General features: G+C 59.8%; 77 protein-coding genes (1 of these 77 cut by a window edge). 46 read left to right on the top strand and 31 right to left on the bottom strand.

The window, feature by feature from the left end; all coding sequences use genetic code 11:
* The 18 genes from ABFD92_21315 to ABFD92_21230 all read left to right on the top strand — a co-directional run.
* A protein-coding gene (locus ABFD92_21315) for a hypothetical protein (GenBank protein ID MEN6507084.1) crosses the window boundary here: on the top strand, positions 1 to 148 show its final stretch. It extends 677 nt beyond the left edge of the window; only the last 148 of its 825 coding nucleotides appear in the window; its start codon lies off the left edge, out of view; the stop codon is at positions 146 to 148.
* Positions 136 to 408, top strand: coding sequence for a hypothetical protein (locus ABFD92_21310; protein MEN6507083.1), 273 nt, complete (start codon positions 136 to 138; stop codon positions 406 to 408). Before ABFD92_21315 ends, ABFD92_21310 begins: the two co-directional genes overlap by 13 nt.
* Positions 409 to 416: 8 nt before the next feature.
* Positions 417 to 644, top strand: coding sequence for a hypothetical protein (locus ABFD92_21305; GenBank protein ID MEN6507082.1), 228 nt, complete (start codon positions 417 to 419; stop codon positions 642 to 644).
* Between the two features lie 111 nt (positions 645 to 755).
* A complete protein-coding gene (locus ABFD92_21300; GenBank protein MEN6507081.1) occupies positions 756 to 1085 on the top strand; it encodes a hypothetical protein in 330 nt (109 codons plus the stop codon).
* Positions 1045 to 2352 (top strand): phage terminase large subunit, encoded by a 1308-nt coding sequence (locus ABFD92_21295; GenBank protein MEN6507080.1) that lies wholly within the window; start codon positions 1045 to 1047, stop codon positions 2350 to 2352. The genes ABFD92_21300 and ABFD92_21295 overlap by 41 nt, the downstream gene beginning before the upstream one ends.
* Positions 2345 to 4603, top strand: coding sequence for a phage portal protein (locus tag ABFD92_21290; protein MEN6507079.1), 2259 nt, complete (start codon positions 2345 to 2347; stop codon positions 4601 to 4603). Before ABFD92_21295 ends, ABFD92_21290 begins: the two co-directional genes overlap by 8 nt.
* Positions 4590 to 5069, top strand: coding sequence for an HK97 gp10 family phage protein (locus ABFD92_21285; protein MEN6507078.1), 480 nt, complete (start codon positions 4590 to 4592; stop codon positions 5067 to 5069). Before ABFD92_21290 ends, ABFD92_21285 begins: the two co-directional genes overlap by 14 nt.
* A 142-nt stretch (positions 5070 to 5211) precedes the next feature.
* Positions 5212 to 5553 carry a hypothetical protein gene (locus tag ABFD92_21280; GenBank protein MEN6507077.1) on the top strand — a complete coding sequence of 114 codons (342 nt, stop codon included), beginning with the start codon at positions 5212 to 5214 and terminating at the stop codon, positions 5551 to 5553.
* Positions 5550 to 5714, top strand: a complete 165-nt coding sequence (locus tag ABFD92_21275; protein MEN6507076.1) for a hypothetical protein — start codon at positions 5550 to 5552, stop codon at positions 5712 to 5714. The genes ABFD92_21280 and ABFD92_21275 overlap by 4 nt, the downstream gene beginning before the upstream one ends.
* Complete coding sequence (locus tag ABFD92_21270) at positions 5711 to 5929, top strand: hypothetical protein (protein ID MEN6507075.1); 219 nt, start codon at positions 5711 to 5713, stop codon at positions 5927 to 5929. The genes ABFD92_21275 and ABFD92_21270 overlap by 4 nt, the downstream gene beginning before the upstream one ends.
* A 237-nt stretch (positions 5930 to 6166) precedes the next feature.
* The gene (locus tag ABFD92_21265) at positions 6167 to 7180 is read left to right on the top strand and encodes an HK97 family phage prohead protease (GenBank protein ID MEN6507074.1); all 1014 of its coding nucleotides are present in this window, start codon (positions 6167 to 6169) and stop codon (positions 7178 to 7180) included.
* A 2-nt stretch (positions 7181 to 7182) separates the two neighbouring features.
* Positions 7183 to 8481 (top strand): phage major capsid protein, encoded by a 1299-nt coding sequence (locus ABFD92_21260; protein ID MEN6507073.1) that lies wholly within the window; start codon positions 7183 to 7185, stop codon positions 8479 to 8481.
* A 9-nt stretch (positions 8482 to 8490) separates the two neighbouring features.
* Entirely contained in the window at positions 8491 to 8925 is a 435-nt protein-coding gene (locus ABFD92_21255) for a hypothetical protein (protein MEN6507072.1), read from the top strand.
* A 79-nt stretch (positions 8926 to 9004) separates the two neighbouring features.
* Positions 9005 to 9646 carry a hypothetical protein gene (locus ABFD92_21250; protein ID MEN6507071.1) on the top strand — a complete coding sequence of 214 codons (642 nt, stop codon included), beginning with the start codon at positions 9005 to 9007 and terminating at the stop codon, positions 9644 to 9646.
* The gene (locus ABFD92_21245; protein ID MEN6507070.1) at positions 9625 to 9993 is read left to right on the top strand and encodes a hypothetical protein; all 369 of its coding nucleotides are present in this window, start codon (positions 9625 to 9627) and stop codon (positions 9991 to 9993) included. The genes ABFD92_21250 and ABFD92_21245 overlap by 22 nt, the downstream gene beginning before the upstream one ends.
* Before the next feature lie 345 nt (positions 9994 to 10338).
* On the top strand, positions 10339 to 10938 hold the full coding sequence (locus ABFD92_21240; protein ID MEN6507069.1) for a putative nucleotide-diphospho-sugar transferase: 600 nt from the start codon (positions 10339 to 10341) through the stop codon (positions 10936 to 10938).
* A gap of 195 nt (positions 10939 to 11133) precedes the next feature.
* Positions 11134 to 11451, top strand: a complete 318-nt coding sequence (locus ABFD92_21235) for a hypothetical protein (GenBank protein ID MEN6507068.1) — start codon at positions 11134 to 11136, stop codon at positions 11449 to 11451.
* Positions 11448 to 13097, top strand: a complete 1650-nt coding sequence (locus tag ABFD92_21230; GenBank protein MEN6507067.1) for a glycosyltransferase — start codon at positions 11448 to 11450, stop codon at positions 13095 to 13097. The genes ABFD92_21235 and ABFD92_21230 overlap by 4 nt, the downstream gene beginning before the upstream one ends.
* On the opposite strand, the gene ABFD92_21225 is transcribed toward ABFD92_21230, so the two are convergent.
* Positions 13085 to 13639: a hypothetical protein gene (locus ABFD92_21225; protein ID MEN6507066.1), complete on the bottom strand. Its 555-nt coding sequence runs from the start codon at positions 13637 to 13639 to the stop codon at positions 13085 to 13087. The genes ABFD92_21230 and ABFD92_21225 overlap by 13 nt on opposite strands.
* Positions 13640 to 13745: 106 nt before the next feature.
* On the opposite strand from ABFD92_21225, the gene ABFD92_21220 reads away from it, so the two are divergent.
* The 16 genes from ABFD92_21220 (at position 13746) to ABFD92_21145 (ending at position 25295) form a co-directional block, all read left to right on the top strand.
* Positions 13746 to 14285, top strand: a complete 540-nt coding sequence (locus ABFD92_21220; GenBank protein ID MEN6507065.1) for a hypothetical protein — start codon at positions 13746 to 13748, stop codon at positions 14283 to 14285.
* A complete protein-coding gene (locus ABFD92_21215; GenBank protein MEN6507064.1) occupies positions 14282 to 14974 on the top strand; it encodes a class I SAM-dependent methyltransferase in 693 nt (230 codons plus the stop codon). Before ABFD92_21220 ends, ABFD92_21215 begins: the two co-directional genes overlap by 4 nt.
* Positions 14971 to 15552 (top strand): TylF/MycF/NovP-related O-methyltransferase, encoded by a 582-nt coding sequence (locus ABFD92_21210; protein ID MEN6507063.1) that lies wholly within the window; start codon positions 14971 to 14973, stop codon positions 15550 to 15552. The genes ABFD92_21215 and ABFD92_21210 overlap by 4 nt, the downstream gene beginning before the upstream one ends.
* Positions 15537 to 16100: an acyltransferase gene (locus ABFD92_21205; GenBank protein MEN6507062.1), complete on the top strand. Its 564-nt coding sequence runs from the start codon at positions 15537 to 15539 to the stop codon at positions 16098 to 16100. Before ABFD92_21210 ends, ABFD92_21205 begins: the two co-directional genes overlap by 16 nt.
* Positions 16097 to 16312, top strand: a complete 216-nt coding sequence (locus ABFD92_21200) for a hypothetical protein (protein MEN6507061.1) — start codon at positions 16097 to 16099, stop codon at positions 16310 to 16312. Before ABFD92_21205 ends, ABFD92_21200 begins: the two co-directional genes overlap by 4 nt.
* The gene (locus ABFD92_21195; protein MEN6507060.1) at positions 16309 to 17094 is read left to right on the top strand and encodes a hypothetical protein; all 786 of its coding nucleotides are present in this window, start codon (positions 16309 to 16311) and stop codon (positions 17092 to 17094) included. Before ABFD92_21200 ends, ABFD92_21195 begins: the two co-directional genes overlap by 4 nt.
* A 123-nt stretch (positions 17095 to 17217) precedes the next feature.
* Positions 17218 to 18207, top strand: coding sequence for a glycosyltransferase (locus ABFD92_21190; GenBank protein MEN6507059.1), 990 nt, complete (start codon positions 17218 to 17220; stop codon positions 18205 to 18207).
* Positions 18204 to 19373, top strand: coding sequence for a hypothetical protein (locus ABFD92_21185; GenBank protein MEN6507058.1), 1170 nt, complete (start codon positions 18204 to 18206; stop codon positions 19371 to 19373). Before ABFD92_21190 ends, ABFD92_21185 begins: the two co-directional genes overlap by 4 nt.
* Entirely contained in the window at positions 19370 to 19984 is a 615-nt protein-coding gene (locus tag ABFD92_21180) for a hypothetical protein (protein MEN6507057.1), read from the top strand. The genes ABFD92_21185 and ABFD92_21180 overlap by 4 nt, the downstream gene beginning before the upstream one ends.
* A complete protein-coding gene (locus tag ABFD92_21175; protein MEN6507056.1) occupies positions 19975 to 20592 on the top strand; it encodes a hypothetical protein in 618 nt (205 codons plus the stop codon). The genes ABFD92_21180 and ABFD92_21175 overlap by 10 nt, the downstream gene beginning before the upstream one ends.
* A complete protein-coding gene (locus tag ABFD92_21170) occupies positions 20589 to 21701 on the top strand; it encodes a DegT/DnrJ/EryC1/StrS family aminotransferase (protein MEN6507055.1) in 1113 nt (370 codons plus the stop codon). The genes ABFD92_21175 and ABFD92_21170 overlap by 4 nt, the downstream gene beginning before the upstream one ends.
* A 191-nt stretch (positions 21702 to 21892) precedes the next feature.
* Positions 21893 to 22564, top strand: a complete 672-nt coding sequence (locus ABFD92_21165; GenBank protein ID MEN6507054.1) for a sulfotransferase — start codon at positions 21893 to 21895, stop codon at positions 22562 to 22564.
* 42 nt (positions 22565 to 22606) lie between these two features.
* Positions 22607 to 23242 (top strand): glycosyltransferase domain-containing protein, encoded by a 636-nt coding sequence (locus ABFD92_21160; GenBank protein MEN6507053.1) that lies wholly within the window; start codon positions 22607 to 22609, stop codon positions 23240 to 23242.
* Entirely contained in the window at positions 23239 to 23973 is a 735-nt protein-coding gene (locus ABFD92_21155; GenBank protein ID MEN6507052.1) for a LamG-like jellyroll fold domain-containing protein, read from the top strand. Before ABFD92_21160 ends, ABFD92_21155 begins: the two co-directional genes overlap by 4 nt.
* Before the next feature lie 10 nt (positions 23974 to 23983).
* On the top strand, positions 23984 to 24256 hold the full coding sequence (locus ABFD92_21150; GenBank protein MEN6507051.1) for a hypothetical protein: 273 nt from the start codon (positions 23984 to 23986) through the stop codon (positions 24254 to 24256).
* 4 nt (positions 24257 to 24260) lie between these two features.
* On the top strand, positions 24261 to 25295 hold the full coding sequence (locus tag ABFD92_21145) for a hypothetical protein (GenBank protein ID MEN6507050.1): 1035 nt from the start codon (positions 24261 to 24263) through the stop codon (positions 25293 to 25295).
* Between the two features lie 76 nt (positions 25296 to 25371).
* Here ABFD92_21145 and ABFD92_21140 read toward each other — a convergent pair whose 3' ends face one another.
* On the bottom strand, positions 25372 to 26319 hold the full coding sequence (locus ABFD92_21140) for a hypothetical protein (GenBank protein MEN6507049.1): 948 nt from the start codon (positions 26317 to 26319) through the stop codon (positions 25372 to 25374).
* 44 nt (positions 26320 to 26363) lie between these two features.
* On the opposite strand from ABFD92_21140, the gene ABFD92_21135 reads away from it, so the two are divergent.
* The 12 genes from ABFD92_21135 (at position 26364) to ABFD92_21080 (ending at position 38073) form a co-directional block, all read left to right on the top strand.
* Positions 26364 to 26993 (top strand): hypothetical protein, encoded by a 630-nt coding sequence (locus tag ABFD92_21135; GenBank protein ID MEN6507048.1) that lies wholly within the window; start codon positions 26364 to 26366, stop codon positions 26991 to 26993.
* Positions 26993 to 27478 carry a hypothetical protein gene (locus ABFD92_21130; protein MEN6507047.1) on the top strand — a complete coding sequence of 162 codons (486 nt, stop codon included), beginning with the start codon at positions 26993 to 26995 and terminating at the stop codon, positions 27476 to 27478. The genes ABFD92_21135 and ABFD92_21130 overlap by 1 nt, the downstream gene beginning before the upstream one ends.
* Positions 27479 to 27491: 13 nt before the next feature.
* Complete coding sequence (locus ABFD92_21125) at positions 27492 to 27908, top strand: hypothetical protein (protein MEN6507046.1); 417 nt, start codon at positions 27492 to 27494, stop codon at positions 27906 to 27908.
* Complete coding sequence (locus ABFD92_21120; protein MEN6507045.1) at positions 27895 to 28350, top strand: hypothetical protein; 456 nt, start codon at positions 27895 to 27897, stop codon at positions 28348 to 28350. The genes ABFD92_21125 and ABFD92_21120 overlap by 14 nt, the downstream gene beginning before the upstream one ends.
* Before the next feature lie 21 nt (positions 28351 to 28371).
* Positions 28372 to 28650, top strand: coding sequence for a hypothetical protein (locus ABFD92_21115; GenBank protein MEN6507044.1), 279 nt, complete (start codon positions 28372 to 28374; stop codon positions 28648 to 28650).
* 181 nt (positions 28651 to 28831) lie between these two features.
* Entirely contained in the window at positions 28832 to 31777 is a 2946-nt protein-coding gene (locus ABFD92_21110; protein ID MEN6507043.1) for a hypothetical protein, read from the top strand.
* A 1-nt stretch (position 31778) separates the two neighbouring features.
* Positions 31779 to 33224: a hypothetical protein gene (locus ABFD92_21105; GenBank protein ID MEN6507042.1), complete on the top strand. Its 1446-nt coding sequence runs from the start codon at positions 31779 to 31781 to the stop codon at positions 33222 to 33224.
* A gap of 319 nt (positions 33225 to 33543) precedes the next feature.
* Positions 33544 to 35298 carry a hypothetical protein gene (locus tag ABFD92_21100; protein ID MEN6507041.1) on the top strand — a complete coding sequence of 585 codons (1755 nt, stop codon included), beginning with the start codon at positions 33544 to 33546 and terminating at the stop codon, positions 35296 to 35298.
* Positions 35295 to 36062: a hypothetical protein gene (locus ABFD92_21095; protein MEN6507040.1), complete on the top strand. Its 768-nt coding sequence runs from the start codon at positions 35295 to 35297 to the stop codon at positions 36060 to 36062. The genes ABFD92_21100 and ABFD92_21095 overlap by 4 nt, the downstream gene beginning before the upstream one ends.
* Positions 36059 to 36439 (top strand): hypothetical protein, encoded by a 381-nt coding sequence (locus ABFD92_21090; GenBank protein MEN6507039.1) that lies wholly within the window; start codon positions 36059 to 36061, stop codon positions 36437 to 36439. Before ABFD92_21095 ends, ABFD92_21090 begins: the two co-directional genes overlap by 4 nt.
* A 32-nt stretch (positions 36440 to 36471) precedes the next feature.
* On the top strand, positions 36472 to 37188 hold the full coding sequence (locus ABFD92_21085; protein ID MEN6507038.1) for an HNH endonuclease: 717 nt from the start codon (positions 36472 to 36474) through the stop codon (positions 37186 to 37188).
* A 141-nt stretch (positions 37189 to 37329) separates the two neighbouring features.
* Entirely contained in the window at positions 37330 to 38073 is a 744-nt protein-coding gene (locus tag ABFD92_21080) for a hypothetical protein (protein MEN6507037.1), read from the top strand.
* A gap of 245 nt (positions 38074 to 38318) precedes the next feature.
* Here ABFD92_21080 and ABFD92_21075 read toward each other — a convergent pair whose 3' ends face one another.
* The 29 genes from ABFD92_21075 to ABFD92_20935 all read right to left on the bottom strand — a co-directional run bounded on the left by ABFD92_21075 (position 38319) and on the right by ABFD92_20935 (position 52999).
* A complete protein-coding gene (locus ABFD92_21075) occupies positions 38319 to 38801 on the bottom strand; it encodes a hypothetical protein (GenBank protein MEN6507036.1) in 483 nt (160 codons plus the stop codon).
* Positions 38802 to 39153: 352 nt separating this feature from the next.
* A complete protein-coding gene (locus ABFD92_21070; protein ID MEN6507035.1) occupies positions 39154 to 39342 on the bottom strand; it encodes a hypothetical protein in 189 nt (62 codons plus the stop codon).
* Entirely contained in the window at positions 39339 to 39644 is a 306-nt protein-coding gene (locus tag ABFD92_21065) for a hypothetical protein (protein ID MEN6507034.1), read from the bottom strand. Before ABFD92_21065 ends, ABFD92_21070 begins: the two co-directional genes overlap by 4 nt.
* A gap of 59 nt (positions 39645 to 39703) precedes the next feature.
* Positions 39704 to 39913, bottom strand: coding sequence for a hypothetical protein (locus ABFD92_21060; protein ID MEN6507033.1), 210 nt, complete (start codon positions 39911 to 39913; stop codon positions 39704 to 39706).
* Positions 39914 to 40068: 155 nt separating this feature from the next.
* Complete coding sequence (locus ABFD92_21055) at positions 40069 to 40275, bottom strand: hypothetical protein (protein ID MEN6507032.1); 207 nt, start codon at positions 40273 to 40275, stop codon at positions 40069 to 40071.
* 2 nt (positions 40276 to 40277) lie between these two features.
* Positions 40278 to 40496, bottom strand: a complete 219-nt coding sequence (locus ABFD92_21050) for a hypothetical protein (protein MEN6507031.1) — start codon at positions 40494 to 40496, stop codon at positions 40278 to 40280.
* A 26-nt stretch (positions 40497 to 40522) separates the two neighbouring features.
* Positions 40523 to 40918: a hypothetical protein gene (locus ABFD92_21045; GenBank protein MEN6507030.1), complete on the bottom strand. Its 396-nt coding sequence runs from the start codon at positions 40916 to 40918 to the stop codon at positions 40523 to 40525.
* Between the two features lie 91 nt (positions 40919 to 41009).
* Positions 41010 to 42254 (bottom strand): FtsK/SpoIIIE domain-containing protein, encoded by a 1245-nt coding sequence (locus ABFD92_21040; GenBank protein ID MEN6507029.1) that lies wholly within the window; start codon positions 42252 to 42254, stop codon positions 41010 to 41012.
* A gap of 201 nt (positions 42255 to 42455) precedes the next feature.
* Complete coding sequence (locus ABFD92_21035) at positions 42456 to 42680, bottom strand: hypothetical protein (GenBank protein ID MEN6507028.1); 225 nt, start codon at positions 42678 to 42680, stop codon at positions 42456 to 42458.
* A complete protein-coding gene (locus tag ABFD92_21030) occupies positions 42677 to 42886 on the bottom strand; it encodes a hypothetical protein (GenBank protein ID MEN6507027.1) in 210 nt (69 codons plus the stop codon). The genes ABFD92_21035 and ABFD92_21030 overlap by 4 nt, the downstream gene beginning before the upstream one ends.
* Positions 42887 to 43076: 190 nt before the next feature.
* On the bottom strand, positions 43077 to 43232 hold the full coding sequence (locus tag ABFD92_21025) for a hypothetical protein (GenBank protein ID MEN6507026.1): 156 nt from the start codon (positions 43230 to 43232) through the stop codon (positions 43077 to 43079).
* A 170-nt stretch (positions 43233 to 43402) separates the two neighbouring features.
* Complete coding sequence (locus ABFD92_21020; protein MEN6507025.1) at positions 43403 to 43669, bottom strand: hypothetical protein; 267 nt, start codon at positions 43667 to 43669, stop codon at positions 43403 to 43405.
* Positions 43666 to 44430 (bottom strand): hypothetical protein, encoded by a 765-nt coding sequence (locus ABFD92_21015; protein MEN6507024.1) that lies wholly within the window; start codon positions 44428 to 44430, stop codon positions 43666 to 43668. Before ABFD92_21015 ends, ABFD92_21020 begins: the two co-directional genes overlap by 4 nt.
* The gene (locus ABFD92_21010; protein MEN6507023.1) at positions 44423 to 44968 is read right to left on the bottom strand and encodes a hypothetical protein; all 546 of its coding nucleotides are present in this window, start codon (positions 44966 to 44968) and stop codon (positions 44423 to 44425) included. Before ABFD92_21010 ends, ABFD92_21015 begins: the two co-directional genes overlap by 8 nt.
* A gap of 214 nt (positions 44969 to 45182) precedes the next feature.
* A complete protein-coding gene (locus ABFD92_21005) occupies positions 45183 to 45452 on the bottom strand; it encodes a hypothetical protein (GenBank protein ID MEN6507022.1) in 270 nt (89 codons plus the stop codon).
* Positions 45453 to 45630: 178 nt separating this feature from the next.
* Positions 45631 to 45870 (bottom strand): hypothetical protein, encoded by a 240-nt coding sequence (locus tag ABFD92_21000; protein ID MEN6507021.1) that lies wholly within the window; start codon positions 45868 to 45870, stop codon positions 45631 to 45633.
* A 160-nt stretch (positions 45871 to 46030) separates the two neighbouring features.
* The gene (locus ABFD92_20995; protein MEN6507020.1) at positions 46031 to 46306 is read right to left on the bottom strand and encodes a DUF559 domain-containing protein; all 276 of its coding nucleotides are present in this window, start codon (positions 46304 to 46306) and stop codon (positions 46031 to 46033) included.
* A 2-nt stretch (positions 46307 to 46308) separates the two neighbouring features.
* Positions 46309 to 47034 (bottom strand): phosphoadenosine phosphosulfate reductase family protein, encoded by a 726-nt coding sequence (locus ABFD92_20990; protein MEN6507019.1) that lies wholly within the window; start codon positions 47032 to 47034, stop codon positions 46309 to 46311.
* Positions 47031 to 47228, bottom strand: a complete 198-nt coding sequence (locus ABFD92_20985) for a hypothetical protein (GenBank protein MEN6507018.1) — start codon at positions 47226 to 47228, stop codon at positions 47031 to 47033. The genes ABFD92_20990 and ABFD92_20985 overlap by 4 nt, the downstream gene beginning before the upstream one ends.
* A gap of 4 nt (positions 47229 to 47232) precedes the next feature.
* The gene (locus ABFD92_20980) at positions 47233 to 47406 is read right to left on the bottom strand and encodes a hypothetical protein (protein MEN6507017.1); all 174 of its coding nucleotides are present in this window, start codon (positions 47404 to 47406) and stop codon (positions 47233 to 47235) included.
* A 29-nt stretch (positions 47407 to 47435) separates the two neighbouring features.
* Positions 47436 to 48191: a hypothetical protein gene (locus tag ABFD92_20975; GenBank protein MEN6507016.1), complete on the bottom strand. Its 756-nt coding sequence runs from the start codon at positions 48189 to 48191 to the stop codon at positions 47436 to 47438.
* A gap of 486 nt (positions 48192 to 48677) precedes the next feature.
* Entirely contained in the window at positions 48678 to 49100 is a 423-nt protein-coding gene (locus ABFD92_20970; protein ID MEN6507015.1) for an ASCH domain-containing protein, read from the bottom strand.
* Positions 49097 to 49531, bottom strand: coding sequence for a hypothetical protein (locus ABFD92_20965; protein ID MEN6507014.1), 435 nt, complete (start codon positions 49529 to 49531; stop codon positions 49097 to 49099). Before ABFD92_20965 ends, ABFD92_20970 begins: the two co-directional genes overlap by 4 nt.
* Positions 49532 to 49539: 8 nt before the next feature.
* A complete protein-coding gene (locus ABFD92_20960; protein ID MEN6507013.1) occupies positions 49540 to 49890 on the bottom strand; it encodes a hypothetical protein in 351 nt (116 codons plus the stop codon).
* 71 nt (positions 49891 to 49961) lie between these two features.
* Positions 49962 to 50405, bottom strand: coding sequence for a hypothetical protein (locus ABFD92_20955; protein MEN6507012.1), 444 nt, complete (start codon positions 50403 to 50405; stop codon positions 49962 to 49964).
* A gap of 15 nt (positions 50406 to 50420) precedes the next feature.
* Positions 50421 to 51428, bottom strand: a complete 1008-nt coding sequence (locus tag ABFD92_20950) for a hypothetical protein (protein ID MEN6507011.1) — start codon at positions 51426 to 51428, stop codon at positions 50421 to 50423.
* Between the two features lie 115 nt (positions 51429 to 51543).
* Positions 51544 to 51744, bottom strand: coding sequence for a hypothetical protein (locus ABFD92_20945; protein ID MEN6507010.1), 201 nt, complete (start codon positions 51742 to 51744; stop codon positions 51544 to 51546).
* Positions 51745 to 51759: 15 nt separating this feature from the next.
* Positions 51760 to 52686, bottom strand: coding sequence for a hypothetical protein (locus ABFD92_20940; protein MEN6507009.1), 927 nt, complete (start codon positions 52684 to 52686; stop codon positions 51760 to 51762).
* A 112-nt stretch (positions 52687 to 52798) separates the two neighbouring features.
* Entirely contained in the window at positions 52799 to 52999 is a 201-nt protein-coding gene (locus ABFD92_20935; GenBank protein ID MEN6507008.1) for a hypothetical protein, read from the bottom strand.
* Positions 53000 to 53287 lie beyond the last annotated feature (288 nt).

Raw genomic sequence — 53287 nt, 5'->3', positions numbered from 1 at the left:
GCAATTGCCGACGGCGTGGGTCAACGGCAAGCTGCACACGCCAAAGGTCGAGCCGCCGGGCGGGCTGCGGCTGTTTTGCAAGGACGGGACCTGGACGCCATACGAGCTGCGCTTCAGGCCGAGAAACAGGGTAGCATGGACGAAGTGAGGCCGTTTGGCAATGTGACCGCCGAAGATTTGCTGGCCAGGGCAGAGGCGATTGACGCGGCGGCCAGGCTGGCAGACATCCCGCCGCCGATAGCCGCTCACGAGTTCACCATCACCCAGTTTGCCGAGCGGCGGCGGGTGAGCCGCAACTTTGCAGAGAGGTTATTGGCTGAGATGGTCAAGGCCGGACAGTTGGAATGTGCCCAACGGATGGATACGACGACCAAGCGCAGAGCCACGGCGTTTTGGGTGCCGAAATGAGAGGCGACATGGCAGATTGCTACATCGTCGGGGGTAAGGCCGTGAAAAAGAAGCTCAAAGTCAAGTACTTGCTCAAGCGCATCAAGGCGCTGGAAGAGCGGGTAGCGGCATTGGAGGCCAAACAGTGGTGGCCCTACGGTGGCACATGGTGGATCGGAGAGCCGACCTGCCAGCCGCCACACGACACAACAATAACCATCACCTGCGCTGACCAGACGAACGCGAGCGCAGAATGAAGGCCGCAGCGGGGGCGGCGCATCGTTCCTCCCTTTCAGAGCCGGGCCGGGTGTTCTCTCTCCTGCATCCGGCCCGGCAGAGGGGAGCCGAGATAACACGGGAATAACACGGTGAGCGAACGGGAACAAAACGGGCGATTTGGTAAGGGCAACCAGGCGGCCAAGGGCAACAATGGCGGCCGCCCGCGGCGTTCCGTTGAAGAGCGGTGCATCGCCCGCCTTGCAAACATCATGACAGACGAAGAGCTAGATAAGCTCTTCAATACCGGATTGTCCAGGGCGCAATCCGGCGACGTGGCATGGGCAAAGCTGATCCTGAATTATCTTGTCGGCTTGCCAATCGAGCGCAAGGAAATCAGCGGGCCGGACGGCGGGCCGGTAGAAATGGCGGTCAAGGGCTATGTTAGCATCTCGCCCGACGATTGGCCGACAGAACCTTAACACCAAAATCATAGCCAGATTCAACCCGCTGTCCTGGCAGGTCGAGCCGTGGCGGGACACCTCGCCGGTTGTGCTGTTTACCGGCAGCGCGGGCGGCGGCAAATCACGGCTGGCGGCCGAGAAGCTGCACGGCTACATGAAACGCTATCCCGGCGCGATGGGCCTGATGCTCCGCAAGACCCGCGACTCGATGACCAACAGCACGGTCCTTTTCATGGACCGGGCGGTGATAGGCCGCGACCCGCAGGTCCGGCACTACCCGAGCAAGCACCGATTCGAGTATGACAACGGCTCGATCCTGGCCTATGGCGGCATGGCCGACGAACAGCAGCGGGAGCAAATCAGGAGCATCGGGCAAGACGGGGCGCTTGACATCGTATGGATGGAAGAGGCGACCCGCTTTGTTGAGGATGACTATAACGAAATCCTGACCCGTATGCGCGGCAAGGCGGCGCCGTGGCTCCAGATCGTGCTGACCACCAACCCGGACTCGCCGACGCATTGGATTTACAAACGGCTTATCAGCGGCGGCGGGGCGAAGGTCTATTACAGCTCCGCTACCGACAACTGGCACAACCCGGCGTCGTACAGCGAGACATTGGCCGGGCTGACCGGCGTTTTGCACAAGCGGCTGGCGTTGGGCCAATGGATACAAGCTGAGGGCGCGGTCTATGACACATTCGACCAGGCGATCCATGTTGTTGACAGGTTTGACATCCCGGCGGAATGGCGGCGAATCAGGGCGATAGATTTTGGGTACACCAACGCTTTTGTCTGCCAGTGGTGGGCGATGGACGGCGACGGGCGGGCATACCGTTACCGGGAGATTTACCACACCCGCAAGCTGGTAGAGGATCACGCCCGGCACATTGTCAGGCTGAGCGAGGGGGAAAAGATCGAGGCGACGGTTGCAGATCACGACGCAGAGGACAGGGCCACATTGGAAAAGTACGGCGTGACAACCAGGCCGGCAAAGAAGGACGTATCGCCGGGCATCCAGGCCGTCCAATCGCGCCTGAAAATTGCAAATGACGGCAAGCCGCGCTTGTTCTTGATGCGCGGTTCGTCGGTTGAATACGACCCAAACCTAGAGCACGACAAGCGCCCGACTTGCACAGAAGATGAGTTCACCGGCTATGTCTGGCCCAAAGACCCGTCGGGCCGCATAGTGAAAGAGGCTCCAATCAAAGAGAACGATCACGGCATGGATGCTATGCGGTATGCGGTAATGTACCTGGACGGGCCAAGGGGGGTATTCGTTGGCTAACAAACCATCAGCAATCGAGCGCCTGAGAAAGGCAGTCGCCTACTACCGCCACGGCTGGCCGGCAATCGAGCGCAAGCAAGCGCCGTTCTACTGGCCGTCGTGGCGTTCCGGTCAACCGCAGTGGTCGATCGTCAACGCCGAAGCCTATGTACAGGAAGGCTTTGAGCAAAACGCGATCATCTACAGCGCAATCATGTATAAGGCCCGCGCCGCTTGTGTCGCACCTCTGCGCGCCTACGCTGGCAACCGTGACGAACACATCACGCTGCCCGATGCCGCACCCCTCGCCGCGCTGTGCCGGCAGCCAAACGAGTTCATGGCCTGGTCAGAGTTTCAGATGCTCAACACCGTATTCCTGAACCTGATCGGCAACTCATTTGTCTACGTCGACAACAAGGTTCGCAAGGACGGCGCGCCCACGTCGCTGTATGCCCTACGGCCGGATCGCGTCGCCATTGTGCCGGGGCCGCGCAACACGCTCAAGGGCTACCTCTACACACCCGAGGGCAAGTCATGGGTTGACGCTTTCCCGATCCTGCCCCAAGACATGATCCACGTCCGCTTGCCCAACCCCGGCGACCCGCTGGAAGGGCTGGGCTGGGGCCTGTCGCCTATCAGCCCGATGGCCTGGTCTGCCGACGTAGACAACGCCGCGACCAAGTTTCTCAAGCTCTTTTTTGAGCATGGCGCGATGATCCCCGGCGTGCTGTCGTTTGACGTGCCCATGACCAACGACGAAGTGGCCAGTGCCCGCGAGCGTTGGATGGAGGTTTACGGCGGCTATGAGAACTGGTCAGATACCGCCGTGCTGGACCAGGGCGGCAAGTACCAGCGGGTGGGCCTGGCGTTCAACGAGATGGGCTTTGAGAACATCGACAGCCGCGACGAATCGCGCATGGTCGCTCCGTTCGGCGTGCCGGCCGTGCTGATTAGCACCCGGTACGGCATGGAGCGCAGCACGTTCAGCAACTACGAAGAGGCGCGCAAGGCATTCTGGGAAGATACGATGGTTCCCGAAATGGGCCTATTCGAGACAGAGTACCAGAGCAAGCTACCCACCGTCGCCGGCTCGTTTGTGGAGTTTGACTTTGCCAATGTGCCGGCCTTGCGCAAAGACACCCCGAAACTGATGACCAGTATATGCGAAGCATGGGATCGTGGTATGCCCTGGACAGTCGCCGCCAAGACGGTTGGCGTAGAATTGGCCGACAGATTCCCCGGTGATGACGTGGGGTTCTTGCCCTTCAACTCCGTGCCGGTAACGTCGCTGCTAGGTGCCGGACAGCGCCAAGCCGCCATCCCGGCACGCACGACCCAGGCCGAAGAGGCGGAGCCGACCGGGCAAGAAACGATAACGGAGAGCGAGGGCGAAGAGGCGGAGGGGAAGGCGACCGCGCCCGCCGAAACCAAATCCACCCTGACCCCCGACCAAAAAGCCCTACTCTGGAAACAGCAAGACAACATCGCCCGCCGTTGGGAGCCCAAGTTCAGCGAGGCGGCCGTCCAGGCTTTCGAGGATGACCGCCGCGCTATCCTGGCCCTGGTCGCGGACGCCAAGGGCAAGAGCAAGGCGCGCAAGGCGACGCTGAACTATGGCGAGCTGCTGGACATGATCCTGGCCTACATCGCCGGGGATAGCCAAGAGAACTGGCGCAAGCAGTTTTGGCCGCTGATTGAGGCGATTGTTACCGACCAAGGGCAAATGCTGAATGCCGCATTCGGCATATCGTTTGACGTGCGTAATCTGTTTTCTGAGGCATTTTTCGACACCTACTTGATCCCGTTCGCGCAAAAGATAGCCGAGACGACAGAAGGATCGGTCCGCTCTATGCTACAGCAGGGCATGACCGAGGGCTGGTCAATCGACGAAATGACCGACAACCTGGACAAGATGTTTGAGCAATGGATGAATGGCAGCCTATCGCCGGAAGATTTCGCCTGGTACAAAGAACGTATGCCGGCCTATAGACGAGAGGTGATCGCCCGAACGGAAACCATCCGCAGCTCAGCATACGGCAGCAATGCCATCTACAAGGGCTGGGGCGTCAAGCGCAAAGAATGGCTAACCGCGATAGACGGCAGGCAACGCGATAGCCACGGCGCAGCCAATGGGCAGGTCGTCGAAGTAGGCGAGCCGTTTCGGGTTGGCGGCTATGACATGGAATACCCAGGCGACATGAACGCACCGGCTGAAGAGGTGTGCAATTGCCGCTGTACTATTCTGCCGGTGATGGACGATGCCCAGGCTTGACGAAGCGACCCGGCTAGAAATAAAGGGCCTAAAGGAAACCCAAGCCAAGATGGAGCAAGTAGCCCGCGACTTGGAAGGCTCGCCGTTGGTAGAGACAATGCGCACCTGTACGCTGATGGTAGAGCGCGACGCCAAGATTCTAGCCCCGGTGGACACTGGGCGGCTGAGAGCCAGCATCACACCACGGGTCGAAAGGGGCGTTATTGGCAGCGGCGTCAAGGGCGTCGTCGGCTCGAATGTGAAGTATGCCGCTGCGGTTGAGACGGGATCGAAGCCACACTGGCCACCGTTCCGGGCGCTGGAGGGCTGGGCGCGCCGGCATGGCGCAAACGAGGCCGAGGTCTGGTGGGCCATCGGCATCAAGGGCACGCGGGCGCAGCCATACCTGCAACCGGCCTTTGAGAAGAACGAAAGCGCGATCAAGGACAAGCTAGAAGATTTCGTGGTCAAGATCGTGGCAAAGTGAAAGGAGAGTCAATGAACGTCTGGTATGGCCTTGTAGAATGGTTCGGGCTGCGCACAAACGAAGGTCCGGTGCCGGTGCAATATGTCAAGGCGCCGTGGTGGCCTGAGTGGATAACCATTACGCTGAATTGAAAGGGGAGAACATGAAAACGTGGACAGACAACCGCGTGCTGGCATTGGCGCGGGTGCTTGGATTCAAGGTAACGCGCAAGACGGTGGTTATACAAGTTCACCAAAACAACGTGCTAATGGAAAAGATGGACTGGACAGCTACCCCGCCGCCGACAGAATACACAACGGAAGAGATCGGCGTTTCGTTCCTGGCGGGCGTGCCCGGTATATGGGGCCTGGGCTATGGCCCTGAAACCGACACGCTTGCAGTACGGTTTGCGCGCACCGCCGGCCCTGACCCGTTTATTGTTGAGTTCTTGAATGGGCGGGGCCTATCGGTGCCCGCCAGTTGGCAAGAAGGAGCGCCGGCATGAAAGTCCGCTGTCCGAATTGTCAAGGCTGGGTTGACGTTCTGCTGCCGCAGAGCTACCAGACCTACACCGCGACCGTCAACTGCCGGACGTGCGGCCATCCGGTCACGGTCGAGATCGACGTCAAGTCGGGGCCGGTTGTCGGGCCGAGTGAGACGAAATGACCATCCAATCTACCGGCAACATTACGCTCACCACGCTGGCCGGCGCGCCAGATGCCGACGGTGACTTTATCCCGCTAGGCGATTTCAGCGAGGCCGGGATTGTGGTAGAGGGTCCGTTGTCGTGTGGTGAGCTGCAAGAACTCAAGGCGCAATGGGAACAGCTATTCAAGGGCAGCAGCATCGCAACCGTGACCATCTTGGAGCTAGGGAAATGACCCCAGGCCGCGAGTTCTGGGTTGCCGTGCGCCAGGCGCTGCTCATGCTGGTCGATGCACTTGAGCGCGAGCTGGGCATATCGCCACGGACGGCGGAGCTGCGAAAAACGGCAAAGGGGCAACCGCCCGGCACAGTATAATACACTAGACGTATAACGGCAGTCCACACGGAACGCCAGCCATTTGAGCCAGTCGCAAGACGGCCCAGGGCTGGCGTTTTGCGTTTAGGGGGTAAGCATGGAACACAAACAATTTGCATCCTACATCGGGCCGATTGACGAAGCGCAGGGCATCGTTGAAAAGATCGTCGCCGTCATGGGCAACATTGACCAGGGAAATGACCGTATCTGGAATGGAGCTTTCAGCAAGACCATCCAAGAACGCGGCCTAAAGATAAAGGGTCTCGATCAGCACGATAGCAGGAGCGTGCGCAACGTCGTAGCCAAGACGCTGGAAATGCGCGAATTGAACCGGGCTGAATTGCCACCCGATCTGCTGCTGAAATATCCCGACGCAACTGGCGGCCTATGGGTCAAGGCGCAATACATCTTGGGCACACAGCCGGGGCGCGAAGTCTTTACCCTTATCCGTGAGGGGGCGGTTGACGAAGCCTCGATTGGCTACGACCCGATCATTGCCGAGTATTCAAGCGTTGACACGGCACAAGGGAAAAAGACAATCAGGGAGTTGAAAGAACTGAAACTTTTTGAGTGGAGTGACGTGATCTGGGGTATGAATTCTGCTACAGCTAACCTCTCCGCCAAGGACGCCGCGCCCGCTGCCGACGAGGCCAAGGTCAAGCCCGGCGACGACGAAACCGAAGAGGCATTCATGGCCCGCTGCATCCCGGCCATGGTCAACGAGGGCCGCGAGCAAGACCAGGCTGTTGCCATGTGTGTGGGCATGTTCGCCGAGGGCACCAAAGACGACGACGAAGAGAAGCGCAAGCGACGCCGGCGCAAGCTGCCGGCCGCCGGGACAGGCGCGGTCCATGCCGTTGTGTTGGATAGCGCCGATCCGCCCGAAGAGGCCAAGGCCGGCCGCCGCGTCCGCAAGGAAAAGCTCGAAGAGGCGCGGGCGGCAATGGCGACGCTGGACGCCTTCCTGAAATGGGCCGATTACGACGAAGAATCCGAACCGCCCGACGAGGGCGATGAAGAGAAGCCAAAGGCTGCCGCCGGGCCGGACCTCCACCCACGGCAGAAGCAGGCGATGATCGAACGATTGAAGCTAGAACTAACGGAGGTGTGACTATGAATCTGAGCACTTCTCAGACCGATCTCCTGGCCGCCGCAAGTCTGAAGATGGCCGAGGCCGAAGCCCTGGCCGCCAAGACGGACGCGAGCGGTGAGGAAAACGCCAAATTCCTGGCCCTCGTGGTCGAGGTCAAGGCACTCCGCGAAAAGGCCGCCGCTATCGGCGATCTGGAGCGCAGCCGCCAAGACCTGTTGACCATGGGCCAGACCAAGAGCGCGCCGGGTCCCAAGACCTGGAAGTCGCTCGGCGAGATGCTGACCGGCGTCCATGCGGCCTCATTCAAAGGCCGCTACGACCCGCGCCTGACCTCGTTTCAGGACAACAGCGAGCCGCCAACCCAGATGAAAGAGGGTTGGGAGAGCAAGGAAACGAAGGACCTGGTAGAGAACGTCGGCGCGTCCGGCGGCTTCCTGGTCCCGGTCGAGCAGCGGGCCGAGCTGTTGAAGCTGCCCGCGCCCGATCTCCAGGTCCGCCCGCGGGCAACCATCGTCCCGATGCGGCGGCGCCAGATTCAATGGCCCGTCCTGGACCAGACCAACACCACGGCCGGACGCCCGGCATGGTTCGGCGGCGTCCTTGGCCACTGGACCGAAGAGGCGGCCTACAAGGACGAATCCGATCCGCAGTTCCGCCAGATCAACCTCGTGGCCCACAAGCTGGTGTGCCTGACCGAAGCGTCAGACGAGCTGCTTGAGGATTCCGCCGTATCCTTGGAGGCGCTGCTGTCGCAGCTCTTCACCGGCTCGATCTCCTGGTACGAGGAAGAGGCGTTCATCAACGGCACCGGCGCCGGCCAACCGATGGGCATCATTGGCGCGCCCGGTACGTTCGCCCAGGGCAGGGCCGTTGTGGGCGCTATCGGCCTGGTCGACATCATCAACATGCTGGAACACAGCTACGGAAACCCGGTTTGGTTCATCACCAAGTCGGCGCTGCCGTCCCTGCTCCAACTGAACGGCCCGGCCGGCAACCCGTCCTATGTGTTCATCCCGAACGCCCGCGACGGTATGCCTGGCACGCTGTTCGGCTATCCGGTGTTCTACAACGAGCACTGCCCGCTGCTGGGCAACCGCGGCGACATCATCCTGGCCGATTGCCGGTACTACCTCGTCGGCGACCGCCAGGCAACGACCATCGACGCCTCGAAGCACTACAAGTTCCGCTATGACCTGACCACCTGGCGGGCGGTACATCGCGTCGACGGGCAGGAATGGCTGTCCCAGCCGCTCCGGTTGAGCGACGGAACCACGCAAATCTCGCCGTTCGTCATCCTTGACGCCGCGACGGGCAGCTAGGAGGATAACATGCCTGCATATACCGAAGAGTTCTCGGAAGTTCACGAAAAACTGGCAACCCTTTACCCGATCGCCAAGGCCGGCGTCATCTCGACGCCGTGGGTGTCGGTGGCGACCTACCATCGGGTGTTCGTCGAGATCCTGACCGGCAACATGGTCAACCCCCTCGACGTGGCGATCTGGCAAGCAACCGATGTGGCCGGCACCGGCGCAAAGTTCGTCACCGGCAAGGCGATCACCCAACTGAACGGCGGCGACGACAGCAACGCCGTTGGGATCGAGCTGCGCACCGAAGAGCTTGACGTGGATGGTGGCTTTGACTTCATCCGCGTCCAGACCACCAACGGCGGCGCGGGCGGCAACGTCTACAGCGTCGTCGTCTATGGCATCGTCGGGCGCTACCTGCCCGTCGGTATAACGGAGTGGGACGAAATCGTCCACTAAGGCCAAAGCGCGGATCGCGTTGGCAATGGGGGGCCGGGGCTTCTCCTTTCACCCGGCCCCCCACATGAAAGGAGCAACCGTGCCAGTCTGGTTACAACTCACCAAGCCGAAAAGGATCAGCGCCGGCGGCCAGTCGATTGACCGCTGGCCCGGCGATTGGGTCCAGGTCGGCAAGCAAACCGCCCAAGCATGGATCGCCGAAGGCTCTGCCGTCGTGCCCTACCCCCAAGCGATGCAAGCCGAAGAGCCGGCGGGCACGGCGGGCGTTATGGTCTTTTGGGGATCGGCCAGCTACGAAGAGGTCAAGGTCGAATGGGCCAACCCCGGCAAGTATGAGCTGCGCTGGGAGAAAACCTGCTTCTGGGATACCCGCGCCGCCACCCCTCGCCACCTGCTAGGGGCCGGCTTCTCATTCTTGAACAAATGGCAGGTCGCCGCGCCGTTGTGGGATTACCGTGAGCTGGCCATGAACGAGGGCACCGACGAAGAGCGCGAGCGCACCAAGTCGATCATCCGTGACCTGCGCGTGCCAATGTACGACACCCGGCTGGTATTCATGCGCAGGTGCCCTGAGACAAGGACGCTGCTTGAGATTTGGGACGGCGAGTCGAACGGCAAGATGGACCGGCTATCATTCCTGCGGGCGTTGTACCGGGTCAAGCCGCTGACGCTGGCCCTGCCGGTGACCTGGACAGGCCAATGGGCGCCGACCACAGCGTAGAAAGGAAAGCGATGGAAAAACCACAAGCTATCAACATCTTGGGCCTTGTTTATGGAGTTGAATATGTAGACAAGCCCTCCGATGTAGACCTCTTCAGGCGCGAATCACTGTGGGGCCAAATCGATTTCTGGACACGCACTATCCGTATTTATGACAACGGGCGCGGAAATGAAGATCTGTGGCATACCATCATGCACGAGGTTTTGCACGGTATTGCCAGCGCACTAAAACTGAAGGCGCTGACCGGCAGTGAACATGAAGACGAATTGGATCTATTGGCCTTGGCCCTGGTAGATGTCCTGTTCCGCAATGGGTGGATACCGTGCCCGACTCAGATCACGGCATAGAAAGGGCCATCATGGACAAGACGTGGAAAATGCTCCCGTGGCGACTAGACATATCGCAACCTACACGGCGAAAGATAGTACTTGTATCGCCAGAACTGCTACAAGGCATGTTGACAACCGGATGGCATGTTGGCAAAGATAGGGCCATGGAATGCGTCAACGGATTGCCAGAGGGTACACGGTTCATTACTGCCTATTATGACTATATCAGGCAAGTCATCGCCCTGATATTTGAGCACCCTGACTGGCCCGAGATCGTGCCCTATTCAGAGCCTCCGATCATCACGCCCACATTCCGGGCGCAGTACAGGACTGGTGGCGATTGATACGGTGGATCACGGCGTAGTGTACATCGCCTATGGCACGGCAGCCCAGGCCGAAGCCGCCGCAAGCATAGCCAGCCTGAAGCGGCACAACAAGCGGCTGCCGGTCCTGTGCATCACCGACGCCCGGGCCATGAAAGGCGCGGATCACATCATGCGCTTTGGCGGCGACGAGGGCTGGGGAGCGCGGCGGGCAAAGCTGCACGTTGACCAGTTATCGCCGTGGGATCGCTTTCTGTACCTCGACGCCGACACCCGCGTCAACGGCCCGCTCATGGCCGGATTCGACATCCTGGCCGATGGCTGGGATTTGGTCATCACCCCAAGCGACAACCAGGAAACCCGCCTGCTGTGGCACGTCTCAGACGCTGACCGCGAGCTGACCCTGATGGACAACCCCAGGCCGTTGCAGCTACAGGGCGGCGTCTTTTTCGCACGCAAAACAGACCAGACCCGCGCATTCTTTCAGGCATGGCGTGAAGAGTGGGCGCGGTTCGGCACGATGGATCAAGGCGCGCTGATTCGGGCGCTGGGCCGCGAGCCGGTGAGAACGTGGCTGCTCGGGCGGGCGTACAATGGCGGCGAGTTGGTGACACACCGATTCGGCGCGGCGAAAGCATGAAAGGGGAGAGATGGCGACAATAACCCTTACCACTACCAAGGCGTTCAAGTTTGATGCCGACTGGCCGGTTCATTATGTTAACGGCATATTTGACCCTCTTTGTCTCTGTGGCAAATACGCATTGCAGGCAACCACTGATCCAGACAACGTTACTTGTGAACAATGCAAGAAGTTGCAGGATACGAAAGGGGAGAAATGAACGCCTGGAAGAGAAAGGCGCTGGCACTCGCAAGGCTGGCGGAGGACCAAGCCGGAAAACCAGAGGGTGAGCTTGCCCGTGAAAAGCTGCTTAAGATTCTTGAGCGACACCCAGAGGCGCGGGATTATGCGCCATTAAGGGCTTTCACCGTCGGAGAGTTTCGAGAGATGGGGCGGATGGGGGTATCGACTGACGGGTCATGGACTGGCGCGAGCATAGAAGATGCGATTTCCATGATGGTCAAGGATTATCAGGCGCGATTTGCAGAGGCGAAGGCCCGACGCAATCAGCGAGCGATTGGAGCGACATCTTGAACGCCAACATCGTCTACTCTGGCATCGGCAAGGGCACGGTCCTTGACCGGCTGGCGCGCATCCTGGCCGATACGACCGGCTGGACATACACCCGCACGCCGAATGGGCAAGCCGACATCACCTACTTTATCTGCTACGTCGAATTTGCCGAAAAGTTCAGCGATTGGCACGTGACCCCGGTCGCGGCCTGGTTCACTCACCACGAGACGCACGTCCCGTGGAAGCACTTTTGGTGGGAGCTGGCCTGCAATAATGTGGACATGCGCATCACCGCTGCCCGCCAGTACCTGGCCGAGTTGTCAGAGTATGGCCCGGTCGCGTTGTGCCCCAAGCCGCCGATTGACCCGCAGTTCGTGATTACGGAGCGCGCCAAGAACGACAAGCCAGTGATCGGCGTTGCCGGCTACGTCCACCCCGGCGGGCGCAAGGGCGAAAAGCTCGTGGCGAAATTGGCCGGCGACAGGTCCGGCAAGTGGGCCGTCAAGGCCATCGGCAAGGGCTGGCCGGTCGATACCGAGACGCTGGAATGGGAGGCGCTGCCGGCCTGGTACAACAGCCTGGACGTGTTTCTGTGTACCAGCACCGTCGAAGGCGTGCCCATGCCGCCGCTTGAGGCGCTGGCCTGCGGCGTGCCCGTTGTCATCCCCAAGGGCGTCGGGATGCTTGACGACCTGCCCGACATGCCCGGCGTCCACCGCTACGAGGCCGGCGATTACGGCGACATGTGCCGGGCGCTGAAAGAGGCGCTGAAAACGGACAGCGACCGGGGGGCGCTGCGCCATGCCGTCGAAGGCTATACCGCCGACTCGTGGGCCAACGACCACCAGATCGCCCTGGCCCAAATGAGCCTTGAACAGCATATCGAGAGCGACCGCCATGGCCGGCGCGGCGTCGTCTATGTCGCCTATGGCGGTCCGTCCAGGGAGTGCGCAAAAGCGGCGATTGCATCGTTCAAGCAGCACGCCAAGGGGATCGAGGTCGCGGTCATCGGCACAGAGCCGCTTGACGCGGGCGAGGATGTGTTCATCCAATGCCCGGACGTTGACATTGGCGGCAGGCACGCCAAGACGCTGATCTATGACCTGGCGCCGGCAGAGTGGGAATACATCGGCTACATGGACAGCGACACCGAGCTACAGCAAGACCCGTCGTTCCTGTGGCAAGCCCTGATGGACGGTTGGGATATGGTCATCTGCAAAAACCCGGCCAAATACCACGTCGCGTGGGAGATGCGCCGGTCAGACAACGCCGATGAGTGCGACCATACCTTCAACACCATCGGCTGTGGCGAGCTGATCCAACTGAATGGGGGCGTCTTTACCTTCCAGCGCAACGCCAGGACGGCGGCCTTCTTTCACGCCTGGCACGAGGAATGGAAAGCCTGGGGCAAGCGCGATCAAGGGGCGCTGCTGCGGGCGCTGTATGCCAACCCGGTCAAGCTGTACGTCTTGGGGAATTGGCCTTACAACCTGATCGTCAGGTATGCCGGCATGGAGGGCATTCCCGACGCAGAGAAAACGGCGGTGCTCAAACATTTTCCCATGACCAGTAGGCGATGGAGAGGTAAGGTAATAGACCGCTCAGACAGTAGGGCAGCATGGGCGGTGGTAGAACAATGGGAAAAAGAGCACGGCTATCGAACATGACGGCGGGCATGGCACGAACGGCAGAGCGGAATAACGTCAAGCACGTGGGCATCATCGTAGCCATTATGATGATGATATTCTCGCGCCCGCTTGCCACAATCAAGGCACGCCAAGTTTTTTGGCGTCGGTATTTCGCCCCGCAGGATAGCTGCATCAACTATGGCAGATGCGGCCACTATGATCTGATATTCCTTTTTAGCTTGACGTTCCTTGCTGTATTTTCTTGCCCGTTCGCTGGTATTGTTACGATGATACTGCTCTTTCCAACGATCTGGGTATTCGGTACGATAGCGCAAGCGGGAATCGCGGCGCTTTTCGCTCTTGTCGAAGCGGCGAATAGACGCCTTGCCCTTATCGCTATTGTTCCAGCCGGTATATACCTTCTTTCCCGCATCCGTTGTGCGGTATTGGCGCTGATATTCTGTCTCGCACGCCTTACACTTCCCACGATACTTGTTACCGCTCTTGCGAAATGCAGACAACGGCTGCGGCTTTCCGCCAGATTGGCAATCTGGATTTTTGCATACCCTAACATCTTCCATCGTTACGCGCCTCCAGTTGTTGGTAGGGTTACATGCTATCATAGGATTGGCGCGTTGTCAAATATCTGCTGTCCTATGACAGCGCAAGAAATAGGAGGTTGACAGAATGGCAGATTACTACCGAGAGCGAGACGAAATCATCCCCGACGGGATGCGGACCATGTACCAGGAGGTGGGCCACGAGTGCCACGGCGAGGTTGTGGCGACCAATGAGGTCTGGCGGGTGCAAGAAATCTACCTTGCCGCTGCAACCGATGTAGGCGTCAAGAACCGCAAAACCTACATCGTGCCCGATGATTACGAGGGGCAAGTGCTGTGGGCCGGTGTGACCGTGACCACCACGGCGACGGTTGGCACCCGGCAGATTCAGATCGCGGCTTATCGGGATGACGGCGTTTTGCTTGGCGTCCTGGCTACAGCCGGCACGACGCAAGCGGCCAGCCTGACCCGCTACTACACCTTTGCGCCGGGCCTGGCCGATCTGACCGCGTTCCGCGACACCAACTGCCTGACTACGCCGCTGCCCACCGAGACGACGGGACGGCGGCAACAGCGGTTCGTCGTATTCGACAACAAGAACATCGATCCGCTTGACAACGTGGTTGTGGCTATCCAGGTAAAAGTCAGGACGGTCAGCAACGCATGAACCTGACCGGCACGCCCGCCGAAATCCTGGCCACACTGCAAGATGGCAAGGTCAAGCGCGCCCTGGACGCTGTGGGCTCTACTATCGAGCCGACCAAGAACCAGATCGACCGGCACGAGGCGGCGGCGCTGTTCGTGCTTGCCGCCAAGTGCGACGGCTACGAGTCGCACATTTTGGAGCTGGGCACCTGTTACGGCTACAGCGCGGCGGTCATGGCGGAGGCCGCGCCCAAAGCGAACATCACGACGCTGACGCCAAGCGCCAAACACTTCTCGTATGCCGAACAGGCGCTCAGATATTGGCCCAACGTGAGGCCGCTCAAGCTGCGCTCCTGGGATTATCTGTCAATCTACAGCGGGCCGCTGTTGGATCTCGTGTTCGTCGACGGCTATCACGGCATGGTGGTTTGGGACTTGCCCTGGTGGCAATGGCTCAAAGCCGGCGGGCTGATGGTGTTTCACGACTACAGCCCCAAGCGGGCAACGAGGGGCTGCCAGCCGGTGTACGAGACCTTAACGGCGGTGAAAGATGCGTTCCGTGACTTTGACGTGAAGGTCATCACCGACGCCGGCCAGGGGTTCGTCGGCTGGTATCGCAAGCAGGGCGAAACGCTACCGGCCCTGGACGAAGCGCGCTACTCGTGGAAGTACGACGAAGCCTGCCGCAACTGGATTCCGGGTGTGCCATGATCCAAGACGACGATGCCATTATCACCGCCGCGCTCTACTCGTGCATCCCGCCTGACCGGCTCAAGATGATGCTGGCCTTGTGCCGCCGTCGCCTGCCGCCCGGCTGTATCGTCCAGTGTGGCGTCTATCGCGGCGGCTCGGGGGCGCTGCTGTCGTGGGCAACAATGCGCGATCTGTGGCTATTCGACCGCTTTATCGGGATGCCCAAGCCGGACAAGATCGACGGTGAAAGGGCCGCGTCCAAGTGGACGCCCGACTGGTGCCGGGCATCATTGCAAGACGTGACCGCCGTTCTTGACAAGCTAGAGGTATCGCCTGACAGGGTGCGGATCATCGGCGGCGACGTGCTAACAACGCTGGCAAATGTCGTGGTAGTCAAGGTCGCACTGCTGCATATCGACGTAGATTGGTATGCGCCCACCAGGGCATGTCTAGAGCGGTTCTTGCCCGTTATGTCGAAGGGCGGCCTGGTCATCGTAGACGACTACCACCACTGGCCCGGCTGCAGGGCCGCGGTTGACGAATTGAACGTCAAGATCAACGAAATGGACGGGACGGCGATATGGTTCCAGGTCTGAGACACCACGGCGAAAACACGATCATCTACCCGCTGGCGCGCATCGTCTACCCGGAGATGGTGAGCATCGGCGACCACTGCATCATCGACGACTTTACGTTCATCCACGGCGGGCAGGGTGTGACACTGGGCGATTACGTTCACATTGCCGTCCAGGCGCTGATTATGGGCGGCGGGGTGTGCGAGATCGGCCCATTCTCAGGGATAGCGATGGGCGCGCAGATCCTGACCGGCTCGGATGATTACACCGGCGTCACGCTGCTAGGCCCGGCCATCATGCCGCCGTTTCGCAGGCCGATCCGCTCGTTTGTGCGCATCGGACGCCAAACAGTGATCGGCGCGGGCACGGTTGTCTTGCCCGGCGTGACCATCGGCGACGGGGTAGCAGTGGGCGCTATGTCGCTCGTGACCAAAGACCTGCCGCCCTGGACGCTGTGTTATGGCACGCCGGCCAGGCCACACCGGGACAGGCCGCGCAAAGAGATCGAGGTGCTAGAGCGTGAGTTTCTGGCGTGGCAGGAAGAGAACGAAAGGAAGGGAATCAAATGATGGAGGTCCTTGATCTGCGCTCGCAAGAGACTAAAGACTGGGACAGAATCGAGGCGGCGGCTATTCAGCGCCTCCAGGCCAAAAGGCCGAATATAGATTATTTCGGATTTCAGCCAGGAGGAATTGCCGTTCTGGACGGTGAATTTACCATCGACGATCTAGAGGCCGTCATTGAAGAAATGAGGGTGCTCAGTAAAGAGGCCCAAGGATGATAACCGCCGCCGTTGTGCCGGTCGGTTTCGTGGACGGCTACCGCGCCACCCTGCGCCTGTGCCTTGAGCGCATCTGTGCTGAGTTTGACGCCGTGTACCTGCCGCTGACCACGCGCAAGGACGCTGGGTGGTTCGATTGGCTGCCCGACAATGCGCACCTTATCAGCGACCGCCGGACGTGGTTTCCGGAGATTGGCGGCCAATCCTACTACGTACCACAGATGGTCGCCACGAGTACCGATGTCGGCTGGCACGAGGCCCGGCATGGCGGCGCGGATCAAATCGTCTTTATGTTCTGCAACTGCTACGTCACGCCCGACGCGGCGGCCTACCTGCGCCAGCCGGTCGACGGCCTGGGCTATGTCCACCGCTGCGATAGTCTAAGCGGCGTGGTGTTTCACGCCGACAAGATGTGGCCCTACATCCTGCGGGCTGATTCTGACGTACAATTCGGCCTGGACGGCATCACCTACGACGGCAAGCCGACGCCGTGGATCGCCGGGCATTGGCCCGAGATGGACAGTGTAGCCGTGATCGACTTGCCGCTGGAATTGCCGCTGTCAGATTACGCCAGGCGCATGAATTTTATCCGCTGCTACCATGACCTCGTGCCCAAGCGGCGGGCAGAGTTCGTCTGGTCTGACTGGAAAAAGTACTTCACCGACAAGTACAGCCGCAAGCACCGGAGTGACCGCCCGCTGCCGTTTGACCTGGACACGAGCGGATTTGTGAGCCGGCAAGTGCTGGCAGAATTGGAGATGGTGGGATGTTTAACTGGATAGAGAGACAGAGTAAACCGGTCGTCTTTGTCATATGCCTGCTTATCATCGCGCTTGGCATCGCGGTCGGCATTGGCGCCCGTTGGTTGCTGTATCGGGCTGGGTTGCCGTGGTGGGCGTTTTAGTATGATCCCCCTACACCTCGCCCTACTGCACCGGGGCCATTGGTACAACCAGGCGCCGCGCATCGACGGTCATTTCGCCTACGACGTGCCGGGCCTGACCTGGGAGCATCACGACGTAGAGCGTGACTTTTGCCTGGACGTGAAAGCCTGGAAAGACGTAGACGCGATCTGGCTTGACGACGGCAAATATTCCGCACCGTCAATCGAGCCGCACAAGGGCAACCGGATCAGCCCGGTCGTCTACCGCGTGCTGTGGCCTACGTTGGGCGAGTCGATCCACGAAACGAAGCGGCGCATTGCTGAACGGCTGGCCGATCTCGTGCTGTTAGACCATGACAAGCCTGAGAACTGGTACAGCTCCGATTTCCAGGTAAGGCAGCTCCCCTACGCCGTCAACGAGCGGTACTACCGGGATCGGGGGCTGAGACGTGACATTGACGTGGGGTTCTACTGTGTGTGGCAGCACTCACCGGCCCGGCCCGCTTTCAGCGCGTGGCTTGAGGGCTACTGCAAAAAGCGCGGCTGGGTGTACTGGCACACCGGCGGGCAAAGCGTGAATCAGGAATACGCCAGCCTGTTGGCAAGGACAAAGGTTGTCGTTCACCTGAACCGCACGGCCAACACGCGACCGGCGCGGATATTCGACTGTGCGGCGGCGGGCGCGGCGTTCCTGTCTAACCCCATGCCGCCGGTTATCGGCGAGTGTTGGATGCCCGGCGTCCATTACCTGACATTCGACAAGCCGGCAGACAGTTATGTCTTGGACGGCAAGCCGCGAGGGCCTTTCAGCGACAAAGAGATGGAGGGCGTAGAGATCGCGCTTGACGACTTGATCGGGCATGGCTTTTGGGAGCCGATAGCGGCCAATGCCAAAGCCTACACCCTCGCCTGCCACACCTGGGAGCGGCGGTCGTGGGAATTGCGTGGGATACTGTGCGATTGTTTTCCGCACCTGAGAAGGAAGGTTGGTGAGCAATGGGCGTACACATGAGACAATTCAACCGGGGCCGTGTCTTTGAGTGTGGCGGCAAGCAATCGCACCTAATCCGCGACGTGCTGCCCAAGACCGCGAGGGTGCGCAAGAACTTTGTCCAGCCGGTTTACAGCGAAGGGCCAAACACCGTCTTTATCGACGTGGGCATCGCGCCATACCGGGCCAACACCGATGAATTGGCGCTGTTTGCCCTGCCGCCGGCGACCCGGCAAGAGACAGAAGCACAGTTCTTTGGCCGCCTGTTTGACGCCATTTGCTACCACCTGGAAGAGTCGTGGCTGCCCGGCAAGGTGCATGTTCTGCTGCATTCGTCCGGCTGGGACAGTCGCATCATGGGCATGGCGCTCAAGCGGGTGATAGACCGCCAGCATTATACCGATCCGGTCGTCTGCTTTTCGTTTGGGCCGGAAGCGCAGATCGCCCGTCAGATTATGCTATTCGAGGGCTGGGCCGAAGAGCAGATCGTGACCGTCAAAGACCCGGCGCTGTGGCTCTGGCCCATTCTGGACATCGGCTGCGGCCAATACCTGAACGGCGCGCACCCGACCATTCCAGTATCGCGCTTCTGGCTGCTACACGCTTTCCAAAAGGCGCTATGTCTGCCCAAGAACCGCGACCGCTGGCAGTCCATCAGCGGCTATGGCTCATCGTCGCTCATTGGCAGCGGCGCGGAAATGAGCCTGCCCGATCTGCAAGCGGTGAGCGGGTTTGGATCTGACTACTGGCTTATGGGCGCGGGCAAGAACCGGCTGCACAGGTGGGCCGTCAAGCATTATGGCGTGGCAACCAGCATCCCGCCAAGCCTGCCCGGTGAGGTGTTGCCCTGGCTGAGTTACGACGTGCTGCGCGTCGCGGTCGAATCGTCGGTCAGGGAGGCGTTTGACCTGCGGCAGCGGATGTGCGCCTGGCTTGATCCGATGCTGGCGGCGTTCCCGCGGCTTGCCGACGAATGGCCGCTGTTCCCGCCCGAGATCGTGACCCGGATGCTGTGCCAGTACCACGAATCATGGTACGGCCAGAACTGCGCGCCCGAAGCTGTGCCGGCGACGAAGGCCATGTGGTCAAGCGGCGCGGGGCACCTTGAGCGGTCGGAGTGGTGGTCACACTGGACGGCGGCCTGTTACTGCGAAGCCTTGCGAAAGGATGGGTACACGCTCAAATGAAACACTGGCTTGAGGACTTGGAGCGCAAGACGGCAGAACTAGACGCCGATCTGCTGCTATGGCCCAGCACGCCGCTGCTGAATATCCAGGGCCGCATCCGCGAGCGGGTGGGGGCCGGCGACCGCGATGTCAGCAACCCGGCGTCAAGGCCGGCGCGGATCATCAAGGCGCTGCGAGAGGTCAAGCCGGTCAACGTACTGGACATTTGCTGCGGTGACGCGCTGGTGCTCAAGGCGCTCAAGGATGCGCTGGACGTGCCCTGCTATGGCGTCGATCTGAGCCTGGACATTCCCGGCCAAGCAGAGGCGAAAGCAACCGGCGTCGAATTGTACCGCGTGGCATTGCAGGCGCTGGTTGACAGCCCGCCGCCCGATTGCCTCGCCGTGACCATGATGCTCAACACCTACCGGGGCTGGAAAGACGCCGGGCTGCATAATGGCGAAGAGAGCCTGCCAGACAGGGTAACGGCGTGGCTGGCAAACTACAGCCTGCGCTCGGTGCTGACCGTGACACCGTGGCAATTCCAAGAGCTTGCCGTGACCAACTACGTGCAAGACCCGGGACCGGGCGAAGGCGACAAGTCGCGGTTGGTGGTGGTGACATGGGGATAGAACCGCGCACGTCCGAGATCGTGCTTGTCTGCCCAACGCTTGACATATTGCGCGGCGCGCAGACGTTGGCTGAAGCGAAAGACACCGCCGGGCTGGACGTGGGCGCGCTGCTGATTTCAGACTATGCCCGGCGCGGCGGCCTGGTTGTGTCGAATGTGCTATGGCGCGCCGCGATGGATTGGGGCGCTCGCGTCGCCGTGTTCGTCAACGACGACTGCTCGCAGTTCCCGGACGGCTGGTGCAAGCGGCTGGTGGACGTGCTTGACAGCAGGCCGGAAATCGGGGTTGCTGTGACGGGCGCGCCGTGCCATAGCACGCCGCAGGGCAAGGGCAAGCCGGGGCTGCCGCAAGCCGTGATCGAGCTGCAACACCCGGCGGCCTGGGTCGTGGCAGCGGTCAAGACGGACGTGTTCCGGGCCGTTGGATTCATGGACGAAGGCTATCAGCACTACTGCGACGATACCGATCTGGAAATGAGGATGCGTGAAAAGGGCTGGCGGTCGGTGTATGTCCAGGATGTGTGGATTAACCACGCCATGGGCCAGACGTGGGGCGAGTGGTACGACAAGGACCGGGCACGGTTCAAGCAGAAATGGGGGAAAGGATGAGCAGGATCGAGATTTTCAGCAACACGATGGGCGAATCGGAGTGGGAAGCAGTCGCTCGCGTCTTTGCCTCGCGCTGGCTTGGCACCGGCAAGCAGTGTGAACGGCTGGAAAAAGAGCTTGCCGAAACGTGGGGCGTCAAGAATGTGCTGCTCTTGAACTGTTGCACGTCGGGGCTGTACCTCGCGCCGCGCATCCTGGGGCTACAGCCGGGGCAACAGGTGATCATGCCGTCGGTCAGCTTTGTGGCATCGGCAAACGCGGTCATGGAACAGGGCGGCCAGTGCGTATTCTGCGACGTAGATCGCCACACCCTGAACGTCACCGCCGATGAGATCGAGAAGCACATCACCTCGCGGACGGTGGGGGTATCGCTGCTGCATTATGGCGGCCATCCGTGCGACATGGACCCGATCGTGGAGCTATGCCGGGAGCATGGCCTGTGGCTCTTGGAGGATGCCGCTTGCGCCGTCGCCTCGACCTACCACGGGCAAGCCGTCGGCACGTTCGGGCAAGCCGGCGCGTGGTCATTTGACAGCATGAAAATCCTGGTCATGGGCGATGGCGGGGCGCTGTGGCTGCGGAGCGACGCAGACTATGAGCGGGGCAAGCGGCTGCGCAACCTGGGCCTAGACAGCAACTATGGCTCAGACAAGGTGGGCAAGGCCAGCCGGTGGTGGGAGTTCACCGTGTCCGAGCCGTCAAGCCGGTGCGGGTCGAATGACATCCTGGCCGCCATAGGCCGGGAGCAACTGCGCAAGGTGCCGGCGTTCGTCGCCGCGCGGGGCGAGATATGGGACACCTACCAGGCCATGCTGTACGGCGTCGGTGATTTGACCTTGCCGCCCGAGCCGCTGCCGGGCTGCACGTCAAGCTACTACCTGTACTGGGTGCAAACCGACCGCCGCGACGAATTGGCCCACCACATGATCGAGAATGGCATCTACGTCACATTCCGCTACCTGCCGCTTCACCTGGCCTACAACACCGGCAATAGCTTGAGTGAGGCGGAGTGGGCCAACGAGCACACCCTGTGCATCCCGCTACACCAAAACCTGACGGGCGAGGAGGTTGACAAGATCACCACGACGATTAGGGGGTTCTATGCCTAGCGCGCCTTGTACCATAACGGTCGGCCTTCATCGGGCCTCGTTTCTAAGGCGGTGTCGCAACTTCCCGAAGGTGTGGCGCTCACACTATCACGTGTTGCGCCAGTACAACGGGCGGTTGGTCAGCGCGTGGGTATCATGGCGATTGGCCGGGCTGATTCTGACCGTTGGAGGTAAAGAGCATGGAGGATTCCTTGCCTAGTCGCTGCGTTGTCGTCTTGGGCATCCCGCGCTCGGGTACGTCGCTTGTCGCCGGCATCCTGCACACCCTGGGCGTCGACATGGGCGATGGGCACCTTCAGCCGTCGGACGCCAACAACAAGCTCGGATACTTTGAGGATCTCCGCTGGCAGGCGCTGCATAAGCGCATCACCGGCATCCGTTACGGCACGAGCCAGCCCAACGACATCGGCGGTGAGCAACGCCTGGCCTACAAAGAGCTTGCCGACGAATGCCAGCGCAAGCCGTTGTGGGGGATGAAGTGCCCGCGGCTATGCTTCACGCTGCATTGGATCACGCCCTACCTCAAGGACGCCCGGCTGGTCATCGTCCGGCGCGATTTCGAGGCGTCGGTGGCCAGCCTGGTCAAGCACAGCATCGTCAGTTACGGAGGCGCGTTGCGCATGGACCCACCGCACGCGCGGGCGATCTTGTCCACCTGGCGCGAGGCGATGGAGCGGCAGATCGCGGTATTTGACGGTCCGACATTGGAGGTCAGCTACCGGCCGCTGCTGAAAGAGCCGATGGCCTGGGTGCGGGCGCTGAACGCTTTTGCACGCGACGGCACGGCGGTCATGCCTGCCAGCGACAAGCAGATCGACCGGGCCGTCCAATTCTGCCGGTGCGACATGAATCACAATGGCTGACAACGGCAAAGGGGCAACCGCTAGACAAGGTACAATGTGAGCATGGATCAAGCAGCCTACACCGCTATCTTTGGCGGCTACGACAAACTGCAAACACCGACCGTACCGGGCCGGTTCGTCGCCTACACCGGCGGGCAGATGTGCGAGGGCTGGGAGGTATGGACATCCATACCGCAGACAGACCGGCGGCGCACGGCACGGCAGTTCAAGCTGCTGTCATTCCCGGCGGCGGAGTCGTTGTGGATCGACGGTAACATCGCGCTTGCTGTTCCGGTGGCGGAGGTGCTTGGCGCGTGGCTCGACGGCTACGATCTGGCGCTGTTCAAACACCCGGCGGGCGACTGCATCTATGGCGAGGCGCGGCGGGTGGTCAAGAAGGGCAAGGATGCGGCGGAGGTCGTAGACGCGCAGATGGAGCGGTACAGGGCCGATGGATTCCCGGCCCATTTCGGGCTAGGCGAAACGTGCATCATGGCGAAACGGGACACGCCCGCCGTCCGTGAGTTCATGGCGCTATGGTGGGCGGAGATCGTCAAGGGCAGCGCCAGGGACCAACTGAGCTTCGATTATGTGCGCTGGCTCATGGGCGACAAGGTGCGCGTCAACCCGATTAACGGCGGCATGGGCTGGCGGCGTCGGTCGCATCCGTGGTTTGTGTGCCGGGAGCATGGGGCATGATCATCTTGCGCCACACTCAGCCGCTCGTGTTCGGCTCTGACCTGGAAATCAGCGGGGCGTATGGCGGGGCGGCGCCTGTTCTTCCCTGCTACTACCTGACATTCGACGGCGCAAATGACTATATCTCGCTGGCCGGTATCACCATCGCGCCGCCGTTTACCATCGTGGCCTGGACAAAACGGACCGCTGCCTGGAACTGGGACGTGGTGATTGGGAAAAACGGAGCGGCCGGACCTATACTGGCGATGTCTGCCGGCAACCTGATTTACAATGCGTTCGGCGGTGCTGCTCAATCGAATGCCAGCGCGGCGCTGACCTGGACTCACCTTGCCGCCGTCTGTCCGGTTGGTCCGGCGACGATGACAGTGTTTAGAAACGGAGTAGACGTGACGGCGGCTCCGCTTGGTGTTGCCGTCGGCAATCTAGTCTATAACCAAATCGGGCGTGGCAACAGCGACGCGTACTGCTGGAATGGGCAACTGGCGGCGATAGGGATAGCGCCGGGCATCATCAACGTGGCGGCCCTGTACGCCGCCGGCACGTTTCACAAACCACTGAGCGCCGCCACCTGGACGGTTGCCTGTTGGAATGGCCGCACCGAGGGCGGCGCGGGGGTTGCCCTGGACGACGAATCGGCGGGGGGCAATGATGGCACGTTCAAAGGGGCCGGTGAGCCGACCTGGGGCGGGCAGATGATAGTAGGCGGGCCGGCTGGATGGTCGGACGTTTAGGAGGTAACGAATGAGCGTACAAGGAACGTATCTGGTCTATCAGACGGTCAACGATGTCAACCGGATCAAAGAGGACCTGGCGGAGATCCACGACCTGATCGACCGCGTGGGCGAGCGGTTCGGGGCGCTGGGCGTTGCGGCGCTGGCCGGTTTCGAGTGGCCGGAAGGCTACACCCAGGCCGACTTTGAGGCGCTGTGTGCTGTCTTGGCCGCGCTGCCTGATAGCGTCGTCACCACGTCAAGCCGCAATGCAATCTACAAGCTGATTGGGGCGTTTGTGTAGAGCCATGTCAACTGTTGCGATTGCCGGGTCAACCTTCACCTTTGGCGTTTGCCTGTACCAGATAGCGGACACAAAACTGCTGCAAACGCCGCCAACCCTGGCGCTTGGCGATTTTCAGCGGTCGATCAACGGCGGCGGCTGGGCAAACTGTGATAACCTGCCGACGGTCAGCCCGGCTGCCGGGGCGCAGGTCGAAGTCGTGCTGTCTGCGGCTGAAACGACGGCAGCGGCGGCGGGCGGGCGCATCATGGTCAAATGGGAGGATGCGCTAGGCGGGCAATGGTGCAGCGGCTTTGCCCTGGTGTTTGTCCACGCCGCCGAAATTGACGCGGCCTGCACGGTATCGGCGATCAACAACAGTGTCATCACCAACAACGCCATCGCGACCGATGCCATAGGCGCCGACGAATTGGCTCTCAGTGCCGTAAACGAGATCGTGGCGGCCATCGTAGCCAACGCCTATTTTGCCGGGATCACCTCGCTTGCCGATTGGCTGGGCGCGCTGGCGGGCATGACGACAGACGCCGCGACGCTGGCAGAGATCAACGCCACGACGGCGGGCGCGACCTACAACAACACGACCGACAGCCTTGAGGCGCTGCGCAACTGGTTGAGTGCGGCCACGACGATCACGGTGGTATCTGTCATTGCCGGCGGGCGGATCACCGTCCGGCCCTATACGACCTGGACGATCAATATCAGCGGCCTGGGCTCGCTGGTAGGCCGCACGTCGCTATGGTTCGGCGTGAAAGACGACCCGGCGACGGAGGCCGATACCGCGTCATTCTTGCAGGTCGAAGAGACCGCCGGCTTGCAGTACATTAACGGCGCGGTGGGCGTCGGGGTCAACGCGACGCTGACCGTCACCGATGCAGTAGCGGGCAACATCACCATTGTGGTCAACAAGTCGCAGACCGGAATCCCGCCTCGGGCCGGGCGGGTGTGGCAGGTGAAAACGGGCATCGCCGCCGGGGCCGATACGGTAGTGAGCGAAGGCGAGTTCAATCTAGGGCAGACGGTGACGCGCATCACGGCGTAACCGACAACAACGGCAGTCCGAGAGGAACGCCGCCAACTGGCAGAGCCTAGAGCCTGCCGGGAGGCGGCATTTTTGTTTATAGGAGAGTCTGTAGGACGGTTGATAGATCACCGTCAAGAATATGATGAGGAAAGATTTGAATCAGCGGCGCGTTGTGTTCTCGATACTTTGCAAGTTTCTTGAGGCGGTTGGCATCATAACGCTTATTGCCTTCCAGGCCCCAGACTTCAATGTACGTGCCATTGACCAGGAAATCAGCGCGATTCTTGCCGGGCCAGGGGCACAGGGGATGCAGTTCATGGGCAATGCCGCAACCGGAAAGCCAATCATCAATGGCTTGTTCAAGGTGGGATTGGGCAACGTGCCCATCTTGACAGGTACACCAATGGGGATAGCCGGGGCGCCTGCGTTCTATGCCGGCAGCTTCCAGCCTGCGCGCCACAAATATGGCGGATACGCCGTAATCACTGGCTATCTTGGGGGTAGATACTCCCGCCAAATATTTGGTGACAATCTCCCCAATTGGCACCTCCTTGTGGTTGGGATGATCCTTGCCGCGTGGCATGTTCTGTCGCTGTCTTTCACGGGCCTTTGGCGTATGGAGAGAGCCTCCCATCTGGGGCCTGCATTTCACGCCTGCCTGTTTCAATATCTGGCACACTGTGGTTATCGCGCAATTGTATTGAGTCGCAAGTTGCGGGGAATTAGCGCCCGCCCGATATGCAATAATAATCTCGGCGCGAATGGCATCCGGGGTCCTGTTGTACGTCGGATGCGATCTCCGTTGACACGAACGGCTGCAATACTTAGCTGTATCAGCGCGGTATTGATGGACAAAAAACTCCTTGCCGCAATATTGGCAAGTCTTGGCAATCTTCTCTTTAGGTTGGGGGATACCGGGAGGGGGGCTCCCTTTGGCACGGCAAGACTGGGAGCAATATCGTTGCTTGCCAACCTTGCATTGGGGAAGACTGTATGGCTGATGGCAATATTCACAAATAGCTGTCGTCGCGGTGCGGCTCATGTTAGTTCTCCTATAGATTGGCAGTACAACACGGAGAGTGTGTAATGTCAAGTAGCTATGTCGATGTTGCAACATTCAGGGCGGCGATAGACAAAACGTCAACCCTGGACGATCCCGCGATCCAATTCATCATCGACGCCGCCTCAGAGGTGATAGACGCCGTATGCCAGCGGCCTGACGGCTTTGTCGCCGATACCATCGCCTCGGCGCGCATCTACCCCGGAAGTGGCTCGGAGTGGCAGCGGATCGATGAGTGTGTAGAGGTGACACAGGTCCGGCTCAAGACATCGGCGACCGACACCTATGCCACACTGGCCGCGGCCGACTATCTCAAAGCGACCGGCGACAGGCGGCGGCCCGAGTACAACGTCACGCCCTACACCGCCCTGCGGATGGACGAAAACGGCGATTATTCGACCTGGTACTATGCCGGCGGCTACCCCAATGTCGAAGTGACCGCCAAGTGGGGCAACGCCGTCACCGTGCCGGCTATGGTCCGCGAAGCAACCATTGTCCTTGCGGCCAGAGCCTACAAGCGCGGGCAATCGGCGTGGTCTGACGTGCTGGCAAGCGGCGAGCTGGGGATGCTGCTATACCGGGCGGCGATGGACCCCGAGGTCAAACTAATCCTGATCGAAGGGCGGCTGATCCGGCCGTCGGTGGGGCGGCGATAATGGCAACGGTAACAGTCCATCAGATCGTTGACGCGGTAGAGACGACACTGAGCGCGGCGGCCAGCCTGGTTCGCTCGCAGACCTTTGACGAGTTGACAGAGGGCATCCATGATACGCCGATGCTGCAAGTCTATCCCGATGCCAACACCGGCACCGACCGGGGCCAGGCAACCGACCGGACGGCATTCACCGACCTGGCGACGGGCAACGTCAAGCACCGCCAGAAGGAATACACGATTCTGGCCGACGTGTACGCCAATCAGCGGTCAAACATCGGCGAGGACATGGCCCGGCTGGTGACGGCGATTGACCAGATCGAGGACATTCTGGAGACGCTGGATTGCCCGCTGTTCGGCCTGACCGTGGCCGGGGCGACGAAAGGGCCGATCCGCTCCTTCCGTTGGTCGTGGCAGCGGGTGATATTCGACTATGGCGGCGTCGGTTACATGGGCGCGCGGTTCACGCTCAATTTGGTGGTCTTTTAGAGAGGGGGTGGTCATGCCCATGCTGTACCGGGCGTTATCGGATCTGGACATTGGGATCAGGCGGGGCGAGCTGTTTCCGGGGCATCGCATCAGCCAAAAGGCGATCCCGATCCTACTGAAGCTGGGCAAGATCGCCGAGGTCGCCGCGCCGCCATTGCGCGATCTGCCGGTCTGGAATGACCGCCAGCCGATCCTGGGGGTCGAGACGCTGGCAGACGCGGCGGAGGTGGACCCGGCGGCATACGAGTTTCCCGAACAGGTCCAACAGTGGCAGAAAGAAGCGAAAGACCTGCTGCAATACCCGGCCCCCGAGGGCTGGTATCTGAAAGACCCGTACAAAGTGAAAGAGGACTGCGACGGGTGCGACAAGAAAAAGAAATCAAGGGCACGGAAAGCCAAAGTTACGGAGGTAAAAGATGGCACAAACTAACAATGCTCTGCCCATGAGCTGCCTGCGGGTCCGGGTGTCAACCGACTGCCTGACCTGGACGAACATCAGCGGCTCGACCAACGCCGTCGATCCGGGCGATACCGAACGGATGACCGGCGAAACGTACACGTTCGACGGCCTGCGGGCCATCGTCAAGGCCGGCAAGATTCAGCCGTCCAACGTGGCGTTCAACATCGTCTACACCGAGCAGAACACCGAAGCCTATGAGCAGGCACAGGCGATCTTTGAGTCGGTGGGCTGTGGTGCGGACATCTGTGTGGCCTGGAGTCCGGGCGGCGGCGACGTGGGCGACGAAGAGTACACCGTTGACGGCGTGCTCAAGACGTTCAAGTATCCGCCGGGCAACGCGGGCGAAGCCGGCCCGATCATGGGCGGGTTCACCGTGTACGGCACGATCACCCACAAGACGCTGACCACGTAAGGCAGCGGGAAAGGAACGCACATGCCAAAGCGGCAAAATGTCAAGCGCTTGGTTAGCGCGGCGATCCAGGGCGATGACTCCTGGGTTGAGGTCCGCAAGCCGACGGTCAAGGAAGCGCGAGAGATGGCAGGCATCGGCGGCAATGAGTCGCTGGCCCGCATCGTCCTGGGTTGGAACTGGGTTGACGACGAAGGTAGCCCATTGCCACAACCAAAGGACGATCCGGGCGTCTTTGAGCTGCTGACCGCAGACGAGATCACCTTCATCAATGACGCGCTGACAGGCACCACAAAAAACTAAAGCAGCGGCTGGCCGAATACCTATGGACAGGCGTCGGCCAGCCGCCGTGGGAGTATGTGGAATATAGGCTGTGCCGTGACGTGTATCACTGCCTGCCCTCCCAGCTCGACGAAGAGGACTGGAGCCGTATCCAGGCGCACCTGGAGTGCATGGCGAAAGAGAACGAGGCTGGACGTAGATAATGCCGACTAGAAACACGATCCAAATCGAAATAACGGCATCCGACAAGGCGTCGAAGGTGCTGACTGCTGTCGGCAAGAAAATGACGGAGGTTGGCACAAAGCTAACCGCCGCCGTCACCTTGCCGATCGTCGCACTTGGCACGGCATCGGTCAAAATGGCGTCGGACCTGTCCGAGAGCATGAATAAGGTGGACGTTGTTTTCGGCGACGCCGCCGATTCTGTCCAGTCGTGGGCCAAGGCATCGGCGCAGGCGTTTGGCCAGAGCAGCCGCCAGGCGCTTGAGGCGGCGGGCACGTTCGGCAACCTGTTTACCTCGATGGGCATGGCCCAAGAAGAATCGGCCAAGATGAGCAAGGGGTTAGTAGAGCTTGCCGGCGACCTGGCATCGTTCAACAACATCGATCCCGGCCTTGCCCTGGAAAAGCTGCGATCTGGCCTGGTTGGCGAAGTCGAGCCACTGCGCACCCTTGGCGTCAACATCAATCAAGCCGTCGTGCAGGCTGAGGCGCTGCGCTTGGGGCTAATCAAGGCCGGACAGGAGATGTCGGCGCAGATAGCTGTCCAGGCCCGTTACAGCCTGATCCTGCAACAGACGAAAAACGCACAGGGTGACTTTGCCCGCACGTCTGACGGCCTGGCAAACTCTACGCGCATCGCCAAGGCGGAGCTTGAAAACGCGGCGGCCATGCTCGGGCAACGGCTATTGCCAATCGCTACCCAACTTATCGGGGTTGTTGGCGATCTAGTTGGCAAGTTCACCGCCCTACCCGATCCGGTCATGAAAACCGTTATGGCTATCGCCGGGATAGCCGCCCTGGCCGGCCCGGTAACGACGGCGATCGGCGGTATCAGCACGGCGCTGGGCCTGATAGCCGCAAACCCGATCGTCGCCGGCGGGGCCATTGTCATCGGCGGCCTGGCCGCGTTGGTCATGGCGATCAAGAACAACGAAAAAGCGCACCAAGACGAAGCAATCGCCGTCCTAGAATCTTCTAGCTCTTATGTTGAGTATATCGGCAGGCTTGAGGCGGCCAACCTGAAAGCCTACGAGTTGTCAGAGGGGCTGTACGATCTGGCAAAAGCGCAAGCCGGCGCAACCGACGATGCGTTCGTCAAGAGCCTGAAAGACTCCCAGAAAGAGATGGACTACTTTCTGGACAAGGTTGACCAGGCGTTTGGCGAGGGCTTTGCCTGGGCGCTGGAAGGCGCGCCAGAGCTGATCGCGGAGTCGGAGCGAGCGATTGCCGAGATGGTCGACGGCCTGGACGACATGACACTGACCGCGCTGCAAAACAAGGCGACCGTTTCCAAGTGGGCGCAGGCCATGGGCTACAGCGCCGACGAAGCCAAGTTCTTGACCGACAAGATCATCAACCTGACGCGGGCAGAGTACAACGGCCGGCGTGAGGCTGAAAATTACGCCTCATTCGAGCAAACACGGGCACGGGTGCTCACCGAGGCCATGCAAGCCACGGACGGCGCAACCGGCGCAATGGTGGCTTATGCCCGCGCGGTTGACATAGCGAGCAAGGCTGTTGAGATATACAACAACGCCGCCCAAAAGGCAAAGGACATCCAACTCGCCATAACCGGGACGGTCGCCAATAGCATTATCGAGCTGCGCAACATGGACCGGGAGGCCAGCCAATCGGCAGAGAATTACGCTGATGCCCTGGCCCAGCTAGAAGCCGATGCCAGCGCAGCGTATGGCGGCATTGCCGACAAGTTCAAGGCCAGCCTGCCCGATGCCACGACAGTTGCCGAGCGCATGGGCATGGCTGCCGACGCTTGGGACGAATGGGGCTTGCGCCTGCAAGACATCATTCAGAATGGCGTCGAATCGCCCTGGTATGCTGCCCTGACCGCGATGGGCTACGCCAAGCCGCCGGACGTGGGGGTCAAAGAATGGGCGGCGCAACTCAAGGCCGATTTCTACGAGGGCGAGCTGCCGGGGCTGATCAACACCGGCACGGCAGCATGGCAAGAGCACGCCGATCAGGTCGCCGCCGCACAGGCCGACGAAACGGCGGCGGTAAATGCCGAGATAGGCAACCGCCGAGCCGCGCTTGAGGCGGAGCGCGCCGCAGAGCTTGCCGCCCAACAGCAGGCCCGGCAAGACGCGATTGTCCAGATGGCCCTACAGGTCGCGGAAGAGTCTGGCCTGTTGGCGCAGTGGGCTACCCAGCGCATGGGCGCGCTGTCCGGGGTGGCTGATACTGCCGATGAGGTGTGGGCGCTGTTGCAGTCGGGTATGATGGGCCTGGACGAAGGCTTGACCGGCATCATCGGAGGCTATACCAGCAACCTGACCACGATGCTCGATACCACGGCAAGCCAGGCGCAAGAGACAAACGCAGAGCTGGCGGGCATCGTGGCCGGCGTGCAAACGGAAACGGAAACCGGCACGAAAGCGGCGCTGACTGAGGTCGAAAACACGGCGGCTAATACCAAGTACGTCATGGATGATACCATGGGCGAGGCCGAGGGCGTTGTCGATACCGCCATGAAAAATATCAAAAACTCGGTAGAGTCCAAGGGCGACGAAACGGTCAAGGCCGCCGAGGGGCTATCGCGGGACATCATCGGTGCGTTCGGCAACATGGAAACCAACATGAAAAAGGTTGGCGGCTCTATGCTAGACGGTATCCAAGCTGGCATTGAAGAGAACTGGGCCAGCTTTTCGGCGTGGGTCTCTAACAAGATCGTTGCCCTGATTCAAGCCCTATTGGCCGGGATGCTCACCGGCGGATCGGCAAGCGGGGCAACCGGCGGGGCAACCGGCGGCGGAGGGGCAACCTCGAACGGGGCGCCGATACCGGGCAACCTGACCGTCACCGGCGACACCTACTATGTCACCGTCACCGACCGGCTGGCGGCGGCTACCCTGCTGTCCAACGTGCGAGGCCGGCAACAGCAGCGACTGGCCGCCGGCATGGGGGGATAGCATGGCACACCGCTTTAGACTGGCAAAGTGCGAATCGACCAACGTAGTACCAACGGAGACCATTGATCTGATCACGTCGCCCTGGAAGCTGATCGACCGCTCGTGGTCAACCGAGACGTGCAAGCCGTCGGTTAAGTACGACCGCACATCGTTCGGGCATCAGCCTAGCTTTCAGTATTACGACTATGTGATCGAGTCGTTTTCCGTGATTGCCACGGACACGGTTCCCAATCTGCTGTACGAGCTAAAGCGCCTGGAGGATGTGCTAGACGAGGTGCGCCAGTACCACGACCTAAAGCCCGCGGCGGCGCAATGGTGGCTTGAGTGGCACGTCGACGGCGAGGAGGAGCGGCGGGCGCTGCTTTACACCGGGCAGATGGAATACCCCTCCCTGGTCGGCATATCGCCGATGATCGAATGTCTGACCATCGTCGTCAAGTTTACGTTGGTCCGGCACCCGCTGTGGGAAAACGACGTTAGCACGTCTATCAGCGACACAATCCAGGGCGTTCAGCTTCTGCCGGCCTTTGATAAGTGGGTTATCACCAATATCGAAGGCACTGCGCCGGCCCGTATCGCAAATCTGGAGGTCTACCTGGATACGTCGCTAATCGGCACGCCATTGCACGAGTATTGGATCGGCATCCGGCCCTATCACAACGGCGTGGCGAATTTTGACGGGGAGTGGCAATGCGAGAATGGAACGATTGACGACGTAGCCGATACATCCGCCATCATCGACGGCACGGCCAGCAATAGCGCCAAGCAGCAGACGGACTTTGCTACCGACGCATCGCTGATAAAGCGGTTCCATATCCAGACCCAGGACGTAGCAACCACCGCCGGGAATGAACAGGATTACGTCGGGCGTTACCTTGTGTTAGTTCGGGCCAAGACGACGGTTGCCGGAACAACTGTCGGGATTCAACTAAGAAGCGGCTATAGTGACCAGATCATCCATGAAGAGATTTACATGAGCAGCACGTCCTGGTTTCTGTACGAGCTAGGCGAGATCGAGTTGCCGCCGGCAAGTCAATCAGGCATGAATTATGGCAACTGGATCAGATCTTTCATGTTGAGCATGTATGCCGAACGGTTAGCCGGCACCGGCAGCCTGGATTGCGATTTGTTTATCCTGATCCCGTCGGAGCACTTCTTACACGTCAGTGGGTCTGTTATCGACTACGATGCCCTGCACACAATGCGCGATGTGATCTATACATCGGCAAATGATACCATGTTCGCCATTGGCTACACCAGAGCCACGCCGGATGCCGTAAACGACGCGCTGTCGATCATCCCGCTAGTGTGGTACATCCCGCAGGAGGGCGGCGCGGTTGTTATGGCGGGCCAGAGCCAGACGCAACACAATCACGCCGACAGCTATCATCTGGCCATGACCTACTACCCGCGATGGCTGTCGTATCGGTACGACGAACAGACATAACGAAAGGATCGAAATGAAAAAGCTATTGATTGCCCTACTGCTGACCGCCGTCATCCTGGGCACGGTGGCGGCAAGCGCCAAGAAACAGCCGGACGTGTTTTCAGTCTGGACCCAGGTTGAGCTGTGGTATGGCACGAGGCCATGCGACAACCTGTCCAACTATTTTGAGCCGTGCCGGGGATGCTTGGTGTGGATTAGATGGCCCGAGCATGTTCCAGGCACGCCAGAACGGCCCATGCGCCTAGATGGCTACATGACAGACGAACCGGGCGAGTGCCAAGTGTTTAACGTGACAAAATATGTGACGTGTAGGTGATAGATGCCCAAGCCGTTCAATCTCCGCGTCTTTTCCAGCGTGATCGACCCCAACGGGTCAAAGTTCCAGATGGACCTGACCCGCTACAATGTCAACTGGAGACGGTCGATCCGGGCCAATGGCGGCTACTGGCTCGGCTCGTTTCGCCAGACCGGCGACGCCAAAGGGTTGCAGGCGGCGTTTGAGCGGTGGTTGGGCTATCACGTCCAGGAAACGAGCGGCGGGGTCACGACCTGGGAAGGGCTGATCTGCGAGATGGACCTGACCGTCAACGGCGTCCGGCGGCGGCGCTCGTTGGACCTGATGGCCAACGCGGTCAAGACCACCTACACCAAGGAAGAGTACAGCGGCGACAACCACGTCGGCAACTTCTCATTCGAGACGCTGGGCAACGGCGGCTCGGACGTGTTCGCCGGCTGGTATGAGAACCTGGGCACCGGAGGCGCGATCGCCAGTGTCACACCCGGCGGCGCGGTGGATAACCTGCGCTTTGTCCGGCTCACCGCCGATCAGGACGACGACCCGGAAGGGATGACCTACGTCCGGCAGAATATCCCGATCACGCCGGGCAACAAGTACAAACTGACCTACTGGACGAAATCGCCCGACGGCTACCCCGGCCGGATCGGCATCAACGACCCGAATATCGGCAGCGGCGTCGACGATTGGGTGGTGTACCCGCAATCGACCGGCGTCAAGCTGAATACCTGGACGCAGCGCGGCATTGAGTTTATTGGCCCGTCTGAGGGTGATATTCAGATTTTCATTCTTGCCCCGCTGCGGCTTGACTTGCCCGGCGGCTACGTCTACCCACGCGCCGACTTTGACTATATCGAGATGTACGAATACCTGCCCGGCGTCTACGAGACCGACTGGCAGATCGGCGAGGTCAACGCCGCGCCGCCGCCGGCCTACTCGCCGCCTTACCCGATGGACACCTATGGCCGCAAAGAGGAGATCGTCCACCTGGACGAATACAGCCACGACACGTCGATCGAGTTTCGCGGCACCTACTGGAAGCGCAACGCCTGGCCGTGGATGCGCCCGGTATCAGCCCAGCCGCCCGGCGAGGCGACGCTGGATGTCCAGGTGTGTGGCTACGTTTTCACCGCGAATTGGCTGTACTTGACAGAAGGCGACGGCCAGTCGCACAAAATCGGCGACTGGATCTCAGCCATCGTCGGCTCAGAGTTCGGCTTGAGTGAGTCGCACGGCGGATCGGTGGCCGGCGCCGGCGATTGCCAATTCCTCAAGGCCGGCAGCATCGACCCGTTCGGGACCAACGCCCTGGCCGTCGTCCAGGCGGTCAGTCTGGAAGAGCGGCCCTTCGACCGGATTATGGAGCTGGTCAACCTTGGCGACCAAAGCCACAACCAGTGGCACGTCGCGGTTGCCGCCAATCGCCTGCTGCACTATGCCCAGGTCAGCACGGACCCGCGCTACTTCCTGCGCAATGACGGCATATTCGATACCATGTCCGGCGTCAACCCGTCCAACCCCTGGCGCATGGTTCCGGGCGTGGTGCGCGATATGACCTACCGCAGCGGGTTCAACGAGCCGGGGTCGTTCCTGCCGACCAATAAAGACCTTTACGTCGAAGAGGTAGAGATGGCCGATGGTTGGAGCCGGGCGGCGCTAAAGACGGTGCTGCTTGACGAAAGCGAAATACTGAAAGCACAGCTTGACCTGTCGCTGATGGAGCCGGAAGGGCCGGCGTCGCCATTCCCGCCAATCCAAGATCCGGGGGCCAGGCCATGAGACAACTCGGCAAGCGCAACGCGACAAGAGATGCCCGCGACGTGGCGGTCATGCTGCAAAAACATGGGATGCGCTGTACCAGCGCGCTCGATTACTGGGATCAGCTCACCTGCTTGCACTATGGCGGCCGGCACAGTATCACCGACCATTTCCGCTATGCCGCCGCGACGCTCACCGATTACTGGACGTGGGCCGGCGCGCCATTCGCCGCCGCGGCCGCGGTGACGTTGGAAGATTCGCTGCTCAAGGTCAGGACATCCGCGGGCCAACGGTCGTTTTTGTACTACAACATCGGCACCGTTCCGGCCGGCTGCAAGCTGGCGTCTGTGGCGTTGTATGCCAATGCTGTTGACGTTTATTGCGGCTTGCGGATTGACGACGCCACAGACAACAACTATGTCGAGTTGGTCTTGTGCGTATCGCAAGCCAGCCCGACACAATGGATCGTCCGGCGGCGGCATAGGACCGGCGGCGGCGTGGTCGTGGTCAACGACGGCGACGCCATGACCATACCCACGGCAATGGTACTGCACATGCACCTCGTAGGCGCTCCGTTCATAAGCTGGGACGTTGACAGCTACCTGCATACACCGTTTGGCATCACCGGGACAATGACCAAGCAGGCCGCCACGCTGTCGGGCGGCGGCTTTGCGCCGAGGCGCTGCGGCCTGGTATTTGACAACACGATAGACGATGGCAACGGCTGGAATCACATTGTAGACTGGGTGGACATCGACAACGACGATGCGTGGCTAGGCGCATGACCGCTGTGCTGCTGGCGCTCTCGTTTCTGGAATCCTGGTCCGTTCAGGAGTGCGGCCCGGATATGGTTTGCGGCGTTGGGGCACGGGGTGAGCTTGGGCCTTTTCAGATCCACCCGTCCGTGTGGGAGGGCCGGGGCTGCGAGGGCGACCCGCTCAAGTGGAAGGATTCGGCGGCCTGCGCTATGGGCTACCTGGAAAACCTCAAGGGCCGGCAGATGTGCGAGCCGTCCACCGCTTGGGGATTGGCGGCCTATAACGCAGGGATCGGATGGCTGCTTGATTTTCAGCGTGAATACGGTTGCGATCTAAGGATGTTGCCAGATCGTATCTATTGGTATGTCGTGATAGGAATACCAGAGCCGCCTAATGCGAATTGATATTTGACGTTGCCCACAAGATGGTTTATACTATGAATGCTTGGACGAATGGATTAACGGGGCGCTTTGCATCTAAAGAGCCATCGAGATCATTCATAACTGAATATCAGTTGTGGGCAGAGCGCCCTTCGCAAGAGGACAAACGTCCCGCCATTCGTCCAAGCAACGGTGGCAAATCTTGTGGAGGGCGCTTTGCTATGGACGAAATATGGAAAAGCATACCGGGATTTGGCGACCACTATCAGGTTTCTAATGCGGGCCGGGTGAGAAGTGTAGATTTCACAGTTATCGAACACGGTGGAAAAACAAGGAAACACAAGGGCCAGATTTTGCGTTATGGTAATACGAGAGACGGCTATCTTCAAGTCCATCTATACATGGCCGGGGACCAGACCGTATTTCTTGTTCACCGCCTTGTGCTGTCTGTGTTTGTTGGACCTTGCCCGGCGGGAAAAGAGGTTAACCATAAGAATGGAAATAAACGCGACAACCAGATTGAAAATCTTGAATATGTCACTCGGTCAGAAAATCTGATACATTCTTCTAGGGTCCTGGGAGTTAGAAGAGTGCACTCACGCCCTATATGCGGGGAGGATCATGCCGAAGCAAAATTGACAGAACGTAAAGTGAGAGAGATTAGAGAATTGTCTGCAAAAGGGATAGTCCAGGCTGCACTATCAGCCATGTTCGGAGTTAGTACCGGGCATATAAATCGCATAATCAACCGCAGGGCATGGAAGCATATTTGATTGGCAATGTCTTGGATTTGCAACGCCGCGAGGGGTGCGACCTGTCCAAGCTGCCTCCGCACGTTTACAGGTATGCAACCCTGGGCATACCAGACCCGCCAGGGGCAATCTAAGCCGCTTCTGATAAGGGGATCATAGAGAATGAGGACCATTACGTTTATCCTAATCCTGTTTGCCCTGGCTGCCTGCACGGTGCCAACTCTGACCACCTCGCCATTGCTGCTGCCAACGCCGGCGGACCTGCCCGGCCTGGCCATGACCCCAACCGCCGCCGCTTTCCTGCCCTACGTCGAACGCGGCTGCCCTTGCACCTGCGTCCCACCGACCCCGACGCCAGGGCCCACACCAACACCGGGGCCGGTCACGATCTACGACTGCGACGGCGGGATTACAAATACCTTATGGCTAACTACCACTTTTGGCGCGGTGACGTGGAGTGAGGGCAACCTGCTCGAGCTGCGCTGTTCTATCGGCCCGTCTGTGTTGGTCGCTCACGTCGTTGACATAAACGGGCAACCGGTCGAAAACGCGACGGTTGTCTTGTACTGGCCGGATGCGCCGTTTCTGCCTCCGGAGCTGCAACAGTGCGGGGTGGACCGGGGGGTGTTCGGGCCGACGAACAGCGGCGGCGACATCGGGTTCGGGCTGGGGCCGGGGTCGTACTACTTCCCACCTGCGGGCGGGCCTCACCTCATGTTTGTCGCAGGCGGGCCGTCGTGCTTGTCGGGCCTGGGGATGCTGGGCGGCACCGACCACCAACATCTAAACTCCGTGTGGACGGTGGACGGGAAAGCCGTTGACGCCGATCGGGGATATTCGACCGGGGCGGTCGTCTATCAGCAAGAGATCGGCGGACGGCGGATGTGGGTAATCCGCGTACCGTGAGCCTCACCCGCCACGAGTGGGAGGAGATCGCGAGTCGCCGGGACTGAAACCGGCGACTTGTGCATTACATTCTGTGTCGAGAAACTACCCTACAGAGGGTAGTTTCCTTGCATGGAATATAAGGGTTTTGCCCCCTGGCGATTCGTTACCAGGGGGCTGTCTCTTTTTCTTAGCAGTTGTACAAAACCATCAAGGAATTGTCACATTCTGCACACATGGTAAGAGCAGGGCACCCAACCCGGCACTTAGTCACCTTCCTTCAAATATCCGCCCCAACGGATTTCTTTCAGCAAATTGCTACTCCACCCATGGATCTCATGGGTTTCTGGGCTGAAGTGCTTTGCCAGTATTTCCTCAAGCCACCTGATAACCCAATGCCGACTCAGGCAACGGTCAGAGAAGAACTGCTTGCCCTTCCCCTCTACATCATCCCAGGATGACTGCCAACCAACTATCTGCTTGCCGTACTCTGATTCCGGTCCCTGGATTTCCTTCCAGGTTGGGTTTGCTTGAGCTTGGGTTAGAGGGTTCCAGACTGGATTATCCTCTTCCTTTACATCAGCAGAGTAATGGATTCCGACTGCATAGACCTGGATAGCTACACTGACCGGGCGCTTAGTACTATGACCGGGCCACTTACGAATATGCGGTAAGGGGATTTCTGCAACGTGCCCACCCCATAGGATGCCAGTTGATTGCTTCATCTCATCGGTGTAATTGTCGCTCACTTCGTACTCCTCTCACAAAAGCCCCCTGCTGCCAGGGGGCTTGACTGTCTAGGGGCCAGAACCTTTCTTATTGATCCTGCCGTGCGTGCGGGCCATTGAATAGCGCGTCCTGAACCGCCGGATGATGGATAAGCCGATCTGACAAGAAATGGTAGTAGGGTAGCGCATAGCCAGCCAAAACTATTGCATCGCCTGGATCAAGCACTGTAGACCCGTCTACCTTCAGGCTTTCCTGGGTGCCTGGTAGAAAATGCAACTCACAGACACGTATTAGGCTCTGTTTCTCTACCGGGGTAAAAACAAACTGGCATCTCATAGCGTCCTCCTGAACTCATAATCCGCGTTATGTCCATCATTCCTCCACATATGGCCGCACGTAGTCGCTATGCAATCGCAACCTCTCCGCCACCTCTGCCAGCGCGATCCGTACCGCGCCGCTGTTCGAGGTCCGGTACACCTTGGCGATAAGCGCCGCGTTGGCCTTGTCCTCACCGTCTAGCAGGATGCCCACCCTGCTAGCGTTCTGGATGTGCTTGGTCATTGGGGCACCGCCTTGGCGATAGCGGCGCGGGCAGCGGCGCACATTTCTTTTGTCGGGAACGTGCGACCGCCGTCAGCGGATTCTAGCGATGCCAGCATTTTAGCGACTTCCAGTAGATCGAGCGCGGCGGCGAACAGGTGGGCGTTATCTGCTGCCGGCATAACATAGCGCGCCCGGTCCCACAGTCCGCCATTGTAGATATGTGCCACTGGCCCATACGGGCTCATTATCTCAAGTTTGACTTGGTTTTGCTTGCCGTAATGCGTCGCTTCAATTGTAAACGGCCCTGTCGTGTGTGCCATCCTCTCCCCCTGTTGGCCCCTTCCCCGCGCCTGCCGGGCCTGCGCGGTGTTTGGTGGTGCTATACCAGCCGGTTGTCAACGGTGAAGCCGGATTTCCTGAGAAGGCGGGCCAGCGTTGCCGCCGCTACGATGTAAAGCCCGCCATCCTGGTAGTACACGAAAAGCCCGGTTGGCTTTCCATTAGCGGTCAAATCAGCTTCGGTAAAAACCGGCTTGGCTGTTGAAAAGTCCTCTATTTTGCTAACTCTGGTCTGAAATCTGTTTTCCATCTTGCTCTCCTGTCTCTATTTGTTGACTATATAATAGCATACAATGTATGATTTGTCAATAGGTAAACGGACCAATTTTGCCCCAAATCGAAAGTTTTAACATTGGCAACAAAAAGGGCCGGGATTGCTCCCGGCCCGCGCCAAGCCTGCAATTATCACCTCCCCTCTATCGGCACTGCGTTGACTACCTGCCAATGCGCTAGGCGGGCGTCTATGTCGTCCAAGCCAAACTCTTTACGGAAGTCGTCCAGCGCATCCTCGTAGCCCAGCCGATAGTCATTGACCGGCAGCCTAGCGACCGCCTGCGCCTTGCTATCGATCGTCCGTTTCAGTTGGTCCTTAAACCACAGGTCAAGCGCCATGCTCACCCCCTCCGCCGCTCCACATCTTCCAATAGCACGAGAAACACCGGCACGGTAACGAGCCACGCCAGCAGCGCGCAGCCAATCCCGACCGCCAGCGGCCGCGAGTCCACCCCGCACAGCCGCAGCACCCCACCCAGGATCAGCGCCGTCAGCACCACGGCCAGGGTGATGGTCAGCGCAGACCAGATTCGATAGGTTCTACCACTGATAACGATCATCGCTCTCCTTTCGCCGGGTTGACCGGCTATACCTCTACGATCTCTTGCCCGCTGCCTATTTGCCGGGCCGCGCTTATCGGCGGCAGGACAAACACGGATTGCGGCGTCTCTCGGACGATCTCGCGGGTCGTTCTTATGTTAGACAGGCCCAGGCTCGCCGCCTGAGCCGCCGCCTGCTGTACCCTGGACACGCCCATATCCAGGCCGGTGATTGCGCCCTTCGATTCAGCGTGCCCGTATCGCACACCGGCCAGGAACGCCAACGGCGCGCCGGCTATGAGCAGGACCGTTGACAACAGCGCCCAGAACCGGGCGGCGTCCGGGCTAACCTTTTCCATGCCGAGCCAGGCCAGGCCCACAACGCCAATCAGAAAGGATATGCCACTCGTGACTTTGATTGCCGTCGATTTCCAATCCATCATGCTCCTTTCCTGACTGACTGACCGGATTTGACACACTCACCGCCAGATCGAGCGTATCAGGCCCGGCGCGGGTGTGTGTTTGGATTTCCGGTCAGTCAGTCACCTCTCCCGATATTTCCCATTCTACCAGCGAGTCAAGCCGGTTGCGAATGGCTTTTCCATCCTCCAACAACCGCCGCAAGTTGTCGGTTCCCGGCACCTGCAATCCCGCTTTTCTCAACCTGCCCTCGAACTTGCCGCGCCCTTCGCCCATCGCCGCCGATATGAGCGCGACGGCGATCTGGTCGTTGGTGAATACCGATACCGGCCGGCCCGGTCCTGGGATGTCTTGCCCGATCTCTTCCGGCGTAAAGACCGGCCATTCGACGAACTCCGGTTCTCTTCCAGGCTCCCTGTTTATGTCATCTGCGTCCACATAGGCGACCTGGACACGGTTGATATTCTGCGGCCCGACGGCGTAACAGTCGCCGCAGCCGAACAGCCGATCGGCGCGAGGATTCGACCCACCAACAGCGACCCGGCTCGCCTCTGCATCGCCTACTCTCAAGGCCATTCTGCCCGACAGGTTTCTCCTAGTGCCCTTGTCGCCAAAGCTGTCAACTGACGGGTGCTGTGTGGCGGCCAGGAGGTGGACGCCGGCGGCTCGACCCTGGGCAGCTATGCGTGCCATCAGCCCAGATATGGCGGCGTCTTTGGCGAACTCTTGGAACTCGTCAAAGACCACGACGATCCGGCCCTCGTGCCCGCCCGCCTCGTACCGGTGGCGCATCTCGGTACAGGCCCAACTGAGCGCGGATCGGATGGTTGCGCCATCGTCGGCTACAGGAGCGACGGACAAGCGAGAGAGTGCCGACAACCCTTCGCCGTGCTTTCCATCGCACAGAATGACGCGGTTGAGTGGGTCGCGGGCAAGCTGTGTCACCGCGCCGCGCAGGGCAACGCTTTTACCGCTGCCTGACTGACCGGCTATCAGGAAGTGAGGCGAGGCATCGGATAGGCCGGCGACAACCGTCCGGCCATATTCGTCTTTGCCAACAATCCAGCGCCCATCCTGATCGACGTGCTTGACGTGCTGCCCAAGCTGCGACAAGCGGACCATCGTTTCAGCGTACCCTTTCGGCCAGCCCGCCTCAAGTCGCACGGCCCGCCCGGCCATGTATGCTTGGGGGTCGCCGGGGAAATCCCACGGCACGAGCTGGCGCAGTTTTGCCATTTCAGACTTGAGCATTACGTCAAGCAGTTTGTCAGCGTCCAGGCCGGCATACAGCAGGATGGCGCCGGCCCGAGGCCCGGCGATGTAGTCAACGTTGCTGATCTGAATCTGCTTGCCGGTCAACGCTCCCTGCCCGGCGGCTTGGGCTACCGATTGCGCCCAAGTTCTCAAGAGTGTATCCCTACCGTCCATAGTTCCCTTCTTTCGTCAACGCCACAACCACCACCACGCCAAGCGGTATCAGCGCGGCCATGAGCCAGCCGAGCCTAGCGCGCCAGGGCCGGCGGCTCACGTACCGAACCCGGTTGCCGCTCTTGACGCGGATCACGGTTGCGCCTTCGCCAGTTTGTCCCTTACGCTACGCACCTTGTCGGCATAGTCAAGAAATCCCCACGCCTCGTTTCTCATAATGGATTCATTCAATTCCTTGAGGCTCATTAGTATATTTCTGGAATAGCCCCTGGCGCGGCAATCTGGACAGTATTTGCGGTCGCTGGCATCCACGATCAGCCCGCACTCCCTACAAGCAACCTTGCCCTGTTCGCTCATTCTACCACCTTCACCGGCCCAGCCCGCAATACCCCGCCGCCGTGTTTCGTGGCCCACACGAACTCGGGCGGCTTGCCGTGCAGCCGCTCGAACTCCGCGGCGGCCTCGTCATCGTCTTTCGGCAGGTTCCATGACAGATACGGTAGTCGCCAGTCAGCGCCGTCGGGCCAATCGTCGCGGGTCACGGTTGCGCCTCTCTTGGGCACCAATTCGGCCTATCGGGTGCGCGGCGCATGGCGTTGGCGCAAATCTGTCGCTTGCGGTCTGGGTCTTTTTCGCAAATGTGCCGCCATACTGTCCAGCCTCTTTGTTCGTCCTGAAATCTGTAGTAATATGGACACTTGGCACAGGTTAGCGTCCTGTAATGGTCTATTCCCGATCCACCCGATAGATACATTATCTCTCCCCCTCCATCATCATCTTCCACACCGCCCGGCGCTGCTCCGCTGTCAGCCCTAGGTAGCGCATCCACGATCTGGCGTGCTTGAGCGCCTGCAACACAAGCGCCTGATAGGTCGGCGTTTCCTTTTCGGTTGCGGTGTGGCTAGGCATCTTGCGCCTCCATTATGCCTTGCACTTTCAATATGCACTCCGGGCAATGACATACTAGCCCGCGGATTTCCCATCCTTCTCGCTGCGCGTCCTTTACCGCTGACCTCGTGTTCTTGGCATACGACAGGACGAATGCTTGGCACTTGTCGCATCTGATAACCAGGGCTACACTAATTGGCACCTTGCGCCTCCTGTGCCGCCAATGCGCGGGCCGTTATGCTGTCATACTGCTTACTGAATACTTGCGGTCCAAATGCCTTCACTATCCGCAGTCCGGTGTCAAAGTCAAACGGGTTCCTTTGCACCCAGGCCATGATGTCGGTATAGAGCCGATCTCGATCCACTTGTAGGATGTCAGCCAGCCGGTATGCCTCCACCATTTGGTTTTGCCATCGTTCGTAAAGCTGTGAGCATAGCAGCGGCAACGCTTCGTTCATTCTTGCGCCTCCTGTACTTGCACCCGCTCGTGCCCGTTGCCGTTGACAACCTCCGAAACATAAGAGGCAGACGATCTGGTGATAATCGCAACCGCCGAAGATGGCAGGGCTGGCCATGTTTCCAGTGCGGCGACGATCCGATCCCGCTTGTCGCCAGTGAACAGCCGTCCGGTGATAGCCAGCTCTGTTTCGGCCTTTTGCGCCCGGCGCTCGATCTCTTGCACTTTGCGCCCAGCCTCTGTCAACGTCTCTTTCGCCTCTTTCAGTTTGGCCCGAAGGTCTAGCACCTCCGGGTCTGTTTCCTGTTCGGTATCTGCGACGTTGGACAGGACGCGGGCGAACAGGAGCGAGGTTAGCGGCAGGATACCACCGAAGGCAGCGACATAGACGACGAACCCCCAGGGCCAGCCGGCGAATATCGCCATTTTCCCGCCGAACTCGACTGCATGAGCGACGTTGGCAAAGGCCGATACGGAGATGGCGACCGCCAGGCCGGCCGCATAGGCGTTCAGGTATCGCCGCTGAAACTTGCGCTTGGCGTCGCCCCGGTTCGGCACGGTCTCAAGATGCCTTGCCAGCTTGTGGGTCAGGACCAGGATAGCGAACTCAAAAGAGACGGCAGCGAACCAGCCGACGACTTGACCGAATGTGGTTTTCGGCTCAAATAGGCTGAACGCCCAGGCCGTGTGCGGCAATAGGACCAGGAGTAAGGCGACATAGACGCCCCACAGGGCAACAGTTGACCACTTGGCCTTAGTCATCGCCTAAATCCTCCCTGAATGTCGCCTCGGATTCGGTATATCCGCACTTGGGGCAAGTGCGGAAAATGATGCCGTTGCGGAGTATGTCGCCGTTTGCGTGTTCCCATGTCCAGTCAGCGTATTTTGTCCGTGGTGCCATAGCGGTACTGCAAACAGGACAAGCAAGTTGCAGGGCAACGAGGTTTGCCATCCTTGCAGTCTTGACCAGTTGTAGCCAATTCAGAAACCGCAGCCAGGCCGGTTCTTTTGGCGCCCTGCCCCGATAAAGGGTAAGGTACATCTGTAAAGACAAGACCGGGATCGGACTACCTGGCCAGTCATCGTTCCAGCAGACGATCATGTCAACTTTTGCCTGATCGTGACCGTGTTTCTTGAAGTTTAAGGCGTTGAACTCAAACTCGATCCTGACTTCGCTTCCGTCCTTTTCCATTATGGCATCCGGGCATCCGGCCTGGATACGCTTGAAGATGTAGCCAAGCTCGCCCGCATATTCTGAGAATAGCGCAACAACCCCTTGCTCATTAGTCGGTATCATCATTCCTGCCCGCCTTTCATGTCTAGCTTCAACTGTATCGGCGTCCCGCACTTTGGACAGGTGAACACCGCCCGCTGATACCACCCGCACCTTTTTACCACTTCGCCGGCATAGACTATCAGGCAATTTGCGGCGCAAACTATCCCGCCGCGAAAATGCAGGCATGACGGGCATAGGTTTTCTAACTCCCTGGTTGCTGTCGTGGTGATTGCGTCGCTCATTTCCGCATCTCCTCCAACTGCCGATCCGCCTCATCATCGGCATCGCCCGACAACCGGCAAGAGCCAAAGATAAACGCGAGGCCGATTGCGGCAAAGATCGCCACTGAGACAGCCAGCCCGCAAATCTGTAGTGTGTTCACCGTTCCCCCTCCATCATCATCCGCCACACCGCCCGCCGCTGTGCCGGCGTCATGCTTTCGCATCCAATAGCGGGCGTGGCGCAGGGCTTGAATCAACAGCGGCTTGAGGTAGTCGAGGCTGGTCATTCTTTCAGCCACAGGCTTTTATGCCGCTTGAATACCAGGTATGCCGCGTTGACTGGTGCAACCAGGATGCTCGTGACGGCATACAGTGCGATGTATGACAGGGAGCACAGCCAGTCATATACAAAGTCACTTCCAACCTCGCAAGCGTTAACCAGGGACATTCTCACTGAACGTGTTTTCATTCTGCCTCCAATACTGCCTTGACCAGCGCGGCGATATGCGGCCATTGGCGCTCCCATGTCGGCTTGACTGAGACGGTGCCATAGAGCCCGCGCAGTGCTGCTGTCGCTTCGTCCAGATCATCCAATGCCTCGGCTAGAATCCCCCCACCCGGCGGCAGCTCCAAGCCGTTGCCGGCGTTGTCGGCCTCGGCAATCTGGCGCCTGATTTCGTCGCGTTCCGCTTTCGTGGTTTTCATGCTCCCTCCCCTTTCGTCAACCTCGCCGTTAACATCGGCAGCGCATCCCAGTACCAGCGCCGCTTGCCGTCTGCCAATTCGCGCTGGCACTCCGGGCACCAGCCGGCCCGGTCAAGGCGGTCGCTCCAAATGCCACAGTGAGCGCAAAAGCCGCGATGGGTCATCTCAGCGCCTCCGCAATCGTCTTTTCCAGCGTCCCGTCCTTCACCATGCCGCTTGTAAACCGCAGCACCGTCCAGCCTTGCAGCGCCGCGGCGTTGTACTTGCGGCAATCGTTTTCGTAGCCCTTGCCGCGAACATGGCGGCCCTGCACCCAGACTCCACCCTCCAGCTCGACCGCTATTTTGCGCCGAACGTCAGCGAAGTCGAATCTCCAGCGCCGGGTCAGGTCGAATCGGTATTCTGGCACAAAATCGCGTAGGCAGTAGGGCGTCATGGCTATAGCCTACACGCGCAGGGCAGCCAGTCGGACAGGTCCATTTCCATCTGCCCTTGCCAGCGGCGTTCTAGGTGTTGCCGCAAACTGATACCGTGAGCGTCCAATGTCACGACTTGCCCGGCGCGAGCTGTGGCGTTTTCCTCAAGCGCGATCGCTTGCTCGTACAGGTCCGGGTATTCGTAATGAAGCGCCCGCCACGCCGCCACGCTCTGAGAAGGGCAGTAGAAACAGCCCGATTTCTTGGGCGCAAGCAGCCCTGCCCGCTGAATGATGCGCCCACATTCGGCGCGAGTGATGCCAGCGTCGATCAGCGGATAACTAAGGCCGGGATAGTCCTTAACCCGGTTGCTTTCGTCCAGGGCAAAACCGATCAGCCTGGTCGTTATGCCATGCGCCTCAAGCCAGCGCCGTTGCGGTTCCTGTTTCCATTCTACAGAACACCATTTCGTCATAGCCAGTGGGATGATGCCCCGGTCAAAACAGAACTGATACAGGCTGCAATTCTGGCGCGGTTCGTGCCATTCACTGCCAGGTGCCAGGCGGGTGATCTCCATCCCTCGCGGCTTGAGATAGTCGCGCTCGAAATACTCAAGGTAGCAGTAGGTGTCCGGGTGCTCTCCGCCAGTATCAGCGAACACCACCGGCCCGCGCCAGCCCTGCTCTATCAGCATTATTGTCATGGCGACAGAATTGACGCCCGCTCCAAAGCTGATCATCTCGGTCATCCCACCCACTCCCTCGGAAACAATCGCGGCTGCTCTTCCGCTGCCGCCTGTAGCCCTTCGGACTCGGCCACGATCTGCCGCACGTCTGCGGCCAGCCGTTCCAGCGTCGCCGGGTCGGTCGCCGGGTCAAGCTGCTCGGTGAGCAGCCATAGGCGCGCTTGGGCTTTGAGCAGGGCGGACAGGGCGGCGGTCATTGTGTTATTGGACCATCTCGCCTGGCGCGGCCTTTTCAGCCGCACCCAGGAAGAGCATCACGTCGTTGAGGTGCCCGATAAAGTCAAACCGCTTGCTCTTGGGCAGGGCATCGAACATTTCCTCAACTGCCTTTTTGGTTTCCCGTGCTTCCTCTTTTGTGAATTGACCTTGTGCCATTTCGATCTCCTTTCAGGATTTATGATCTCTCAATGCCTGATTATGTCGGCATACTGGCCGGTCGTGATCTGTGCCAGCCATTTGTTTTTCGGCGGCGATTTCTGGCGGGGCGCCGGCGGCTCACGCTTGGATCGGATGCCCTTGACGCAGTACCCGGCCGGGTTTTCCAGCTTGCCCTGGCTCGCGGCATATTGCGCCCAGGCCAGGCAGTACCCGGGCTCGTGCTGTTCTAGCAGCTCTTGGGCGACGGCCTCATCCATGTCAGGCAAGGCAAGCAATGCCCGAAGGGCAGCATCAGCAGGCAGATTCTGGCTTTTGGTCGGCGCTTGATCTGTGTCTGCTTCTGCCTCTGTATCTTGTCTGCTTCTGCTCTGGATCTGATCTGCTTCTGGATCTGAGGGCGTTACGCCTCGTTGCAGGGTCGTTACATCCTCGTTACATTCTCGTTTCATGTTCTCCCGGTGCCGTTTCACTCGCTCGGTAACAGCTTCGGGCTCTGCGCTGGGTGGCCGGGCTTGTCGTTTCTCAAAGTTCACAACGGTCCAATCTCCGATTTGGCTTTGTTCCACCATGCCCAACTCTGACAAAACGGCGAGATCGTCGGAAAGATCGACGGGCTGTATGCGGAGGCTCCAAGCAATATCTTCAAGGCTGCCAAGTGTGCCACCATCAACGGTCCCGGCAAGCAATAGCAAGCGGGTGAATGTCCATCCTTGCCGATCGGTCAGCCTGCCCATCTTTGGGTCTCGTAGGATCTCGGTGTAAAGTTTGATCCAGGTTCTCATGTTAGCCTAACATCCTTGCTAGGCGTGGATCGTCGTCGTACCATCGCCTATGTCGTTGTTGTCCATGCGCCTTCAAGTGGCAAGAGGAGCACAATAGAATAAGGTTATCATCGGCAAAGGTGCCACCATCGACTGCTCGTTGCTTATGGTGTAGTTCAATGGGGCCATCTCTGCCGCAATCTTCACAGCTCTCGCCTCGCGCCTTTATAATTCGCTTGCGTGCCAACTCCTGACTTTTTGCGTTGCGTGTCTGTTTGTGCGCCAACGTCCACCCTCCAGAAATAGCAAGCCCCGCACCGAGAAACCTTCGCTTGTCAGGAGCGGCGGCCATTCGGTACGGGGCTGATGCCCATTGTATTCTGTTGGAAAAGAAACAACCGCTCGCCCCTGACAGGTACATTCTAGCATACCTCGCGCACGTTGTCAAATATCGGATCGGCTGTGTTGTGGTCATCTCTCTCGCCTGGTTAATGATGATTATGAGTGCTAATCGCCAGGCTCAACAAAGTTCCATATTCGCTGACCGCCGATGGACCGCACCGGCTCTACTGCCGTTATATTGTTCAGCGTCCAGGCATAGCGACCGGGCGCAAAGTCGCCAAGCGCCAGATTAACGTCGTTGACCAACCCTAGCGCCAAGGCGTCCTCCGTTTTCTGGATGGTGTGCAGCCTTACGATAGCGATGACAAAGCCGCGTGGCAGGTTGCAGACCGTCAGCCCGTTGCGCTGTAGGATGTTGTAGATTGTCTCGTTCTCATAACAGGCCAACTCCGCCTCATGTGGCATAACCTTGGCCGCGTGGATTGCCAGTGGCCCACGATGATCTGTGGCCCACGACCGCGTTTCGATTGTCTTGTAGCCCAGGGCGACCATTGACGCCCACGGCTGCCAGAGTGTCAGAGCTTTCATTTCCATTCGCTCCCTTGATGAGATTTGCCCAATGCCCGGATGTTCTCTATGCAAGCTAACCAGTCGTGAATGTCAAACTTGCCATCTAGTACTCTCTGCCAGAATCCAACCTCGTAATCTGGCGGGTAGACCCTGGCTAGATGTTCGTCGTATAGGGCCAGCGTGTCAGCGTCCACCCGTTGTGCCACCTGGGCACGAAGCTCCGCCGCCAACTGTAAGGCATCCTCCCTATTCTTGGCACGTTGCGCGGCCCATTCCGCTGCCGCTTGGTCAAACCGCTCGATCTGTTCTCTGGCTTCGTCGGTGGTAGTCATCCAGTCCTCTACTACGCCGGCCTGCGCCAAGAGAGGATACTTGCTCTTGACCTGATTGCTTTTGCGCTTGGCGCGTCGCCGCGCCCGCTCGTCAAGCGTGAGCGTTTTAGCACCCATAACCACAGTTATCCTCGCACCGCCCGCACGTCCACCCACAACTCGCCCTGCATCTCATACGCCAGCGCACACCCGTCGCAGCCGCTGCCTTCGGGCCGGTCGCAATCCAGGCAATCCACCATCGGCGGCTCGGGCTCATCGTCCGGCTCATCGTCCACAACCGGAACAGCAACCACCGGCGGCGGCTCTTTGCGCTCGCGGTCGGGCAACAGGCCAATGCGGTGCAATTCGCGCTCCACCGATGCCCGGCTGCAACCGGCCAGATCCGCGATCTCGTAGGTGGTCAAGCCGCGCACCACGCGCTGCTCTGTGAGCCAGTCGGGATTGTGCCATACACCTGCCGGATTTCTGTTTGCCATGTGTCACCTTTACCAAAACCGGGCGGGGCAGCTACCAGCCGCCAAGCCGAGCCGCCCGCCCGGTGATGGTCCTATGCTACCCACTCCGAAAGGTCCGTGGCAATGGTCGCCCGCGCATCCGTAACGATAGTCACGAAATCAAGGCCGAGCACCCTGGCCGCCTTCTCAAATGCCCTGGCGTCCAGCTTGAGCGCGTTGGGCAGATGGGCGATGGCGTAGGATTTGGCTTGCCCCGGATCATATACCAGCACGTCAAATAGCTTGACGGTGACGGCCGGGTGAGGATGCTTATTGCCGTCGCTGTTTTCATAGACACTGCGGGCCAGCTCGCGTAGGTTGGCATCGGCCTCAGATTCAGCGAGTGCGTATCGCGCCAGCCGCGCCTTTTCGGTTTGCAGCGTGGTCCATTCCGTGGTCGCTTCAAGTGCGGCCTGGGCGGCCTCAACCTCCGCCCTTACGTCAGCGGCCTCTTTTCTGGCTTGGGCCAGATACTTGACAGAATCGTTTAGGTCCATCGTTTCTCCCCTTTCCTAAAGCGGCGGCAGCAGGTCGCCGTTGTCGTCGACGAGCGGCGGCTGTTCGGTGGGCGGTTCGCTTTCCTGGCGCTTGCTCTCCGCGTGCTTGACGGCAGCGGCCCAGCACTCGCCCCATGCGTCTACGTCTTTCGTCGCCGGCCATGCCGTGCGGCCGATGTCGCCCTTGAGCGCGTTGGCCAGGTGCGACAGGTTCCGGTAGTAAAAGTTGGTTTCCTTGTTGACGGCGGCAAAGAATTTTGACGGCTCGCAGGGGATCGGGCCGGACGGGAATGCCGACGGCCTGGGCGGCTCTGGCTTGGCGGGCGGCTCTTCGCCGGCGTTGACGACTTCGGGCGTCCACTTGGGACCGGATTGGCCCGGTTGCTGTTGGTCCGATACATCCGTCCACTCGGCGTCGACGTAGCCGACCCGATCTCCGTTGCCGACCTCGGAGGCGAACGGCAGATCGAATGCGACCTTGAGCGCATCAGCCTCGGCCCGCTTGCGCGCGCGCTGGTCCAACTTCATGCGGGAATCCTCGCTTGGTATCCCGTAACCGATGCCCTCGGCCGGCCGGTAAGCGTACACCTCGAAGGCGTCTTTCATGCCGGACCTGGTCAGCAGGTCGATCGCCTCGGCGGCCTTGCGGAGCAGGTCGGTTTGGTAGATTTTGCACCGATAGGCGACCGCCTCCTTGGGGATGCCGAGCTGCGCCTTTTCCTGCTCGCCTATGATGTCAAAGGCCGGCCAATAGTTGCCCTGCTTGCGGGCGGCCTTGCGGAGCCCCTTGATGCCGACCATTGTGCCGCGACCGGGGATGTACCAGACCTCGCCATTAAACGGGTTCAGCTCGTAGGCAACGGCCAACTGCGCCAGGGCAAGCGCCTCATTGGCCTGGAGCTTGTTTCCGTTTGGCAGGCACAGCTTGATCCGCTCTGCCAGGGTCTTGATGTCCGTGCCGCTGCCGTACACGTCCAGGGCGCTTGCTTGACTTGTCGTGGTCAGTGCTTTTTCGTCGCTCATCGTTCTCTCTCCTTGATTTCGTCTAGCCTGGCACACGCTTTCAGAAACGCGGCCCGGCTGATCCTCCCCTTGCTTCTCAGGGCAAACAGCGCCAGGTACAGGCTATGCTTGCTCACTAGAACTCCTCTTCGTGCCCGCACTTGCAGCAGACGGCAAGGGCGCGATAGCTGCCCACCTTGCTCCAGCCCTCGTAGCGCACCAACCCGCCACACTTGCGGCAGGTCATTCCGTGCGTCTGCGCTTCGTCAATCGCCTCTGCGTCTAGCGTCGGCGCGCCTGGTCGGTATCCTTCACTCAAAAGCTCTGATGCGGTCATTTCTCACCCCTTCGCCTAAAGGTCAACTTGCATATACTCGATCTCGCCCTCGTCGTTGCGTGCTTCCCAGTCATTGGCGAAATCTTCCAACTCGGCCCTCATTGGCTCCTCGCGGCTCATTACCCGCTGATAGGCTTCCTCGTCGCGCAACTCCAGAACGGCGTCCTTGACCAAATCCCTGAGCAGCACCGGGTCAAGGGCGTCAAGCTCCCAAGACTCGTCTCCGTGCTCCTCGACGTAGGCCAGGAACCGGCTATCTGATTCCTTGGCGGGGTTGGGGGGTGGGTCGTATTCCTCGATCTGCGGTTCGGTCAAGGCCAGGCGCTCAAAGTATATCCGCGTGCCGCTGGTGAACATCCTCAGTCGATCCGCGATGTCCCGGTCCATATCCAGCCCTGACGGGTCGTGGTCGCCCAGGTAAAACAGGTGTACATCCTTGCCGTTGATCAGGCTCATTTGCTGCATGAGTTGGGCGTGCTCGTACAGGGCGCTCAGTGAGGAATATCCCCGGTTGGGCGAGAGCCTGATGTCCAGTTCCCGGCAGATTGGTTGCAGCACCCCGGCCAGGGCGTCTTTCTCAATCATTACCTCGATATGCACGCCCTGGTTTTGCCAGCGGTCGATCCTGAATTGCGCTGCCGCTGCGTGGGCGATGTCGGCTACAGTGTCCCAGTGTGCCGGGTACAGAACATCCCGGCCCCTGTCCTCTATCATTGCCCAGTCGATCATCCCGGCCAGCCGGCCATCCCCCACAACCCCGACGATCCGCTTGTAGGACCGGATGTTGTTGGGGATGTAGCCACGGGATACAAGCTGATAATAGAGTTGACGGACGGTCAAGACAAACCCCTGCTTGGCATAGTCTACCAGGATGCCGTTGACTTGCCCGATTGTTTCCAGTGTGTCAGCTCGAAAGTTGAAAGACTTAAACGCCTCTTTCATTTCTCTCCCCTTGTCTTTGGTCTGATTTCGACATAGTGCCGGCGGCGGGTCTTGAGCCAGATGATGGCCGGCGCGCTCAGTATGGCGGCGATGCCCAGGATGATGATGGCGGTCATTTCGACTCCGCTACGAGCGGGCGGAGTCGGCGGGCCTCTTGGCGGATCAAGAAGCGCATCGCCTCAGTGTTATTCTTGATGCCGTAATAGCCCTTGATTTCGTCCAGGTCGCCTTGAGATTCCGGCGACAGGTACAGGGTGAGCTGCTTTACCCCTTCTTGGTTGCGGTACGGATTTCCAGTCTCTTTGTTGTTCATCTGTTGTTCATCTTATCCCCCCCATCTAAGTGTACTGCTATTATAATTTATTTTCAGCGAATTGTCAATATACATAACGGCCAATTTCGGGCCAGTTTTCGATACACTTGTTGAAATCCTGTAGCAGGAAATCAAAGAACATTACACGCTATTGGGCGCAAAACCTATTGACAGCGGGCCGGCGGTATGCTATACTCTAGGCATGGGAATTATGTGTGCAAAAGGCACAAGGGGGCTTGACAAACCGCATAGGCGCTGTCGTGCGTTGGCACGGCGGCGCTTTTTGTT

The sequence above is a fragment of the Planctomycetaceae bacterium genome, assembly GCA_039680605.1.
GTDB lineage: Bacteria > Planctomycetota > Phycisphaerae > SM23-33 > SM23-33 > JAJFUU01.
The sequence above is the reverse complement of the archived record's forward strand: the minus strand, read 5'-3'. Positions and strand labels throughout refer to the sequence as shown.

Coding starts and splice junctions, on each gene's coding strand:
- ABFD92_21065 (MEN6507034.1), bottom strand. CDS start 39,644: ATGGCACACACGACAGGGCCGTTTACAATTGAAGCGACGCATTACGGC.
- ABFD92_21185 (MEN6507058.1), top strand. CDS start 18,204: ATGAGACAATTCAACCGGGGCCGTGTCTTTGAGTGTGGCGGCAAGCAA.
- ABFD92_21265 (MEN6507074.1), top strand. CDS start 6,167: ATGGAACACAAACAATTTGCATCCTACATCGGGCCGATTGACGAAGCG.
- ABFD92_21005 (MEN6507022.1), bottom strand. CDS start 45,452: ATGACCAGCCTCGACTACCTCAAGCCGCTGTTGATTCAAGCCCTGCGC.
- ABFD92_20980 (MEN6507017.1), bottom strand. CDS start 47,406: ATGGCACAAGGTCAATTCACAAAAGAGGAAGCACGGGAAACCAAAAAG.
- ABFD92_21190 (MEN6507059.1), top strand. CDS start 17,218: ATGATCCCCCTACACCTCGCCCTACTGCACCGGGGCCATTGGTACAAC.
- ABFD92_21170 (MEN6507055.1), top strand. CDS start 20,589: ATGAGCAGGATCGAGATTTTCAGCAACACGATGGGCGAATCGGAGTGG.
- ABFD92_21085 (MEN6507038.1), top strand. CDS start 36,472: ATGAATGCTTGGACGAATGGATTAACGGGGCGCTTTGCATCTAAAGAG.
- ABFD92_21220 (MEN6507065.1), top strand. CDS start 13,746: ATGGCAGATTACTACCGAGAGCGAGACGAAATCATCCCCGACGGGATG.
- ABFD92_20985 (MEN6507018.1), bottom strand. CDS start 47,228: ATGACCGCCGCCCTGTCCGCCCTGCTCAAAGCCCAAGCGCGCCTATGG.
- ABFD92_21280 (MEN6507077.1), top strand. CDS start 5,212: ATGAAAACGTGGACAGACAACCGCGTGCTGGCATTGGCGCGGGTGCTT.
- ABFD92_21020 (MEN6507025.1), bottom strand. CDS start 43,669: ATGAACGAAGCGTTGCCGCTGCTATGCTCACAGCTTTACGAACGATGG.
- ABFD92_21285 (MEN6507078.1), top strand. CDS start 4,590: ATGCCCAGGCTTGACGAAGCGACCCGGCTAGAAATAAAGGGCCTAAAG.
- ABFD92_20995 (MEN6507020.1), bottom strand. CDS start 46,306: ATGACGCCCTACTGCCTACGCGATTTTGTGCCAGAATACCGATTCGAC.
- ABFD92_21110 (MEN6507043.1), top strand. CDS start 28,832: ATGCCGACTAGAAACACGATCCAAATCGAAATAACGGCATCCGACAAG.
- ABFD92_21060 (MEN6507033.1), bottom strand. CDS start 39,913: ATGGAAAACAGATTTCAGACCAGAGTTAGCAAAATAGAGGACTTTTCA.
- ABFD92_21095 (MEN6507040.1), top strand. CDS start 35,295: ATGAGACAACTCGGCAAGCGCAACGCGACAAGAGATGCCCGCGACGTG.
- ABFD92_21175 (MEN6507056.1), top strand. CDS start 19,975: ATGGGGATAGAACCGCGCACGTCCGAGATCGTGCTTGTCTGCCCAACG.
- ABFD92_21090 (MEN6507039.1), top strand. CDS start 36,059: ATGACCGCTGTGCTGCTGGCGCTCTCGTTTCTGGAATCCTGGTCCGTT.
- ABFD92_20940 (MEN6507009.1), bottom strand. CDS start 52,686: ATGAAAGAGGCGTTTAAGTCTTTCAACTTTCGAGCTGACACACTGGAA.
- ABFD92_21050 (MEN6507031.1), bottom strand. CDS start 40,496: ATGATCGTTATCAGTGGTAGAACCTATCGAATCTGGTCTGCGCTGACC.
- ABFD92_21255 (MEN6507072.1), top strand. CDS start 8,491: ATGCCTGCATATACCGAAGAGTTCTCGGAAGTTCACGAAAAACTGGCA.
- ABFD92_21270 (MEN6507075.1), top strand. CDS start 5,711: ATGACCATCCAATCTACCGGCAACATTACGCTCACCACGCTGGCCGGC.
- ABFD92_21125 (MEN6507046.1), top strand. CDS start 27,492: ATGCCCATGCTGTACCGGGCGTTATCGGATCTGGACATTGGGATCAGG.
- ABFD92_21275 (MEN6507076.1), top strand. CDS start 5,550: ATGAAAGTCCGCTGTCCGAATTGTCAAGGCTGGGTTGACGTTCTGCTG.
- ABFD92_21215 (MEN6507064.1), top strand. CDS start 14,282: ATGAACCTGACCGGCACGCCCGCCGAAATCCTGGCCACACTGCAAGAT.
- ABFD92_21195 (MEN6507060.1), top strand. CDS start 16,309: ATGATAACCGCCGCCGTTGTGCCGGTCGGTTTCGTGGACGGCTACCGC.
- ABFD92_21120 (MEN6507045.1), top strand. CDS start 27,895: ATGGCACAAACTAACAATGCTCTGCCCATGAGCTGCCTGCGGGTCCGG.
- ABFD92_21115 (MEN6507044.1), top strand. CDS start 28,372: ATGCCAAAGCGGCAAAATGTCAAGCGCTTGGTTAGCGCGGCGATCCAG.
- ABFD92_20955 (MEN6507012.1), bottom strand. CDS start 50,405: ATGGACCTAAACGATTCTGTCAAGTATCTGGCCCAAGCCAGAAAAGAG.
- ABFD92_21100 (MEN6507041.1), top strand. CDS start 33,544: ATGCCCAAGCCGTTCAATCTCCGCGTCTTTTCCAGCGTGATCGACCCC.
- ABFD92_21140 (MEN6507049.1), bottom strand. CDS start 26,319: ATGAGCCGCACCGCGACGACAGCTATTTGTGAATATTGCCATCAGCCA.
- ABFD92_21160 (MEN6507053.1), top strand. CDS start 22,607: ATGGATCAAGCAGCCTACACCGCTATCTTTGGCGGCTACGACAAACTG.
- ABFD92_20945 (MEN6507010.1), bottom strand. CDS start 51,744: ATGACCGCATCAGAGCTTTTGAGTGAAGGATACCGACCAGGCGCGCCG.
- ABFD92_21295 (MEN6507080.1), top strand. CDS start 1,045: ATGTTAGCATCTCGCCCGACGATTGGCCGACAGAACCTTAACACCAAA.
- ABFD92_21080 (MEN6507037.1), top strand. CDS start 37,330: ATGAGGACCATTACGTTTATCCTAATCCTGTTTGCCCTGGCTGCCTGC.
- ABFD92_20970 (MEN6507015.1), bottom strand. CDS start 49,100: ATGAAAGCTCTGACACTCTGGCAGCCGTGGGCGTCAATGGTCGCCCTG.
- ABFD92_21055 (MEN6507032.1), bottom strand. CDS start 40,275: ATGGCGCTTGACCTGTGGTTTAAGGACCAACTGAAACGGACGATCGAT.
- ABFD92_20950 (MEN6507011.1), bottom strand. CDS start 51,428: ATGAGCGACGAAAAAGCACTGACCACGACAAGTCAAGCAAGCGCCCTG.
- ABFD92_21310 (MEN6507083.1), top strand. CDS start 136: ATGGACGAAGTGAGGCCGTTTGGCAATGTGACCGCCGAAGATTTGCTG.
- ABFD92_21135 (MEN6507048.1), top strand. CDS start 26,364: ATGTCAAGTAGCTATGTCGATGTTGCAACATTCAGGGCGGCGATAGAC.
- ABFD92_21145 (MEN6507050.1), top strand. CDS start 24,261: ATGTCAACTGTTGCGATTGCCGGGTCAACCTTCACCTTTGGCGTTTGC.
- ABFD92_20990 (MEN6507019.1), bottom strand. CDS start 47,034: ATGACCGAGATGATCAGCTTTGGAGCGGGCGTCAATTCTGTCGCCATG.
- ABFD92_21210 (MEN6507063.1), top strand. CDS start 14,971: ATGATCCAAGACGACGATGCCATTATCACCGCCGCGCTCTACTCGTGC.
- ABFD92_21150 (MEN6507051.1), top strand. CDS start 23,984: ATGAGCGTACAAGGAACGTATCTGGTCTATCAGACGGTCAACGATGTC.
- ABFD92_21305 (MEN6507082.1), top strand. CDS start 417: ATGGCAGATTGCTACATCGTCGGGGGTAAGGCCGTGAAAAAGAAGCTC.
- ABFD92_21155 (MEN6507052.1), top strand. CDS start 23,239: ATGATCATCTTGCGCCACACTCAGCCGCTCGTGTTCGGCTCTGACCTG.
- ABFD92_21205 (MEN6507062.1), top strand. CDS start 15,537: ATGGTTCCAGGTCTGAGACACCACGGCGAAAACACGATCATCTACCCG.
- ABFD92_21105 (MEN6507042.1), top strand. CDS start 31,779: ATGGCACACCGCTTTAGACTGGCAAAGTGCGAATCGACCAACGTAGTA.
- ABFD92_21130 (MEN6507047.1), top strand. CDS start 26,993: ATGGCAACGGTAACAGTCCATCAGATCGTTGACGCGGTAGAGACGACA.
- ABFD92_20935 (MEN6507008.1), bottom strand. CDS start 52,999: ATGAACAACAAAGAGACTGGAAATCCGTACCGCAACCAAGAAGGGGTA.
- ABFD92_21025 (MEN6507026.1), bottom strand. CDS start 43,232: ATGCCTAGCCACACCGCAACCGAAAAGGAAACGCCGACCTATCAGGCG.
- ABFD92_20960 (MEN6507013.1), bottom strand. CDS start 49,890: ATGGCAAACAGAAATCCGGCAGGTGTATGGCACAATCCCGACTGGCTC.
- ABFD92_21010 (MEN6507023.1), bottom strand. CDS start 44,968: ATGATGATACCGACTAATGAGCAAGGGGTTGTTGCGCTATTCTCAGAA.
- ABFD92_21200 (MEN6507061.1), top strand. CDS start 16,097: ATGATGGAGGTCCTTGATCTGCGCTCGCAAGAGACTAAAGACTGGGAC.
- ABFD92_21180 (MEN6507057.1), top strand. CDS start 19,370: ATGAAACACTGGCTTGAGGACTTGGAGCGCAAGACGGCAGAACTAGAC.
- ABFD92_21260 (MEN6507073.1), top strand. CDS start 7,183: ATGAATCTGAGCACTTCTCAGACCGATCTCCTGGCCGCCGCAAGTCTG.
- ABFD92_21235 (MEN6507068.1), top strand. CDS start 11,134: ATGAACGCCTGGAAGAGAAAGGCGCTGGCACTCGCAAGGCTGGCGGAG.
- ABFD92_21070 (MEN6507035.1), bottom strand. CDS start 39,342: ATGACCAAGCACATCCAGAACGCTAGCAGGGTGGGCATCCTGCTAGAC.
- ABFD92_20965 (MEN6507014.1), bottom strand. CDS start 49,531: ATGGGTGCTAAAACGCTCACGCTTGACGAGCGGGCGCGGCGACGCGCC.
- ABFD92_21245 (MEN6507070.1), top strand. CDS start 9,625: ATGGGCGCCGACCACAGCGTAGAAAGGAAAGCGATGGAAAAACCACAA.
- ABFD92_21225 (MEN6507066.1), bottom strand. CDS start 13,639: ATGGAAGATGTTAGGGTATGCAAAAATCCAGATTGCCAATCTGGCGGA.
- ABFD92_21015 (MEN6507024.1), bottom strand. CDS start 44,430: ATGACTAAGGCCAAGTGGTCAACTGTTGCCCTGTGGGGCGTCTATGTC.
- ABFD92_21000 (MEN6507021.1), bottom strand. CDS start 45,870: ATGAAAACCACGAAAGCGGAACGCGACGAAATCAGGCGCCAGATTGCC.
- ABFD92_21035 (MEN6507028.1), bottom strand. CDS start 42,680: ATGAGCGAACAGGGCAAGGTTGCTTGTAGGGAGTGCGGGCTGATCGTG.
- ABFD92_21045 (MEN6507030.1), bottom strand. CDS start 40,918: ATGATGGATTGGAAATCGACGGCAATCAAAGTCACGAGTGGCATATCC.
- ABFD92_20975 (MEN6507016.1), bottom strand. CDS start 48,191: ATGAGAACCTGGATCAAACTTTACACCGAGATCCTACGAGACCCAAAG.